The organism is Cellulomonas sp. NEAU-ZC6 (assembly GCF_056844425.1).
In genome coordinates, this window is sequence record NZ_JBXFYH010000002.1 from 354,429 (window position 1) to 411,389 (window position 56,961).

General features: G+C 75.6%; 49 protein-coding genes, 1 tRNA gene and 1 pseudogene (1 of these 51 cut by a window edge). 25 read left to right on the forward strand and 26 right to left on the reverse strand.

Annotation, left to right across the window (positions count from 1 at the left end; genetic code table 11):
- The first annotated feature begins 140 nt into the window (after positions 1-140).
- Both msrB and AC1050_RS11820 read left to right on the forward strand, forming a co-directional pair.
- A complete protein-coding gene (gene msrB / locus AC1050_RS11815; RefSeq protein WP_482387603.1) occupies positions 141-557 on the forward strand; it encodes a peptide-methionine (R)-S-oxide reductase MsrB in 417 nt (138 codons plus the stop codon).
- 26 nt (positions 558-583) lie between these two features.
- Positions 584-1,567, forward strand: coding sequence for an NERD domain-containing protein (locus AC1050_RS11820; RefSeq protein ID WP_482387604.1), 984 nt, complete (start codon positions 584-586; stop codon positions 1,565-1,567).
- On the opposite strand, the gene AC1050_RS11825 is transcribed toward AC1050_RS11820, so the two are convergent.
- The 6 genes from AC1050_RS11825 to AC1050_RS11850 form a co-directional block, all read right to left on the reverse strand.
- Entirely contained in the window at positions 1,554-2,066 is a 513-nt protein-coding gene (locus AC1050_RS11825; RefSeq protein WP_482387605.1) for a MarR family winged helix-turn-helix transcriptional regulator, read from the reverse strand. The two genes, AC1050_RS11820 and AC1050_RS11825, sit on opposite strands and share 14 nt — an antisense overlap.
- Positions 2,067-2,157: 91 nt before the next feature.
- Complete coding sequence (locus AC1050_RS11830; protein WP_482387606.1) at positions 2,158-3,834, reverse strand: MFS transporter; 1,677 nt, start codon at positions 3,832-3,834, stop codon at positions 2,158-2,160.
- 136 nt (positions 3,835-3,970) lie between these two features.
- Complete coding sequence (locus AC1050_RS11835) at positions 3,971-4,474, reverse strand: MarR family winged helix-turn-helix transcriptional regulator (protein WP_482387607.1); 504 nt, start codon at positions 4,472-4,474, stop codon at positions 3,971-3,973.
- A 189-nt stretch (positions 4,475-4,663) separates the two neighbouring features.
- Entirely contained in the window at positions 4,664-6,472 is a 1,809-nt protein-coding gene (locus AC1050_RS11840) for a gamma-glutamyltransferase family protein (RefSeq protein ID WP_482387930.1), read from the reverse strand.
- Positions 6,473-6,593: 121 nt separating this feature from the next.
- Positions 6,594-7,445, reverse strand: a complete 852-nt coding sequence (locus tag AC1050_RS11845; protein WP_482387608.1) for an ABC transporter permease — start codon at positions 7,443-7,445, stop codon at positions 6,594-6,596.
- Complete coding sequence (locus AC1050_RS11850; RefSeq protein ID WP_482387609.1) at positions 7,442-8,434, reverse strand: ATP-binding cassette domain-containing protein; 993 nt, start codon at positions 8,432-8,434, stop codon at positions 7,442-7,444. Before AC1050_RS11850 ends, AC1050_RS11845 begins: the two co-directional genes overlap by 4 nt.
- A gap of 165 nt (positions 8,435-8,599) precedes the next feature.
- Here AC1050_RS11850 and AC1050_RS11855 point away from each other — a divergent pair, with 165 nt between their 5' ends.
- Entirely contained in the window at positions 8,600-9,346 is a 747-nt protein-coding gene (locus AC1050_RS11855; protein WP_482387610.1) for a PadR family transcriptional regulator, read from the forward strand.
- A 4-nt stretch (positions 9,347-9,350) separates the two neighbouring features.
- Here the strand turns inward: AC1050_RS11855 and AC1050_RS11860 are convergent, their stop codons facing one another.
- From AC1050_RS11860 to AC1050_RS11870, 3 genes are all read right to left on the reverse strand, one after another.
- A complete protein-coding gene (locus tag AC1050_RS11860) occupies positions 9,351-9,935 on the reverse strand; it encodes a YdeI/OmpD-associated family protein (protein WP_482387611.1) in 585 nt (194 codons plus the stop codon).
- Positions 9,936-9,937: 2 nt separating this feature from the next.
- Positions 9,938-11,461, reverse strand: coding sequence for an amino acid permease (locus AC1050_RS11865; protein WP_482387612.1), 1,524 nt, complete (start codon positions 11,459-11,461; stop codon positions 9,938-9,940).
- A 102-nt stretch (positions 11,462-11,563) separates the two neighbouring features.
- Positions 11,564-12,028, reverse strand: coding sequence for a tRNA (cytidine(34)-2'-O)-methyltransferase (locus tag AC1050_RS11870; protein WP_482387613.1), 465 nt, complete (start codon positions 12,026-12,028; stop codon positions 11,564-11,566).
- A gap of 126 nt (positions 12,029-12,154) precedes the next feature.
- Between AC1050_RS11870 and AC1050_RS11875 the strand changes: the two genes are divergently transcribed.
- Both AC1050_RS11875 and AC1050_RS11880 read left to right on the forward strand, forming a co-directional pair.
- Positions 12,155-13,195, forward strand: coding sequence for an aldo/keto reductase (locus AC1050_RS11875; RefSeq protein WP_482387614.1), 1,041 nt, complete (start codon positions 12,155-12,157; stop codon positions 13,193-13,195).
- Positions 13,192-14,037, forward strand: a complete 846-nt coding sequence (locus tag AC1050_RS11880) for an alpha/beta fold hydrolase (RefSeq protein ID WP_482387615.1) — start codon at positions 13,192-13,194, stop codon at positions 14,035-14,037. Before AC1050_RS11875 ends, AC1050_RS11880 begins: the two co-directional genes overlap by 4 nt.
- Before the next feature lie 186 nt (positions 14,038-14,223).
- On the opposite strand, the gene AC1050_RS11885 is transcribed toward AC1050_RS11880, so the two are convergent.
- Together AC1050_RS11885 and recQ are read right to left on the reverse strand one after the other, a co-directional pair.
- Entirely contained in the window at positions 14,224-15,180 is a 957-nt protein-coding gene (locus AC1050_RS11885) for an AEC family transporter (protein ID WP_482387616.1), read from the reverse strand.
- Entirely contained in the window at positions 15,180-17,399 is a 2,220-nt protein-coding gene (gene recQ, locus AC1050_RS11890) for a DNA helicase RecQ (RefSeq protein ID WP_482387617.1), read from the reverse strand. The genes AC1050_RS11885 and recQ overlap by 1 nt, the downstream gene beginning before the upstream one ends.
- 653 nt (positions 17,400-18,052) lie before the next feature.
- Here recQ and mgtE point away from each other — a divergent pair.
- From mgtE to AC1050_RS11910, 4 genes are all read left to right on the forward strand, one after another.
- On the forward strand, positions 18,053-19,462 hold the full coding sequence (gene mgtE / locus AC1050_RS11895; RefSeq protein WP_482387618.1) for a magnesium transporter: 1,410 nt from the start codon (positions 18,053-18,055) through the stop codon (positions 19,460-19,462).
- A gap of 28 nt (positions 19,463-19,490) precedes the next feature.
- The gene (locus tag AC1050_RS11900) at positions 19,491-20,273 is read left to right on the forward strand and encodes an IclR family transcriptional regulator (protein WP_482387619.1); all 783 of its coding nucleotides are present in this window, start codon (positions 19,491-19,493) and stop codon (positions 20,271-20,273) included.
- A 102-nt stretch (positions 20,274-20,375) separates the two neighbouring features.
- Entirely contained in the window at positions 20,376-21,011 is a 636-nt protein-coding gene (eda, locus tag AC1050_RS11905; protein ID WP_482387620.1) for a bifunctional 4-hydroxy-2-oxoglutarate aldolase/2-dehydro-3-deoxy-phosphogluconate aldolase, read from the forward strand.
- Between the two features lie 77 nt (positions 21,012-21,088).
- A complete protein-coding gene (locus AC1050_RS11910; RefSeq protein ID WP_482387621.1) occupies positions 21,089-22,189 on the forward strand; it encodes a sugar kinase in 1,101 nt (366 codons plus the stop codon).
- 70 nt (positions 22,190-22,259) lie between these two features.
- Here the strand turns inward: AC1050_RS11910 and glpK are convergent, their stop codons facing one another.
- From glpK to AC1050_RS11925, 3 genes are all read right to left on the reverse strand, one after another.
- Complete coding sequence (glpK, locus tag AC1050_RS11915; RefSeq protein ID WP_482387622.1) at positions 22,260-23,780, reverse strand: glycerol kinase GlpK; 1,521 nt, start codon at positions 23,778-23,780, stop codon at positions 22,260-22,262.
- Between the two features lie 176 nt (positions 23,781-23,956).
- Positions 23,957-24,694: an MIP/aquaporin family protein gene (locus AC1050_RS11920; protein ID WP_482387931.1), complete on the reverse strand. Its 738-nt coding sequence runs from the start codon at positions 24,692-24,694 to the stop codon at positions 23,957-23,959.
- Between the two features lie 120 nt (positions 24,695-24,814).
- Positions 24,815-26,632 carry a glycerol-3-phosphate dehydrogenase/oxidase gene (locus AC1050_RS11925; protein ID WP_482387623.1) on the reverse strand — a complete coding sequence of 606 codons (1,818 nt, stop codon included), beginning with the start codon at positions 26,630-26,632 and terminating at the stop codon, positions 24,815-24,817.
- Positions 26,633-26,821: 189 nt separating this feature from the next.
- Between AC1050_RS11925 and AC1050_RS11930 the strand changes: the two genes are divergently transcribed.
- The 3 genes from AC1050_RS11930 to AC1050_RS11940 all read left to right on the forward strand — a co-directional run bounded on the left by AC1050_RS11930 (position 26,822) and on the right by AC1050_RS11940 (position 29,134).
- Positions 26,822-27,772 (forward strand): sugar-binding transcriptional regulator, encoded by a 951-nt coding sequence (locus tag AC1050_RS11930; RefSeq protein WP_482387624.1) that lies wholly within the window; start codon positions 26,822-26,824, stop codon positions 27,770-27,772.
- A gap of 80 nt (positions 27,773-27,852) precedes the next feature.
- Positions 27,853-28,581, forward strand: coding sequence for a TetR/AcrR family transcriptional regulator (locus AC1050_RS11935; protein ID WP_482387625.1), 729 nt, complete (start codon positions 27,853-27,855; stop codon positions 28,579-28,581).
- Between the two features lie 4 nt (positions 28,582-28,585).
- Positions 28,586-29,134: an amino-acid N-acetyltransferase gene (locus tag AC1050_RS11940; RefSeq protein WP_482387626.1), complete on the forward strand. Its 549-nt coding sequence runs from the start codon at positions 28,586-28,588 to the stop codon at positions 29,132-29,134.
- Between the two features lie 24 nt (positions 29,135-29,158).
- Here AC1050_RS11940 and AC1050_RS11945 read toward each other — a convergent pair whose 3' ends face one another.
- Positions 29,159-30,055 carry an HhH-GPD family protein gene (locus AC1050_RS11945; RefSeq protein WP_482387627.1) on the reverse strand — a complete coding sequence of 299 codons (897 nt, stop codon included), beginning with the start codon at positions 30,053-30,055 and terminating at the stop codon, positions 29,159-29,161.
- Positions 30,056-30,141: 86 nt separating this feature from the next.
- Here AC1050_RS11945 and AC1050_RS11950 point away from each other — a divergent pair, with 86 nt between their 5' ends.
- On the forward strand, positions 30,142-30,771 hold the full coding sequence (locus tag AC1050_RS11950) for a hypothetical protein (RefSeq protein ID WP_482387628.1): 630 nt from the start codon (positions 30,142-30,144) through the stop codon (positions 30,769-30,771).
- Between the two features lie 25 nt (positions 30,772-30,796).
- Here the strand turns inward: AC1050_RS11950 and disA are convergent, their stop codons facing one another.
- Positions 30,797-31,873, reverse strand: a complete 1,077-nt coding sequence (gene disA, locus AC1050_RS11955) for a DNA integrity scanning diadenylate cyclase DisA (RefSeq protein WP_482387629.1) — start codon at positions 31,871-31,873, stop codon at positions 30,797-30,799.
- 192 nt (positions 31,874-32,065) lie between these two features.
- Here disA and radA point away from each other — a divergent pair, with 192 nt between their 5' ends.
- From radA to AC1050_RS11970, 3 genes are all read left to right on the forward strand, one after another.
- A complete protein-coding gene (gene radA, locus AC1050_RS11960) occupies positions 32,066-33,499 on the forward strand; it encodes a DNA repair protein RadA (RefSeq protein ID WP_482387630.1) in 1,434 nt (477 codons plus the stop codon).
- 197 nt (positions 33,500-33,696) lie between these two features.
- On the forward strand, positions 33,697-34,896 hold the full coding sequence (locus AC1050_RS11965) for a hypothetical protein (RefSeq protein WP_482387631.1): 1,200 nt from the start codon (positions 33,697-33,699) through the stop codon (positions 34,894-34,896).
- 240 nt (positions 34,897-35,136) lie between these two features.
- Positions 35,137-36,069: an aldo/keto reductase gene (locus AC1050_RS11970; protein ID WP_482387632.1), complete on the forward strand. Its 933-nt coding sequence runs from the start codon at positions 35,137-35,139 to the stop codon at positions 36,067-36,069.
- Between the two features lie 33 nt (positions 36,070-36,102).
- On the opposite strand, the gene AC1050_RS11975 is transcribed toward AC1050_RS11970, so the two are convergent.
- The 3 genes from AC1050_RS11975 to AC1050_RS11985 all read right to left on the reverse strand — a co-directional run bounded on the left by AC1050_RS11975 (position 36,103) and on the right by AC1050_RS11985 (position 38,904).
- The gene (locus tag AC1050_RS11975) at positions 36,103-37,713 is read right to left on the reverse strand and encodes a sensor histidine kinase (RefSeq protein WP_482387633.1); all 1,611 of its coding nucleotides are present in this window, start codon (positions 37,711-37,713) and stop codon (positions 36,103-36,105) included.
- Positions 37,710-38,444, reverse strand: coding sequence for a response regulator transcription factor (locus AC1050_RS11980; RefSeq protein ID WP_482387634.1), 735 nt, complete (start codon positions 38,442-38,444; stop codon positions 37,710-37,712). The genes AC1050_RS11975 and AC1050_RS11980 overlap by 4 nt, the downstream gene beginning before the upstream one ends.
- A gap of 79 nt (positions 38,445-38,523) precedes the next feature.
- On the reverse strand, positions 38,524-38,904 hold the full coding sequence (locus AC1050_RS11985; RefSeq protein ID WP_482387635.1) for a VOC family protein: 381 nt from the start codon (positions 38,902-38,904) through the stop codon (positions 38,524-38,526).
- Between the two features lie 204 nt (positions 38,905-39,108).
- Between AC1050_RS11985 and AC1050_RS11990 the strand changes: the two genes are divergently transcribed.
- The 3 genes from AC1050_RS11990 to topA all read left to right on the forward strand — a co-directional run bounded on the left by AC1050_RS11990 (position 39,109) and on the right by topA (position 43,501).
- Positions 39,109-39,498 carry a hypothetical protein gene (locus AC1050_RS11990; RefSeq protein WP_482387636.1) on the forward strand — a complete coding sequence of 130 codons (390 nt, stop codon included), beginning with the start codon at positions 39,109-39,111 and terminating at the stop codon, positions 39,496-39,498.
- Between the two features lie 80 nt (positions 39,499-39,578).
- A complete protein-coding gene (locus tag AC1050_RS11995) occupies positions 39,579-40,601 on the forward strand; it encodes a phosphatase PAP2 family protein (protein ID WP_482387637.1) in 1,023 nt (340 codons plus the stop codon).
- 107 nt (positions 40,602-40,708) lie between these two features.
- Positions 40,709-43,501, forward strand: coding sequence for a type I DNA topoisomerase (topA, locus tag AC1050_RS12000; RefSeq protein WP_482387638.1), 2,793 nt, complete (start codon positions 40,709-40,711; stop codon positions 43,499-43,501).
- 1 nt (position 43,502) lies between these two features.
- On the opposite strand, the gene AC1050_RS12005 is transcribed toward topA, so the two are convergent.
- The 3 genes and pseudogenes from AC1050_RS12005 to AC1050_RS12015 all read right to left on the reverse strand — a co-directional run.
- Positions 43,503-44,861: an alpha-amylase family protein gene (locus tag AC1050_RS12005; RefSeq protein WP_482387639.1), complete on the reverse strand. Its 1,359-nt coding sequence runs from the start codon at positions 44,859-44,861 to the stop codon at positions 43,503-43,505.
- Between the two features lie 100 nt (positions 44,862-44,961).
- Positions 44,962-45,528, reverse strand: a complete 567-nt coding sequence (locus AC1050_RS12010; RefSeq protein WP_482387640.1) for a dehydroquinate synthase/iron-containing alcohol dehydrogenase family protein — start codon at positions 45,526-45,528, stop codon at positions 44,962-44,964.
- Between the two features lie 142 nt (positions 45,529-45,670).
- Positions 45,671-46,318: pseudogene (locus AC1050_RS12015) on the reverse strand (iron-containing alcohol dehydrogenase); the annotation flags it as partial.
- Here AC1050_RS12015 and AC1050_RS12020 point away from each other — a divergent pair.
- From AC1050_RS12020 to AC1050_RS12040, 5 genes are all read left to right on the forward strand, one after another.
- Positions 46,312-47,316, forward strand: a complete 1,005-nt coding sequence (locus tag AC1050_RS12020) for a Gfo/Idh/MocA family protein (RefSeq protein WP_482387641.1) — start codon at positions 46,312-46,314, stop codon at positions 47,314-47,316. The pseudogene AC1050_RS12015 and the gene AC1050_RS12020 sit on opposite strands and share 7 nt — an antisense overlap.
- 69 nt (positions 47,317-47,385) lie before the next feature.
- Positions 47,386-48,072, forward strand: coding sequence for a dTMP kinase (tmk, locus tag AC1050_RS12025; protein ID WP_482387642.1), 687 nt, complete (start codon positions 47,386-47,388; stop codon positions 48,070-48,072).
- 2 nt (positions 48,073-48,074) lie between these two features.
- Positions 48,075-49,208 carry a DNA polymerase III subunit delta' gene (locus AC1050_RS12030; protein WP_482387932.1) on the forward strand — a complete coding sequence of 378 codons (1,134 nt, stop codon included), beginning with the start codon at positions 48,075-48,077 and terminating at the stop codon, positions 49,206-49,208.
- 69 nt (positions 49,209-49,277) lie between these two features.
- A complete protein-coding gene (locus tag AC1050_RS12035) occupies positions 49,278-50,843 on the forward strand; it encodes an alpha/beta hydrolase (RefSeq protein WP_482387643.1) in 1,566 nt (521 codons plus the stop codon).
- Positions 50,844-50,946: 103 nt separating this feature from the next.
- Positions 50,947-51,019, forward strand: a tRNA-Thr gene (locus AC1050_RS12040).
- 39 nt (positions 51,020-51,058) lie between these two features.
- On the opposite strand, the gene AC1050_RS12045 is transcribed toward AC1050_RS12040, so the two are convergent.
- Positions 51,059-51,208 (reverse strand): hypothetical protein, encoded by a 150-nt coding sequence (locus AC1050_RS12045; RefSeq protein ID WP_482387644.1) that lies wholly within the window; start codon positions 51,206-51,208, stop codon positions 51,059-51,061.
- 594 nt (positions 51,209-51,802) lie between these two features.
- Here AC1050_RS12045 and AC1050_RS12050 point away from each other — a divergent pair.
- Positions 51,803-52,009 carry a cold-shock protein gene (locus AC1050_RS12050; protein WP_454049731.1) on the forward strand — a complete coding sequence of 69 codons (207 nt, stop codon included), beginning with the start codon at positions 51,803-51,805 and terminating at the stop codon, positions 52,007-52,009.
- Positions 52,010-52,419: 410 nt separating this feature from the next.
- Here the strand turns inward: AC1050_RS12050 and AC1050_RS12055 are convergent, their stop codons facing one another.
- From AC1050_RS12055 to AC1050_RS12065, 3 genes are all read right to left on the reverse strand, one after another.
- A complete protein-coding gene (locus AC1050_RS12055; protein WP_482387933.1) occupies positions 52,420-53,493 on the reverse strand; it encodes a fatty acid desaturase family protein in 1,074 nt (357 codons plus the stop codon).
- A 101-nt stretch (positions 53,494-53,594) separates the two neighbouring features.
- Positions 53,595-54,611, reverse strand: coding sequence for an NAD-dependent epimerase/dehydratase family protein (locus AC1050_RS12060; protein WP_482387645.1), 1,017 nt, complete (start codon positions 54,609-54,611; stop codon positions 53,595-53,597).
- Positions 54,608-56,961: the 3' portion of an alpha/beta fold hydrolase gene (locus AC1050_RS12065; protein ID WP_482387646.1), read on the reverse strand. 256 nt of this gene lie beyond the right edge of the window; 2,354 of the gene's 2,610 nt are visible here — the last part of the coding sequence; the start codon falls outside the window, past its right edge; the stop codon is at positions 54,608-54,610. Before AC1050_RS12065 ends, AC1050_RS12060 begins: the two co-directional genes overlap by 4 nt.

Below are 56,961 nucleotides of genomic sequence, written 5' to 3' on the forward strand. Positions count from 1 at the left end.
CGCACACACCACAAAGGAGCCCCAGCGAGGCCGAGCACCGGCGTGCGGCGCGGAACACCGCGCCGCACGCCGGTGTTCTGCTGCCGCGGGAGTGTGCCGCGGTCGACCGGCCGGGGCGCCCCGCGCGGAGAGGAGCCACGATGACGGACCAGAAGAGCTACGAGGTCAGCAAGGACGAGGAGCAGTGGAAGGTCGAGCTGAACCCGGCCGAGTTCCAGGTGCTGCGCCTGGCGGGGACCGAGCGTCCCTGGACCGGTGAGCTGCTCGACGAGCAGCGCGAGGGCGTCTACAGCTGCCGCGCCTGCGGCAACGAGCTGTTCCGCTCGGACACCAAGTTCGACTCGCACTGCGGGTGGCCCAGCTTCTTCTCCCCGCTGGCCGGGGACAAGGTGGAGCTGATCGAGGACCGCTCGCTCGGGATGGTGCGGACCGAGGTGCGCTGCGCGCGCTGCGGGTCGCACCTGGGGCACGTCTTCGACGACGCGCCGCAGACCCCGACGGGTGACAGGTTCTGCATGAACTCGGTGTCGCTGACGTTCGCTCCCGCCGTAGGCTGACCCCCATGTGGGCGAGGGGGGCGCGGATGCTTCAGGGACGCGCCCGCCGTGCCGATATCACGGACGTGGAGCAGGCCCTGATCGTCCGACGGTGGCGCCGTTACGGTGCCGACCGGCTGTACGTGACGGCCGACACCGGAGCCCCCCTCGGCAGCGTCGACCTCGCCACCGGTCAGGTGGCCCTCGAGGCCGACGCTGCAGCCCTCGAGGGCAGCGGCCTGGAGGAGGCCGTGCGCGCCGCCGCGCAGGCGTACCTGCGGGCCGACCTGCCCGAGCTGGTGCTGCCGGCGTCCGCCGTGCTGCCGGCCGAGGAGCCGCCGGTGGCCGAGCGTGCCCCGTCCCGCCCGCACGGCCGCCGCGCGCGCCGCGACGCCGCCGAGGGCGCTGCCTCCGGCGCCGCCCCCGCCGCGCCTGCCGCACCGCTCCTGGGGGCGGACGGCGCGGACGGCGACGCCCCCGCGCCCCGCGGCCGGCACCGCGCGGCCGACCTGGTGAGCCCGCGCGCCGACGCCGAGCCGCGCGGTGCGCAGGAGAGCCTGTGCGACCGGCTGGACCGGCTGGTCCTCGACGGCTGGCACGCCCTGCACGACGTCCCGGTCGGCCGGCAGGGCACCGTGGTCGCGCACCTGCTGATCGGCCCGCCCGGCGCCTTCGCGGTGGCGGAGCGCCCGCTCGGGATCGCCGGGCCGGGTCACCACGTGCTCGACGGCCGGCACCTCTCCGCCGACGGCCAGGGCGTCCCGGACCTGCGGGACGTGCGGCTCGCCGCCGCCCGGGCCGGTTCCCTGCTGCGCGCCGCCGTGGGCTCGCCCGTCGCCGTTCGTGGCGTCCTCGTGGTGCCCGGCACCGTCGAGGTGCGCGAGCCGTCGCCCTACGACGCGCTGGTGCTGGCGGACGACGCCGTGCCGGACGCGTTCGCCGCGATGCCCGCCCGCTGGTCGACCGGCCGCGTGGACGCGGTCGCGGCGATCGCCCGCCGGCGCACCACCTGGGCGCTCACCTGGGCGTGACGGCCTCGCCGTCCTTGTCGGTCCCGTCGGGGCCGTCGGCCGGCTGCGTGCGCGGCGGCGTCGCCGTGAGCGCGTCGTTCAGCCGGTGCAGCTGGTCCGCCAGCAGCCCGCGCTCGTCCTCGGCCCAGCCGCCGAGCGCGCGCTCCAGGTAGCCCCGCCGCGCCTCGCGCGCCGCGTCGACCCGCCGGGCGCCCTCCTCGGTGACCCGGATCAGCTGCCCGCGCGAGTCCTCGGGGTCCGGCCGGCGCTCGATCAGCCGCAGCTGCTCCAGCCGGGCCAGCTGGCGGGACATCGTGCCGCGCCCCACGCCGATGTGGTCCGCGAGCTCGCTGGCCCGCACGTCGGGGTCGCGCTCGATCTGGACCAGCAGCGGGTACGCCGACGGGTCCAGGTCCGGGTGCACGACCCGGGCCATGCGCTCGGCCGACGCGCGCGCCCGCCGGAGCAGGAGCCCGAGCTCGGACTCGATGCGGGCGACGGGGTCGGTCGGGGTGTCCACCCGACCATTGTGGACGACGCGAGGCGCCCGGCCGCCGGAGCGGTCGGGCGCCTCGCGTGGTGCCTCGTGGTGCTGGTGGTGCCGGTGCGGGTCAGGCGCGGCGCGCGGCCTCCGCCTGCTCCGTCTCCGCCTGCTGGCCGACGGCCTGCTGGGCACCGGGGGTGCCCGCCTCGGCGACGACCGACTCGCTGGTCTGGTCCTGGTCGAGCAGCTGCTCGACGCCGGAGCGGCGGCCCAGCGGGACCTCCTTGAGGAACAGCACGGCGATCAGGGCGATGACGCCGATCGGGACCGCGATGAGGAACAGGTCCGCGATGCCCTCGCCGTACGAGGACTCGACGATCGTCTTGATCGGCTCCGGCAGCGTGGAGACGTCCGGCACGGCCGTGGTGCCGCCGCCGAGCGCCGCCGGGTCGATGCCGGCGCCGGTGAGGCCGTCCGTGACCAGGGTGGTGATCCGGGAGCCGAGCACGGCGCCCAGCGCCGAGACGCCGATCGCGCCGCCGAGGCTGCGGAAGAACGCCACGGTCGCGGTGCCCGAGCCGGTCTCGGAGACGTCCAGGGTGTTCTGCACCGCGAGCACGAGGTTCTGCATGAGCATGCCCATGCCGGCGCCCATCACGAACATGTACAGGCCGACCAGGACGAAGCTGGTGTCGTAGCGGATGGTGCCCATCAGCGCGAGGCCGACGGTGAGCGTCGCGGCGCCCGCGACCATGAAGCCCTTGTACCGGCCGTACTTGGTGATGAGGCGGCCGCTGATGGTCGACGACACGAACAGGCCGAGGATCATCGGGATGGTCAGCAGGCCGGACTGGGTCGGGGTCTTGCCCCGCGCCACCTGCATGTACTGGCTGAGGAACACCGAGGTGCCGAACATGGCCACGCCCACCGCGATGCTCGCGATGACCGACAGCACCAGGGTCCGGTTCCTGAACAGGTGCATGGGGATCAGCGGGTCGGCGACCTTGTTCTCCACGAGCACGGCCACCGCGAGGACCACGATCGAGCCGATGACCATCACGAAGGTCTGCCAGGACAGCCAGTCGAAGTTGTTGCCGGCGAAGGTGACCCACAGCAGCAGGGTCGCGATGCCGACGGAGATCAGCGCGGCGCCCCAGTAGTCCAGGCGGACCACCTTGCGGGCCCGGGCCGGCAGGTGCAGCGTGCGCTGCAGCACGATGATCGCGGCGACGGCGAACGGCAGGCCGACGAAGAAGTTCCAGTGCCACGAGATCGCGTCGGTGATCACACCGCCGAGCAGCGGGCCGCCGACCATGCCGATGCCCATGATGCCGCCCATGAGGCCCATGTACTTGCCGCGCTCGCGCGGGCTGAGGATGTCCGCCATCAGGACGGTGGCGAGGGCGGTCAGGCCGCCGGCGCCGATGCCCTGGAGGGCGCGCATGCCGATCAGGAAGCCGACGTCCGTCGAGAACCCGGCGGCCGCGGACGACAGCACGGAGATGACGAGCGCGATCTGGATCAGCAGCTTGCGGTCGAGCAGGTCGGCCAGCTTGCCCCAGATCGGGGTGGTGATGGTGGTGGTCAGCAGGGTCGCGGTGACGACCCAGGTGTAGGACGACTGCGAGCCGCCGAGGTCGGACACGATCTTCGGCAGGGAGCTCGACACGACGCTCGTGGCCAGGATGGACACGAACATGCCGAGCAGGATGCCGGAGAGGGCCTCCATCACCTGGCGGTGGTTCATCGCGGGCGCGGGCCCGCTGTCGACGGTCGGGCTCTCGGCCCGGGTGGTGCTGCTCATGCGGTTCTCTGCTTTCGAGGCGGTGGTGCTGCGGTGCCCGGCGCCGTCGGCGGACAAGAGGGTGCGGTGCGGTGCGTCCGGGGTCGGACGCGGGTGCGGGGGCCGGCGCCGCGGGTGGCGGGGGCCGGCGGGTCCGTCAGGTCGCCGTGACGGCGAGCTCGGGGGCGGGCGCCGGCGCCTGGGCGGCGGAGCGCGCGTCGAGTCCCGCCACGGTGTCGGCGACGCGCTCGATCTGCGCCGCGGCCGCGACCAGCTCGGCGGCGTCCCAGCCGCTGAAGATCGCGGCGGCCCGCTGGTCGAGCGTCACCTTCGTCTCCGCGGTGAAGGCGGTGCCGCGCGGGGTGAGCCGCACGGTGCGGACCCGGCGGTCGGTGCCCGGGGCGTCCGGCGTGCTGCGCTCGGCGTACCCCGACTCGACCAGGGCGGTGATCTGCCGGCTGGCCACGGAGATGTCGACGTGCAGGTGCTGGGCGATGTCGCCGGTGCCCATCTCGCCCTTCTTGTCGAGCAGCCAGAGCAGGCTCAGGGCGGCTCGCGGGCAGTCGAGGTCGCGCGCCATCTCGGTGGCGACCTCGCGCTGGACGCGCTGCAGACGCGCGATCGCGTCGATCAGCGCGCGGTACGCGGGGGTGGTCGGCACGTCGTCCTCTTTCGTTGGTTGCAGCAGGCAAACTATCACAACGGTTGCGTGCGGCAACTTGTTCCCGAGGCGACGTGACCACCCTCACGCCCGACCGGGATGCGGCCGCGGGCCGTCGAGGTCGGTGGTCGCGCGGCCACGAGGGGTGCGGAACCACCGACCTCGCGTGCGTCGGAGCCCGCCGGGGGGTCAGCGGCCTGCGGCGTAGCCCTGCATGCCACGGGGGTTGGCGGCGGCGTGCAGCATCCCGTCCGGGCGGACGCCGGCGGCGCTGACCCGGCCGAGGCTCCACGGCCCGGCGTCGTGCACCGCGTGCCCGCGCCGCGCGAGCTCGGCGAGCACGTCCGCGCCGAGCCGGGACTCCACCTCGGCGCCGTGCCGGACGCTGGTGCGCGGGTGGAACGACGACGGCACGTGCGTCGAGTGCCAGCCGGGCGCGTCGATCGCCGCCTGCAGGTCGAGACCGCCGAGCAGGTGGTGCAGCAGGAACGGCACGGTCCACTGGTCCTGCTGGTCGCCGCCCGGGGTGCCGAAGGCGAACCCGCCGCCGTCCCGCAGCACCAGGCCGGGGCTCAGCGTGGTGCGCGGCCGGCGTCCCGGGGCGAGCGACGACGGCAGGCCCGGCTCCAGCCAGAACATCTGCGCCCGGGTCGGCAGCCCGAACCCGAGGCCCGGCACCACCGGGGAGCTCTGCAGCCAGCCGCCGGACGGCGTCGCGGACACCAGGTTGCCCCAGCGGTCCACCACGTCGACGTGGCAGGTGTCGCCGCGGGTCTCCCCGGTCGGACGCACGTCGAGCGCGGGGCCCCGGGTCGGCTCCCCGGTGCCCGCCGCGCGGCTGCCCGCCGGGAGGTCGTCCTCGTACCGGCCGGGCCACACGGGGGCGCCGTCCGGCCCGGCCACCGGCTCGCCGAACACCCGCGCGAGCCGCGGGACGCGACCGCCGGGGGAGCCGGGCCGCACCCCGTCGGCCGCCGTGCGCCCGACCAGCCGGGCGCGCTCGGCGGTGTACGCGTCGGAGAGCAGCGCGTCCAGCGGCACGTCGCCGGCACCGGGGTCGCCGTACCAGGCCTCCCGGTCGGCGAACGCGAGGTTCGTGACCTCGAGCGCCGTGTGCACGAGCTCCGCGGAACCCAGGTCCGCGTCCGCGACGCCGAGCGCCTCGAGCAGCCGCAGCTGCTGCAGCAGCACCGGCCCCTGCCCCCACGCGCCGGTCTTGTGCACCTGCACGCCCGCGAACTCGACGGCGACCGTCGGCTCCTCCGTCACGCGCCAGGTCGCCAGGTCCTCGGCGGTGAGCAGCCCCGCGTGCTCGCGGCCGGACGAGTCGCGCACCGGCGTCCGGACGTAGTCGGCCATCGCCTCGGCGACGAACCCCTCGTAGAACGCGCGCCGTGCCGCCTCGATCTGCGCGAGCCGGTCCGGGCCGGCCGCCGCGGCCTCGGCCAGCACCCGGGTGTAGGTTTCGGCGAGCGCGGGGTTGCGGAACCGGGCGCCGGCCTCGGGCACCTGCCCGCCCGGCAGGTACACCGCCGCGGAGGTGGGCCAGTGCTCGGCGAACAGCTGCTCCACCGTGCGGATCGTGCGCACCGCCGACGGCAGCAGCGGGTAGCCGTCCCGCGCGTAGCCGATCGCCGGGCCGAGCACGTCGGACAGGGGCAGCGTGCCGTACCGCGCGAGCAGGTCGAGCCACGCGCCGAACGCCCCGGGGACCACCGCGGCGAGGTGGCCCGTGCCGGGCACGACGTCCAGGCCCTGGTCGGTGTACGCCGTGATGGTGGCCGCCGCGGGGGCGGTGCCCTGGCCCGCGACGACGAACGTGTGCCCGTCCGCGGCCCGGTGCCCGATGATCGGGGCGTCGCCGCCCGGCCCGTTCAGGTGCGGCTCGACCACCTGCAGCGTGAACCCGGCCGCGGCGGCGGCGTCGAACGCGTTGCCGCCCGCCTCGAGGACCGACTGCCCGACGGCGCTGGCCAGCCAGTGCGTCGAGGCGACCATGCCGTGCGTGCCGACGATCTCGGGACGGGTGGTGAACACGGGCGGCTCCTCGCGGCAGGGGGTGGGGCGACGTTCACGGTACGTCGCCGCCCCACCCGCCGCCCGGTCCCGCCGGCCCGTGTCAGCGCGCGTACCGCCGCATGGTCAGCGGGCCGAACACCGCCACCAGGCCGACGCTCCACGCCAGGACCGTGAGCACCTCGCTGCCCACCGGCACGTCGCCCATCAGCCCGCGCACCCCGGTGACGAGGTCCGAGATCGGGTTGACCTCGACGAACGACTGCAACCAGCTCGGCATCGTGGCGGGGTCCACGAAGATGTTCGACCCGAACGTCAGCGGCGTGATCACCAGCATGCTCGCGCCCATCACGGCGTTCGGGGTCCGCAGGACGAGCGCGAAGAACGTCCAGATCCAGCCGAACGAGAACGCGAACAGCAGCAGCAGCGCGACCCCGGCCAGGACGCCGAGCGGTCCGCCCGCGGGCCGGAACCCGATCACCAGCCCGAGCGCCAGGATCACGGTCGACGCGATCGAGAACCGCACCGCGTCGCCGAGCAGCATCCCGACCAGCGCCGACGGCCGCCAGATCGGCAGCGACCGGAACCGGTCGAACACGCCCTTCTGGATGTCGGTGTTGAGCGTGACGCCCGTGTACATCGTGATCATGATGACGCCCTGCACCAGGATCCCCGGGAGCAGGAACTGGATGTAGTCGTCCACGCTGCCGGCGATGGCCCCGCCGAACAGGTAGGTGAACAGCAGCGTGATCATCACCGGGAACACGGTGACGTCGAACAGCTGCTCGGGGACGTGCTTGATCTTGAGCAGCGCGCGCCAGCCGAAGGTCAGCGAGGTGGTCCACCCGGCCGGGCGGGCCGGGCGGGTGCCGGAGGCCAGGACGCCGCGCACGGCGTCGGAGGCGACGGTGTCGGTGCCGGTCGTCGTCGCGGTCCGGGTGTCGTCGATGCTCATGCCGCCCCCCTCGTGGTCGCGTCGCGGTCGTCCGCGTCGCCGTCGTCGGTGCTCTCGGCCGGGTGGCCCGTCAGGGCGAGGAACACCTCGTCCAGCGACGGCTGGCCGAGCGAGAACTGCGCGACCGGCACGTCCGTCGCCTCGAGCGCGGCGATCGCGCGCATGGCGGGCGCCGAGGACTCGACGGTCGCCGTCAGGGCGGCGGGGTCCGGGTGGTCGGCGACGGCGGTGCCGAGAGCCCGCTCCAGGACCTCGCGCGCCCGGGCCCGGTCGTCGGGGTTCAGCAGCCGCACGTGCAGCGCGCTCGCGCCGACGGAGGACTTCAGCTGCCCCGGGGTGCCCTCCGCGATGACCTTGCCCGCGTCGATCACCGAGATCCGGTCGGCCAGCTGGTCCGCCTCGTCCAGGTACTGCGTGGTCAGCAGCACCGTCGTGCCCGCGGACACCATGGCCCGCACGATGTCCCACACCTGGTTGCGGCTGCGCGGGTCCAGTCCGGTCGTCGGCTCGTCCAGGAAGATCAGCTCGGGCGTCACCACGATGCTCGCCGCGATGTCGATCCGTCGCCGCATGCCGCCCGAGTACTTCTTCACCTGGCGGTCCGCGGCGTCGGCCAGCCCGAACGCGTCGAGCAGGTCGCCGGCCCGGGCGCGCGCGGCCGGCCGGGAGAACCCGAACAGCCGCGACACCAGCACCAGGTTCTCCAGCCCGGTGAGGTCCTCGTCCACCGAGGCGAACTGCCCCGTCAGCGCGACGCGGCTGCGGACCTCGTCGGCGTCCCGGACGACGTCGCGGCCCAGCACCCGGGCGCTGCCCCCGTCGGGCCGCAGCAGCGTCGCGAGCATCCGGATGGTCGTGGTCTTGCCGGCGCCGTTCGGGCCCAGGAACCCGTGGACGCCGCCGGCGGCGACCCGCAGGTCGATGCCGTCCACGGCCCGGGTGTCCTTGAAGAGCTTGACCAGCCCCTCGGTCTCGATCGCGGTCGTCATGGTGCGTGCCTCTCGTCGGGAGCCCCCGGCACGCGGCACCGGCGGGTCGGGCGGGGTGGCGATGGTGCGCTGCTCGGCCGGCGGTGGCACGAGGACCGGGTCGCCCGACCAGGGCGAGCCGCTATTCCTAGTAGGAACAACGTGGACCAGCGTAGGTTGGCGGGCATGGCCACGGCAACGGGTTTCCCCGACGGATCCGGGGCGGACCCGGGACCGCGGCCGACCCTCACGCCCACGGGGTACGCGCTGCTCGGTCTGCTGATGTTCGCAGGACGCACCGACACGGCGGTCACGGCCTACGAGCTCAAGCAGCGCGCCGACCGGACGCTGCGGTACTACTGGGTCGCACCGGCGATGAGCCAGGTCTACTCCGAGGTCAACCGGCTGGTGGCGGCAGGCCTCGTGGCCGCGCTGCCCGACCCCGCCGTGCCGGACTCCTCGGTGCCGGACTCCTCGATGCCGGACCCCGTCTCGCCGGTCCCGGTGGAGCCGCCCGGGCGGCGCACCACCCGGTACGCGATCACGGACGCGGGGGACCGCGTGCTGCGGGAGTGGCTCACCGCCACGCCCGCCGACTTCCCGGTGCTCAAGCACCCCGTCGCCCTGCGGCTGCTCATGGGGCACCTCAGCGACCCGGCGACGGTGGGCGCGATGCTCGACGACTACGTCGCGGCGCTCGCGGACCGGCGCCGCGACCTCGCGGGGGTGCGGGAGCTGCTGGGGGACCGGACGGAGGTGCGGTACCCGGCGATGGTGGCCGACTGGGGGCTGGCGTACTACGACGCCGAGGCGCGCATCGTCGCCGAGCTGCGAGAACGGGTGGCGGCGGACCTGGACGGCGAGGAGCGGCCCGGGACCGGGCCGGACGGCGGGCCGGGAGCCGGTCCGGACGCCGGTCCGGACCCCGGCTGAGCCCTCACCGCCGCGCGGGCACGCCCTCCGCGGCCTTCCGCGCCGTCTCGGCGACGCGCGCCGCCCGGGTCGCGTCCCGCCGCGCGTCGGCGACCCAGCGCAGCACCATCATCCGGGCGCTGCGGCTGAAGCCGTCCCACTGCGCCCGCGCGCCGGGCAGCGCGGCGAGCGCCGCGGCCAGGTCGTCCGGGACGACCAGGGCCTCGATGTCGTCCAGCAGCGTCCAGGAGCCGTCGGCCCGCGCGGCGGCGACGGTCGCGGCCCCGGCGGGCTGCATCAGCCCGGCCGCCTCCAGCCGCGCGACGCGCGCCTTGTTCAGCCCGGACCACCCGCTGCCCGGCCGGCGCGGCGTGAACCACTGCATCGTGGTGTCCGGGTCGGGCGCCCAGGCCTGGCCGTCGATCCAGCCGACGACCAGCGCCTCGAGCACCATCTCCTCGTACTCGAACCGGGGCCGGCCGGTCCCCGGCTTCCACCGCACCAGCCAGACGCCGGGCGACGTCGTGTGGTGCTCCGCGAGCCAGGCGCGCCACTCGCCGAGCGTCTCCGCGTGGAACCGCGGCCGGTCGGCGAGCGGCCCGCCTGCCACCGTCAGTGCCCGCCGGCCGGCGCGGGCAGGTCCTCCGCGGGGTCGGGCGCCTCGCCCTTGCCGATGCGCGAGTGCCGGTAGGAGTAGACCGCGTAGATGACCAGGCCGGCCGCGAGCCAGGCCGCGAACCGCAGCCAGGTCAGCGTGGTGAGGTTCGACATCAGCCACAGGCAGGCGACGCCCGACAGGATCGGCAGGAACGGCGACCACGGCACCTTGAAGCCGCGGGTCAGGTCCGGGCGCGTGCGGCGCAGGATCGGGATGCCGAAGCTGACCAGCACGAACGCGGACAGCGTCCCGATGTTGATCATCTCCTCGAGCAGCTCGACCTTCGACAGCCCCGCGATCAGGGCGACGACGATGCCGGTGCCCACCTGCAGGCGGATCGGCGTCTTGTACCGGTGCGAGGTCCGCGAGATGCCGCGCGGCAGCAGGCCGTCCCGGCTCATCGCGAACACGATCCGCGTCAGGCCCAGCAGCAGCACCATGATCACCGAGGTGAGGCCGACCAGGATGCCGATCGAGATCACCTTGCCCGCCCAGTCCGCGCCGACCAGCACGAACGCGGTGGTCAGCGACGGCGACTCGGCGGCGGCCAGGTCGGTGTAGGACACCATGCCCGTGACCACGATCGTCACCAGGATGTAGAGCACCGTCACGATCGCCAGGCCGCCGAGGATGCCGCGCGGCACGGCGCGCTGCGGGTTCTTGGTCTCCTCCGCGGTGGTCGCGACCACGTCGAACCCGATGAACGCGAAGAACACGAGCGCGGCGCCGGACAGCACGCCCATCACGCCGTAGGTCGACGGGTCGAACCCGGACAGGAACGAGAACAGCGGCTGGTGCAGGCCCGAGGAGGACTCGGCCGGCTGCGACGGCGGGATGAAGGGCGAGTAGTTCTCGGCCCGCACGTAGAAGAAGCCGGCGACGATGACGAACAGCGTGATGCCGACCTTGATGATGGTGAAGATGCTGTTCACGCGGGTGCTCAGCTTGGTGCCGACCGCGAGCAGCGTGGTGAACACCCCGACGACCAGCACCGGGCCCCACTCCAGGTCGACCGGGCCCAGCTCCAGCGTCGTGGGCAGGTCCACGCCGAACAGGGCGAACGCGTCCGAGAGGTACACGCCCCAGAACTTCGCGATCACCGCGGCGGCGAGCAGCATCTCCAGGATCAGGTCCCAGCCGATGATCCAGGCGACCAGCTCGCCGGCCGTGGCGTACGAGAACGTGTACGCGGACCCGGCGACCGGCAGCGTCGAGGCGAACTCGGCGTAGCACATGATGGCCAGCGCGCAGACGACGGAGGCGATCAGGAACGAGATGATCACGCCCGGCCCGGCGTAGTTCGCGGCGGCGGTGGCGCCGACCGAGAAGATGCCCGCGCCGACCGCGACCGCGACGCCGAGGACCGCGAGGTCCCAGGCGGTCAGGTCGCGTCTGAGCGACCGGTCCGGGTCGTCCGTGGTGGCGAGCGCGTGCTCGACGGACTTGCGGCGCAGCACGCTGCGGTTGCTGATGGGCACCGGGGAACCCCCTCGGTCGACGGTGGGACCGCGCGAGAATGCCGAATGTCGTGCCTCGTCGCACGCCGGGGTCCGGCATGTGGGACCGGACCCGACTCCGCGTCAGATCCCGCCCGGGAAGCCTAGCTGCCGCCACGCCTCGTAGACAGCGGTGGCGGCCGCGTTCGTGAGGTTGAGCGAGCGCCGGCCGGGCTGCATCGGGATCCGCAGGCGGTCGGTCACGCCCGGGTGCGCCAGCGCCTCCGGGGGCAGCCCGGTGGGCTCCGGGCCGAACAGCAGCGCGTCTCCGTCCTGGTACGCCACGTCGGTGTACCGGCGCTCGGTGTGCGTGGTGAACGCGAACACCCGGGACGGGGCCAGCGTCGCCATCGCCGCGTCGAGGTCCGGGTGCACCACCACGTGCGCGAGGTCGTGGTAGTCCAGGCCGGCGCGCTTGAGCCGCGGCTCGTCCATCACGAAGCCCAGCGGCTCGACCAGGTGCAGCGTGGCCCCCGTGGCGGCGGCGAGGCGGATCGCGTTGCCGGTGTTCCCGGGGATGCGGGGCTCGAAGAAGACGACGTGCAGCACCCGGTGATCCTCTCACCGCGTGCGGGCCGTGCCGGTGCGCGGCGTCGCCACCTGCGCCGACGTCGGCGGCGGGGGATAACCTCTGCGGTGGGTCCGATGGGGCCCGCCACCCGCGAGAGGACGACGATGCCGACGAGCCCCGAGTACCGCGCCGCAGACGACCGGTACGAGGCCATGCCGTACCGCAGGACCGGCCGCAGCGGCCTGGACCTGCCCGCGCTCTCCCTGGGGCTGTGGCACAACTTCGGCGACACCACCCCGATGGAGACGCAGCGTGCCGTCATCCGCCGCGCGTTCGACCTCGGGATCACGCACTTCGACCTCGCGAACAACTACGGCCCGCCCTACGGCTCCGCCGAGGCGAACTTCGGCCGGCACCTCGCGCAGGACCTCAAGCCGTACCGCGACGAGCTCGTCATCTCGTCCAAGGCCGGCTACGACATGTGGCCCGGCCCGTACGGCGACGGCGGGTCGCGCAAGTACCTGCTGTCCTCGCTCGACCAGTCGCTGACCCGCCTCGACCTCGACTACGTCGACGTCTTCTACTCGCACCGGCCGGACCCGTCCGTGCCGCTCGAGGAGACCATGGGCGCGCTGCACACCGCCGTCACCAGCGGCAAGGCGCTGTACGCCGGCGTCTCGAACTACTCGCCGTCCCGCACCCGCGAGGCCGCGCGCATCCTGGCCGAGCTCGGCACCCCGCTGCTGATCCACCAGCCCTCGTACTCGATGTTCAACCGGCACGTCGAGCAGGTGGCCGAGGGCGAGTCCGAGTCGCTCCTGGACGCGGTGGGCGACCTGGGCGTCGGCATGATCGTGTTCTCCCCGCTGCAGCAGGGGCTGCTGACCGGGCGGTACCTGTCCGGCGAGGTGCCCGCGGGCTCCCGCGCCGCGACCAGCCACTTCCTGTCCGCCGACACGATCGACGACACCTACCTGGCCCGCGCCCGGGCGCTGAACGGGATCGCCGAGGGCCGTGGCCAGTCGCTCGCGCAGCTCGCGCTCAGCTGGGTGCTGCGGGACCAGCGCGTCACCTCCGCGATCATCGGGGCGTCCTCCGTGGCGCAGCTCGAGGACAACGTCGCCGCGCTCAGCGCCCCGCCGCTGACCGACGAGGAGATCGCGACCATCGAGCCGCACGCCGTCGACGGCACCGCGCGCCGGTGACGAGCCCGGTGACCCCGCCGGGAGCGGCGGGCGGTGCCGGCCTGCCGGTCGTCCTGCTGCACGGGCTGACCGACTCGTCGGCCTGCTGGCCCACGGTGCTGCACCGGTACGCCGGGACCCGGCCGGTGGTCGCGCTGGACGCGCGCGGGCACGGCGGGACGCCGCTGCCCGACGAGCCGTTCACCATCGCCGCGCTCGCTGCGGACGCGGTGACGGCCCTGCGGGCGCTCGACCTCGGGCCGGCGGTCGTCGTCGGGCACTCGATGGGCGGGGTCACCGCGGAGGAGCTCGCGCTGACCGCGCCCGACCTGGTCGCCGCGCTCGTGCTGGAGGACCCGGCGTGGCACGAGGCGGGCCGGCTGCGGGCGGACGACGGCTCGGTCGTCGGGGTGGCGACCGGTCCCGGCCGTGCCGAGGGCGAGCCCGGCGGGCGTCCGGCGTGGCTCGGCCCGGCGATCGACGCCGTGGCCGGGCGGACGGTCGAGCAGATCGCCGCCCGCGGCCGGGTCGAGAACCCCGCCTGGTCCGAGGACGAGATCCAGGGCTGGGCCGACGCCAAGAGCCGGCTGGACCCGCGGCTCGCGCAGGTGCCGCACGACTGGGCCGGCCGGGACTGGGTCGAGTCGCTGTCCCAGGTCCGGGTGCCCGTCACCCTGCTCACCGCCGAGCCCGGGCGCGGCGTGGTCAGCCCGCGGCAGGCCGCGCGGGCGGCCGAGCTGCTCGGCGACCGGCTGACGCACGTCGCCGTGCCCGGCGCCGGGCACAACGTCCGCCGCGAGGCGACGAGGACGTACCTCGCCGCGCTCGACGCGGCCGTCGCGGCCGCCGACGCCCGCCGCTGACCCGCCGCTGACCTGCCGCTGATCCGCCCGGCCCCGGCCGTCGCGGCTCTCCTCCGCGGCTCCGGATCTCGCCGAGGTCGAGCGCGCGGCACGAGGGAGGGCGTCGTGGCGCTCTACCTCGGCGAGGAGGCTCGACCTCGGCGGACGTGACGCCGAGGGAAGCGGCGCGCGGCGCGGGCGGCGGCGTCAGCCCAGGACGGCGGCGACCACGAGCAGGGCGGGGACCGCCAGGATCGTGGTGACGAGGCCGGCGTCGCGGGCGAGCGCGGTGCCCTGGCGGTACTGGATCGCGTAGACGAGCACGTTCTGCGCCGTCGGCAGCGCCGAGACCACCGCCACGGCGAGCAGCGCGTCGCCCTCCAGGCCGAGCAGCGTGCCGAGGCCGATCGCGAGCGCCGGGTGCACGACGGCGCGCAGCACCGCGACCAGGGCGATGTCGCCGCGGGGCGCCTGCTCGGCGCGGACCCGTGGCGCGGCAAGCGACATGCCGAAGGTCAGCAGCGCGAGCGGCGGGGCGGCGGCGCCGAGCAGCGCGAGCGGCTGGAACACGACCTCGGGCAGCGTCCACGGCAGCGCGGCCAGCGCGAGGCCGACGAGCGTCCCGATGATGACGGGGTTGCGCAGCGTTCGGCGCAGCACCGACCGCAGGGTGCGCAGCCGGCCGCGGGTGAGCGGGTCGGCGACCGCGGTGTCCTGGGCGCGGCGCCGGGCGTCGAGCACCACCATCGCGATCGGCCCGAGCACCAGCTGCTGGTAGAGCGTGGGCGGCACGACGCTGACGATGCTGCCGAGCAGGTACGCGGTCAGCGGGATGCCGATGTTGCCCGCGTTGACGTAGGACGACGCGAGGACGCCGACCACCACGTCGCCGGACGACCGCCGGCGGACCAGGCCCAGGACGACCGCCGCGACCAGCGCGACCACGGTGGTGCTCGCGAACGTGACAACCGCGGACCGGGAGACCAGCAGGCCGAGGTCGGCGCGCCCGAGCGTGTCGATGAGCAGCGCGGGCGTGGCGACGGTGAACGCGGTCGCGGCCAGCACCCGCTGCGCGCCCTCGCCGAGCACCCCGGTGCGCCCGACGAACCAGCCCGCGGCGACGACGACGGCGATCGTGCCGAGCGCGGACAGGACGGCGAGCATCAGGCGACGGTGCTGCCCGTCGCCCCGTCGCCGTCGGCGAGCAGCCCCACCGACGCGGCGTCGGAGGCCGCCTCGTCGGCGGTGGGCAGGGGCCGGCCCTCGACGGTGGCGATGACGCCGGGCCCGTACCGGTCGAGCTTGGCCGCACCGATGCCGCTGACCCGCGACAGGGCGTCGAGGTCGGTGGGCCGGGCGACGGCGATGTCCCGGAGGGTCGCGTCGTGGAACACGACGTAGGCGGGCACGCCCTGTTCCTTGGCCGTGGTCGCCCGCCAGGCGCGGAGCCGCTGGAACAGCGCGGCGGCGTCGTCCCCGAGCTCCGCGGCCGCCGCCTCGGCGGCACCGCCGCCCCGGCGCCGGCCGGACCCGGACCCCGAGCCGGAGGACCGGCTGCGGCCCGGCGCGCGCGTCTCCTCGCGCAGCGGCACCGGCCGGTCGCCGCGCAGCACCGCAGCGCTCTCCTCGGTCAGCCGGAGCGTGCCGTACCCGTCGCCGTCGACGCCCAGCAGGCCCTGGGCGAGCACCTGGCGCACGACGCCCCGCCACTGCGCGTCGGACAGGTCCGCCCCGAGCCCGAACGTGGACAGCTCGGTGTGCCCGAGCTGCTCGATCCGCGCGGTGCGCTTGCCGAGCAGGATGTCGACCAGGTGCCCGGCGCCGTAGTGCTGGTTGCGCTCGCGCTCCAGGCGGACGACGGTGGACAGCAGCTTCTGCGCCGGGACCGTGCCGTCCCACGTCTGCGGCGGGTTCAGGCAGGTGTCGCAGTTCCCGCAGGGACCCGTCTCCTGGCCGAAGTACGCGAGCAGCTGCACCCGCCGGCAGCTCACCGTCTCGCAGAGCGCGAGCATGGCGTCGAGGTGCGCGGACAGCCGGCGCCGGTGCGCGGCGTCTCCCTCGGACGTGTCGATCATCCGGCGCTGCTGCACCACGTCCTGCAGCCCGTACGCGAGCCACGCGGTGGACGGCTGCCCGTCGCGGCCGGCGCGGCCCGTCTCCTGGTAGTAGCCCTCGACGGACTTCGGCAGGTCCAGGTGCGCGACGAACCGCACGTCCGGCTTGTCGATGCCCATGCCGAACGCGATGGTCGCGACCATCACCAGGCCCTCCTCGCGAAGGAACCGGGACTGGTTGCGGGCGCGGACCTGCCGGTCGAGGCCCGCGTGGTACGGCAGCGCGGGGACGCCCTGGGCGGACAGGAGCTCGGCGGTCTGCTCCACCGAGTTCCGCGACAGGCAGTAGACGATCCCGGAGTCGCCGGGGTGCTCGGCGCGGATCAGGTCCAGCAGCTGCGTGCGCGGGCTGGCCTTCGGCACGATCCGGTACTGGATGTTCGGCCGGTCGAACGACGCGACGAACTGCTTGGCCCCGGTCAGCTGCAGCCGCTCGGCGATCTCGGTCCGCGTGGCGGCGGTCGCGGTGGCGGTCAGCGCGATCCGCGGGACGCCCGGCCACCGCTCGTGCACGACGGAGAGCCCGAGGTAGTCGGGCCGGAAGTCGTGGCCCCACTGCGACACGCAGTGCGCCTCGTCGATCGCGAACAGGCTGATCCGGGCGCGGTCGAGCAGCGCGAGCGTCTCGGGGACCCGCAGGCGCTCGGGCGCGAGGTAGAGCACGTCGAGCTCGCCGTCGAGCAGCGCCTGCTCCACGGCCCGGCGCTGGCCGAGGTCCTGGGTGGAGTTGAGGAAGCCGGCGCGCACGCCGAGGGCGGACAGCGCGTCCACCTGGTCCTGCATCAGCGCGATCAGGGGGGACACGACCACGCCCGTGCCCTCCCGGACCAGCGCCGGCACCTGGTAGCACAGCGACTTGCCGCCGCCGGTCGGCATGAGCACCAGCGCGTCCCCGCCGGCGACCACGGTGTCGATGATCTCGGCCTGCTCACCGCGGAACGCGTCGTAGCCCCAGACCTCGCGCAGGACGTCGAGGGGAGCGCGGCCCGTGGTGGTGTCGTGCGCGGGGTGGTCGACCGGGTGCGCGCCCGTCGGGTCGCCGTGCGCCGCCGCGGCCCGGCCCGCCGCCGGCCTGCCGGCGCCGCCGCTGCCGGTCGTGGTGCTGCCGGTCGTGCTGCTGCCCGCCGTGCCGGCGTCCGGCGCTGCGCCGCGGGCGTTCCCGCCCGCGCGCGGTCCGGCTGCCCGGTGCGGCTCGTACGGGGGCTCCTCGGCCGGGTCGTACGGCGGCTCGTCCGGCAGCGGCCACTCGTCGTCCCATGCCTGCGTCACGCCGTCCACCCTAGTGGCGCCCGCCCACGCACCCGGCTGGTCGTCCACAGCCCCCGGGTACGCCCGAGGGTGACGAGGACGGGGTTGGCAGGGGAGGGGTCGGAGTCTAGGGTTCGGGCTGGGCCACCCGGCCCGGTCCGCACGACGCGAGGAGGTGGACGCGATGGACGACACCGCGAGTAGTCGGCATCCGTCGACGCCCGTCGTGCTGCACGCGCCGGCCTGAGCCGCCCCGAGGCGGTCCACGGCCGCGCGTCCTGCGCCGGCGGCCTCGGCGGATGCTCCGGCGCCGACGCTGCGCGCCGCCCGCGCCGCCTCGTGCGCCCGCGCCGCAGCTGCGCCGCCCGCGCCGCCCCGTGCGGCGCACCCCACCGACGTCACCGCCGCGTGCCGTGACGCCCGACCGCCCGCCACCGCTCCGCGCCGACGCTCCTGCGCCGACCGTGCCGTGCCGCCCCCGGCGCGCCCGCCTCCTCCGCGAGGTGCCGCGCGCCGCCGACGGTGCCGCACCTCGGCCCGCCGCGTCGTCGTGCTGCGGCCGGCCGGCACCGCCTGGTCCCGCCCCGCCTCGCCGGTGGTGGCGCCGCGCGCGTGCCCGCCGCGGGTGCCGGGTCGTCCCGGGACCCGCGGCCCACCCTCCTGGAGCGTGCGCCATGACCCGTCACCCTGCCGTCCTGACCCCGCGCCGGCCCGGCGCCCCGCACCCGACCGACCTGGACCTGCACGACGTCGTCGCCGTCGGCACCCGCCGGGCCGTGGAGATCTGGCTCGAGTCCACGCCGGACCCGCGCTCCCGCGCCGACCAGGTCGCCGACCTGTCCGACGACCAGGTGCGCACCCTGGTCGGCCTGCTGGACCCGGCGTCCGCCGCCGACCTGCTGGAGTCGCTCGACCCGCACGCCGCCGCCGAGGTGCTGGACGTGGTCCCGGACGCCGTGGCCGCCGGCCTGGTCGACAGCATGGACCCGGACGAGGCCGCGGAGCTGCTGCGCGCCCTGCCCGACGCCCGGCGGGCGGCCGTGCTCGCGGCGATGGGCGTCGCCCGGTCCGCCGTCGTCCGCGGGCTGCTGGCGTGGCCGGCCGAGTCGGCCGCCGCGCGGATGAACCCCGAGGTCGCCACCGTGCGGCCGACGATGACCGTGCGTGCGGCGGTCGACGCGCTGCGCGCCCAGCCGGACGCGTCCACCGACGGCGGCGAGGTCTACGTGACCAGCGACCCGGCGGGCCCGGCGGGCGCGGCGCTGCTCGGGGTGGTCACCTTCCGCGACCTGGTGCTCGCGGCGCCGGACCGGCTCGTGGCCGACCTGATGCGCGAGGACGTGGTCACCGTGGAGCCGGCCGCCGACCGGGAGCGCGCCGCGCGGCTGCTGCACGACCACCGGCTCGGCGCCCTGCCCGTGGTCGACGACGGCCGGCTGCTCGGCGTCCTCACCAGCGACGACGTCGCCGAGATCGTCGAGCAGGAGGCGACGGAGGACGCGGTGCGCCAGGGCGGTGCCGAGCCGATGGACGTGCCGTACCTGCGGGCGTCGCCGTTCCTGCTGTGGCGCAAGCGGATCGTGTGGATGCTCGTGCTGTTCGTGACCGCGACGATCACCAGCAGCGTGCTGCAGCACTACGAGGACGAGCTGGCGACGGTGATCGCCCTGACGCTGTTCGTCCCGCTGCTGATCGGCGCAGGCGGGAACGCGGGCACCCAGATCACCGCCACCGTGATCCGGGCGATGGCGACCGGCAGCGTGCGGCTGCGCGACGCGGGCGCGGTGGTGCGCAAGGAGCTGGTCACGGGCCTGATGGTGGCGGGCACGATCGCGGTGGTCGGCTGGCTGCGGGCGTGGACGCTCGGCGTCGGCGGCGAGGTCGCGCTGACCGTCGCCGTGTCCGCGGGCGCGATCATCCTGTGGTCCGCGCTGGTGGCCTCCGTGCTGCCGCTGGTCCTGCGCCGCGTCGGGCTGGACCCCGCCGTCGGGTCGGGGCCGCTCATCACCACCGTGGTCGACGGGACGGGTCTGATCATCTACTTCACCGTCGCGCGCCTGCTCATCTCGGCGCTCCAGGGCTGAGGTCCGGCGGCACCCGTAGGGTGTGCGCGTGCGGGAGGAGACGGGTGCGGCGGCGGGCTCGCCGGTGGAGAGCGTCGACCGCGCCCTGCGCACGCTCGACGCGGTGGCCGCCGCGGGCCCGGGCGGGGCGGCGCTGGCCGACCTGTCCGTCGCGCTCGGCGTGCACAAGACCACGGTGCACCGCTCGCTCGCCGCGCTCCGGCACCGGGACTACGTCGTGCAGGACCCGGTCACCGGCCGGTACGGGCTCGGGCCGGCGGCGGTCGGGCTCGCGGACCGGTACTTCGCCGAGGACGACCTGCCCGCCCGGCTGCACGGCGCGCTGGTCGCGCTGTGCGCGGCCGCCGACGAGCTGGTGCACCTCGGCGTGCTCAGCGGTGTGCAGGTGGTGTACCTGGACAAGGTGGAGCCCGAGCGCCCGGTGCGCGTCTGGTCGGCCGTCGGCCGGCGGAACTGGGCGGCGACGACCGCCCTCGGCCGGGCGATGCTCGCGTTCGGCGACACCCCGCGTGCGACGCTCGACGGCTACGTGGCGGCGGTCGAGCCCGCGGGGCGGGTGTCCGCCGAGCACGTGGCGGCCGAGCTCGCGGACGCCCGGGAGCGGGGCTACGCGATCGAGGTCGAGGAGAACGAGCCCGGCATCGCCTGCCTCGCGGTGCCGCTGCTGCGCGGCACGCGGCCGGTCGCCGCGCTGAGCGTCACCGCGCCGGCCGACCGCATGACGCCCGCGCGCCGGGCCGAGCTGCACGACCGCGTGCGCGCCGTCGTGCCCCCGCTGCTGCCCGCGGGCCTGCAGCTCCCGCCGCGCTGAGGTCGACCGCGGCCGGCGTTGCCCGGGCCGGCCCTGCCGTGCCACGATACGTTGCGCACGGCGCAGCGGCCGTTGCGCACAGCGGAACGAAGGAGCTCCCTGATGGTCGACGTCCTCTCCCGGCTCGCGGCGCACCGGCTGGTGCCGGTGGTCGTGCTCGACGACGCGGCCGACGCCGGCCCGCTGGCGGAGGCGCTGGTCGGCGGCGGGCTGCCGGTCGCCGAGATCACCTTCCGCACCGCCGCCGCCCCGGACGCGATCCGCGCGATGGTCGACCGCGGCGACGTCCTGGTGGGTGCCGGAACGGTGGTCACGCCGCAGCAGGTGGACCAGGCGGTCGCGGCCGGCGCGCGGTACCTGGTGTCGCCGGGCACGTCGCGAGCCGTCGTCGAGCGGGCGCAGGAGCACGGCGTCCCCGTGCTGCCCGGTGCCGTCACGGCGACGGAGGTGCAGGCCGCGCTGGAGCTGGGCCTCGGTACCGTGAAGTTCTTCCCCGCCGGCACCTCCGGCGGCAGCGCGGCGATCGCCGCGCTCGCGGCCCCGTTCGGCGACGTCCGGTTCGTGCCCACCGGGGGGGTCGGCCCGGCGAACCTCGACGAGTACCTGGCGCTGCCCTGCGTCGCGGCTGTCGGCGGCTCCTGGATGGTGCCCCGCGACCGGGTGCGCGCCGGCGACCTGGCGGGCGTGCGCGCCCTCGTCGCCGACGCGGTCGCGCTCGCCGCCCGCCTGCGCCCCTGACCCGCCTGCGCCCCTGACCCGGCTGCGCCCCTGACCCGCCTCGCCCCTGACCCGGCCCACCCGCAGGAGACCCACCGATGCCGCTCCAGATCCGCCCCGCCGCCAGCACCCGCTACGACGCCGTCGCGCTGGGCGAGGTGATGCTCCGCCTCGACCCGGGCGAGGGCCGCATCCGCACCGCCCGGCAGTTCCGCGCCTGGGAGGGTGGTGGCGAGTACAACGTGGCCCGCGGGCTGCGCCGCGCCTTCGGCCTGCGCACCGCGGTCGTGACGGCGCTCGCGGACAACGAGATCGGCCACCTGGTCGAGGACCTGGTGCTGACCGGGGGCGTCGACACGTCGTACATCCGCTGGGTGCCCTACGACGGCATCGGCCGGGACGTGCGCAACGGCCTGAACTTCACCGAGCGCGGCTTCGGCGTGCGCGGCGCGGTGGGCGTCTCCGACCGCGGGCGCACCGCCGCGTCCCAGCTGGCCCCGGGCGACGTCGACTGGGACCACCTGTTCGGCGAGCTCGGCGTCCGCTGGCTGCACACCGGCGGCATCTACGCGGCCCTGTCCGACACGGCGGCGGCCACCGTGCTCGAGGCCGTCACCGCGGCGCAGCGGCACGGCACCGTCGTGTCGTACGACCTCAACTACCGGCCGAGCCTCTGGCGGTCGGTCGGCGGCCAGGCGCGCGCCCAGGAGGTCAACCGCGAGATCGCCCGGCACGTCGACGTGATGATCGGCAACGAGGAGGACTTCACCGCCGCGCTCGGGTTCGAGGTCGAGGGCGTCGACGAGCACCTGGCCGACCTCGAGGTCGGGTCGTTCGGCGCGATGATCGACCGGGTCGCCGCCGAGTTCGGCAGCTTCCAGGTGATCGCGACGACGCTGCGCACGGTGCGCTCCGCCAGCACGAACGACTGGGGCGCCCTGGCCTGGTCCCGTGACACCGGCCTGGTCCAGGCGACGCACCGGCCCGGGCTGGAGATCCTCGACCGCGTCGGCGGCGGCGACTCGTTCGCCTCGGGCCTGGTGTACGGCCTGCTCGAGGGCGAGCCGCTGGCGACGGCCGTCGAGTACGGGGCGGCGCACGGTGCGCTGGCGATGACCACGCCGGGGGACACCTCGATGGCGTCGAAGGCCGAGGTGCTGAAGCTGGCCGGGGGTGGCGGGGCGCGCGTGGACCGCTGAGCCGCCCGCGGACGACGACGGCCCCGCCCCCCGAGCAGGGGGACGGGGCCGTCGGGCGTGCCGGTGCGGGTCAGCGCACGTCGTCGTCGACCCAGTCGAGCGTCTTCTGCACGGCCTTCTTCCAGAGCCGGTACTGCCGGTCGCGCTCGCCCGAGTCGAGGTCCGGCGTCCAGCGCGCGCCCTCGGCCCAGTTGTCGCGGACGTCCTGCTCGCCGTTCCAGAAGCCGACCGCGATGCCCGCGGCGTACGCGGCGCCGAGCGCGGTGGTCTCGGCGACCTTCGGCCGGATGACCGGCACGTCGAGGATGTCGGCCTGGAACTGCATGAGCAGGTTGTTGGCGGTCATGCCGCCGTCCACCTTGAGCTCGGTCAGGTCGACGCCCGAGTCCGCGTTCATCGCGTCCAGCACCTCGCGGGTCTGGAAGGCGGTGGCCTCCAGCGCCGCGCGGGCGATGTGGTTGCGGTTGACGAACCGGGTCAGGCCGACCAGGGCCCCGCGGGCGTCGGAGCGCCAGTACGGCGCGAACAGGCCGGAGAACGCCGGCACGAAGTACGCGCCGCCGTTGTCCTCGACCTTGCCGGCCAGGTACTCGATGTCCGGGGCGTCGGTGAACATGCCCAGGTTGTCGCGGAGCCACTGCACGAGGGAGCCGGTGACGGCGATCGACCCCTCGAGCGCGTAGACCTGCGGGGCGTCGCCGATCTTGTACGCGACCGTGGTGAGCAGGCCGTTCTTCGACTGCACCGGCTCGGTGCCGGTGTTCAGCAGCATGAAGTTGCCGGTGCCGTAGGTGTTCTTGGCCGTGCCGACCTCGAAGCAGGCCTGGCCGAACGTGGCCGCCTGCTGGTCGCCCAGGATGCCGGCGATCGGCACGCCGGGGACGAAGCCGCCCTGGCGCCCGTGGCCGTACACCTCGGAGGAGGAGCGGATCTCGGGGAGCATCGACATGGGCACGCCCATCTCCGCCGCGATCTCCTCGTTCCAGGTGAGCGAGTCGACGTTCATCAGCATCGTGCGGGACGCGTTCGTGACGTCGGTGACGTGCACGCCGCCGTCGACGCCGCCCGTCATGTTCCACAGCACCCAGGAGTCGGTGTTGCCGAACGCGAGGTCGCCGCGCTCCGCCTTCTCGCGGGCGCCCTCGACGTTGTCGAGGATCCAGCGGATCTTCGGGCCGGAGAAGTAGGTGGCGAGGGGCAGGCCGACCCGCTCCTTGTAGCGCTCGGCGCCGCCGCCGAGGGCCGCGAGGTCGTCGCAGATCTTCTGGGTGCGGGTGTCCTGCCAGACGATCGCGTTGTACACGGGCTGGCCGGTGGTGCGGTCCCAGACCACCGCGGTCTCGCGCTGGTTCGTGATGCCCACGGCGACGATGTCGGCGTAGGTCTTGTTGGCCCGCGACAGCGCGAGGCTGACGACCTCGCGGGTGTTGGTCCAGATCTCGTTCGGGTCGTGCTCGACCCAGCCGGCCCGCGGGAAGATCTGCTGGTGCTCGGTCTGGCCGGTGGCGACGATCTGGCCGCCGTGGTCGAAGATGATCGCCCGCGTCGAGGTGGTGCCCTGGTCGATCGCCATCACGTACTGCTCGGACATGGTGCTTCCTTCGCGTCGAACGGTCCCGCCCGCGGGCGGGGTGCGGCACCGCGGGGGCGGCGCTGCCAAGGACGGTGCGGCACGCGTGCCGCGACAGAGGCGCTCGCGACGGAGCGCGCCGCGTGCGGGTGCCGGCGCCCGCTCCCGCAGGGGTGGGGGCGGGCGCCGGTCTCAGGTCAGGCGACCCAGCCGATCGACATCGCGAGCAGACCGCCGAGGATGCCGCCGAGCGCGGGGCCGAGCACCGGCACCCAGGCGTAGCTCCAGTCCGACGAGCCCTTGCCCCGGATCGGCAGCAGGGCGTGCGCGATGCGGGGGCCGAGGTCACGCGCGGGGTTGATGGCGTACCCGGTCGGGCCACCGAGGCTGGCGCCGATGCCGACCACGACGAGGGCCACGCCGAGCGGGCCGATCTGGGCGGGCGTGTTGCCGCTGATGACCACCCAGAACACCAGCACGAACGTGCCGACGACCTCGGTCAGGAAGTTCCAGCCGTAGGCGCGCAGCTCCGGGCCGGTGGAGAACACGGCGAGCTTGACGCCCGGGTCCGCGTCCTGGTCGAAGTGCTTCTTGTAGGTCAGGTACGCCAGGGTCGAACCCACCGCGGCACCGGCGAACTGGGCCGCGATGTACAGGAAGCCGTTGGCGGCGTTGACCTCGATGCCGGGCGCGAACTCGTCCTTGCCGGCGGCCCAGATGCCCAGGGTGACGGCGGGGTTGAGGTGGGCGCCGGACTGGAAGGCCACGTACACACCGGTGAAGACCGCGAGGCCCCACCCGAAGTTGATCAGCAGCCAGCCGCCGCCGAACCCCTTCGTCCTCGGCAGGATCACGTTGGCGACGACACCGGCACCCAGCAGGAGCAGGATGGTGGTGCCGAGGAACTCGGAGAGGACGGCATCTCCGATCGAGATGGAATCCACAGTCGGCCTCTTTCTTGACGGACGTCGTTGTCTCGCAGGGAGCTCCGGCCGGCCGGGGACGGCCGGCCGGAGTGCGGCCGGGGGACCGCGCAGGTGGTGCTCAGGTACTGATCATGTCCCTGCCGGACCGGCAGTGGCACGGGTGTTCTCCGACGAACCGGGCTTGGTGCCCGGCCGGACGGGGGTCGTGTGGAGCTCGACGAGCGGCGCGAGGTCCTGCGCGGCGTCGCGGGCGGCCTGCGCGGAGGCGTCGTCGGGCTGCCGCGCGGCGGCGGCCTCGGCCTCGGCACGCTGCCGGTAGGCGTCGATCTCGCGCGCCCGGGTGGCGTCGTCCCAGCCGAGGCGCGGCGCCACGATGTCGGCGATCTCCTCCAGGGCGCCGACGCCCTTGTCCGCCTGCTCGTAGTTCAGGCGGGTGCGGTGCATCAGCACGTCGTCGATGTGCAGGGCGCCCTCGTGGGTGACCGCGTACGCGATCTCGGCGCCGATGTAGGCGGGCGCGCCGGCCAGCGGCTGCCCGAGCCCGGGCTCGGCGTCGACCATCTCCAGCAGCTCGCCCAGCAGGGAGCCGTAGCGGTGCAGCAGGTGGTCCATCCGGCCGCGGTCCCAGCCGTAGCGGCTGCCGATGTCGCGGGCCTGGCGCTGCAGGACCTCGAGGCCCTCGGCGCCGACCAGCGGGATCCGCTCGGTGATGGACGGCAGCGTCGTCGCGCGCGAGCCGATCGCGAAGTCGACGGCGTCCTTGGCCATGACGCGGTAGGTGGTCAGCTTGCCGCCCGCGATCACCGTGAGGCCCGGGGTGGGGGAGGCGACCGTGTGCTCGCGGGACACCTTGGCGGACGACGTGCCCTCCTTGGTGCCGGGCTGCAGCAGCGGCCGCAGGCCCGCCCAGGTGCCGATGACGTCCTCGCGGGTGATCGGCCGGGCCAGCACGGCGTTGGCGTGCTCGATGACGTAGTCGATGTCCTCGCTGGTCGCCACGGGGTGCACCAGGTCCTGCTCGTACGGGGTGTCGGTGGTGCCGATCACCCAGTAGCGGGACCACGGGATGACGAACAGCACGGACTTCTCGGTCTGCAGGATCAGGCCGACGTTGCCGGCGATCCGGTCGCGCGGGACGACGATGTGGATGCCCTTGGACGCCAGCACCCGCAGGCCGCCCTCGGTGCCGGCCAGCGACTCCGTCTGCTCGGTCCACACGCCGGTGGCGTTGATGACGTGCCGCGCGCGGACCGTGAACCGCTCGCCCGTCTCCAGGTCCTGCAGCTCGGCGCCGGTGACGGCGCCGCCCGAGGTGGTGGTCAGCCCGATCACCTGGGTGCGGGACGCGGCGTGCGCGCCGTAGGACGCGGCGGTGCGGATCAGCGTCGAGACCAGGCGCGCGTCGTCGACGTTCGCGTCCCAGTACTGGATGGCGCCGACCGCCGCGTCGTGCCGCAGGTCGGGGAACTTGCGCTCCAGGCCCTTGCGCGTCACGTGCTGGTGCAGGGGCATGGCGCGCTTGCGGCCGCCCACGCTGGCGAGCGTGTCGTACAGGGCGATGCCGGCGCCGACGTAGGCGCGCTCGTAGACCCGCTTCTCCAGCGGGTAGAGGAACGGCACCGGCTTGACCAGGTGCGGCGCCAGGCTGCTGATCAGCAGGTCGCGCTCGGTCAGCGCCTCCCGGACCAGGTGGAAGTCGAGCATCTGCAGGTAGCGCAGGCCGCCGTGCACCAGCTTGCTGGACCGGCTCGACGTGCCGGACGCCCAGTCCTGGGCGTCGATCACGGCCGTCGACAGGCCGCGGGTCACGGCGTCGAGCGCGATGCCCGCACCGGTCACGCCACCGCCGATGACGAGGACGTCGAGCTCGGGCCCGCCCTCCGTGGTGGCCTTCAACGTGGCCAGCGCGTCGTCGCGCAGGCGGGGGGTCAGGGCTGCGGTCCTCATGTGCCACTCCATCGCGGGTCTTGCTGCTCGGCCGCGACCCCCGTCACGGGCGCCGGGGGCGCTCGCGGACCGGGACCTCGGTCCTGTCTGTCCGCTATCGTCTCCACTGCGCGAACGAACGCGCAACCGCAGTGCACGAATGTGCAGGACCGAGGTCCCAGGCACCGGGCGACGAGGAGGTCGCGGCTCATGACCGACCGGGAGCAGGACGTGCTGCGCGCGGCGTCCATGTACTACCTGCAGGACGTGAAGATGGAGGTCATCGCCCGGCACCTGCACACGTCGCGCTCGACCGTCTCCCGGCTGCTCAAGCGGGCCCGCGAGACAGGGCTGGTGGAGATCACGCTGCGCCCGTCCAGCACGCGGGCACCGAGCCTGGGCCGGTCCATCTCCGCCGCCTTCGGCATCGACACCTACGTGGTCCCGGTCCCGGACTCCGGCGAGCAGGTGGACACCCTCGACCAGGTGGCGCGCGCGACCGCCCGGCTGCTGGCGTCCTGGTTCGACTCCGACATGATCCTCGGCGTCGCGTGGGGCACGACGCTCGCGGCGGTGTCCCGCCGGCTGCAGCCCAAGGTCACGCACGGCAGCGTCGTGGTGCAGCTGAACGGGGCGGCGAACACCCGCACGTCGGGCATCGAGTACGCCAGCGACCTGATCGCCTCGTTCGGCACCGCGTTCGGGGCGACGGTGCGGCACTTCCCGGTGCCGGCGTTCTTCGACTACCCCGAGACCAAGCAGGCGATGTGGCGGGAGCGCTCGGTGCGCCGGGTGCTCGACGAGCAGGCGCGCGTCGACATCGCGCTGTTCTCCGTCGGGTCGGTGACCGGCTCCGTACCCAGCCACGTGTACTCCGCGGGGTACCTGGACGACGACGACGTCGAGCTCCTGCACGACCAGGCCGTGGTGGGCGACGTCTGCACCGTGTTCCTGCGGGCGGACGGGTCCTGGCGGGACGTCCCGCTGAACGCGCGGGCGACCGGGCCGTCCCCGGACCAGCTCCGGCGCATCCCGCGCCGGCTCTGCGCGGTGGCCGGGGACAACAAGGCGGTGCCGCTGCTGGCCGCGCTGCGCGCCGGGACCATGACCGACCTGGTGGTGGACGAGCGGACCGCCGTCCGGCTGCTCGAGCTCGCCTGACGGTCCGCGCGTCCCCGTCGTCCGCACCCTGTCAGGCGACGAAACGCAGCCGTGACCTGCGGCTGCTAGCGTCCGCGCGCATGACGGCACCCTCTGGCCGCGCGCCGACGCGCCCCGGACGCCCCCGCGCCGGCGCGGACCGCGACACCCGCGGCGACGTGCTCGCCGCGGCCGCCGCGCTGTTCAGCAGCGTCGGGTACACGGCGACCTCCACCTACGCGATCGCCGAGCGGGCGGGCGTCAAGCAGGCGTCGATCTACCACCACTTCCGGGGCAAGGACGTGCTGCTGCGCACGCTCCTGCTCGACACCGTGCGCCCCTCCCTGGACCTCGCCGACATGCTGCTGGACGCGCCCGGCGACCCGGCCGCGCGGCTGTGGGCGCTGTGCGACGCCGACGCCCGCTGGCTCGCCGACGGGCCGGTGAACATCGGCGGGCTGATGCAGCTGCCCGAGGTGGACGGCACGGCCTTCGTCGAGTTCCGGGCCGAGCGCGCCCAGCTGCGCGCCCGGTACGACGCCCTGGTCGCCGCGGTGCTCGGGCGACCCGACACCGGACCCTCGCCGGAGGCCACGCTGGTGTTCGGGCTGGTCGAGAGCGTCATCACCGCCCGCCGCGCCGGGGGGACGGCCGCCGTCCAGGACCTCGCCCCGCTGGTGGCGGACGCGGCGCTGCGGGTGCTGGGGCTGGCCGGCGGCGCGCTGGACGCCGCGCGCACCGAGGGGGAGCACCTGGTCCCGCACCCCGGCCCCGCGGACCGGCCGGAGGTGGACGACCCGGCGCCGGCGGCGGCGCACGACGTAGGTTGAGGACGTGACCGCCCCCGCCGCACCGTCGTCCCCGCCTGCCCCGTCCTCCTCGTCGTACCGCGTGCGGCCCGCGCGCCCGGCGGACGTGCGCGGCATCCGCGACCTGGTGCAGCCCTACGCCGACGAGCGGATCCTGCTCGCCAAGGAGTGGGTCGGCTACTACGAGTCCGTGCAGGAGTTCCACGTCGCCGAGGCGGACGACGGCAGCCTGATCGGGTGCGGCGCCCTGCACGTCATGTGGCAGGACCTCGCCGAGATCCGCACGCTCGCGGTCGCCCGGCAGTGGCGCGGTCGCGGCGTCGGCCACGCGCTGCTGGAGGCGCTGACCGAGCGCGCCCGCGAGCTGGGGCTGAGCCGGCTGTTCTGCCTCACCTTCGAGGTCGACTTCTTCGCGGCCCACGGCTGGGGCACGATCGACGGCGCCGCGGTGCCGCCCGAGGTCTACGCGGAGCTGCTGCGCTCGCACGACGACGGGGTCGCGGAGTTCCTCGACCTGGCCCGCGTGAAGCCGAACACCCTCGGCAACACGCGGATGATCGTCGACCTGGCCTGAGGGCCGGCGCGCACCGCCGAGCGCTCAGGCGGGCAGGCGGTAGCGCGGCGCGTCCTCGCCGGGCACCCGCTCGACCAGGCCGTCCGCCAGCAGGGACGCCAGGCAGCGGTCGCGCTGGACGGCGTCGGGCCACACGGCGGCGACCGCGTCGGCGGGTGCGGGCTCGAGGGCGTCGCGCAGCAGCGCCATGATCCGCCCGCGCACCTGGCGGTCGGTGCCGGCCCAGGTCTGGGTCCGGCGCCGCAGCACGTGCACGTCCGGCGGGGAGCCGGCCAGGCGCCAGGCGCACGCGTCCCGCACCGGGCAGACGTCGCACCGCGGTGACCGGGCCGTGCAGACCAGGGCGCCGAGCTCCATCGACGCCGCGGCCCAGCGCGCCGCCCCGGCGTCGTCCGCCGGCACGTAGGTCTCGGCCAGCCGCCGCTCCCCGACGGTCAGCGCCGGTGCCGGCAGGGCGGCGCCGTCGGCGACGCGGGACAGCACCCGGCGCACGTTGGTGTCGAGCACCACCGAGCGCCGGCCGAACGCGAACGCCCGCACCGCCGCCGCCGTGTACGAGCCGATGCCGGGCAGGGCGAGCAGCGCCGCCTCGTCGTCGGGGACCACCCCGCCGTGCCGCTCGACGACGGCGCGGGCGCAGTCCTGCAGCCGCAGCGCCCGGCGCGGGTAACCCAGCCGGTCCCACGCGCGCAGCACGTCCGCCGGGCTGGCGGCCGCCAGGTCGGCCGGTGCCGGCCAGCGCGCGAGCCACGCCCGCCACGCCGGCTCGACCCGCACCACCGGGGTCTGCTGCAGCATCACCTCGCTGACCAGCACGCCCCACGGCGTCCGGTCGGGCGCGCGCCAGGGCAGGTCGCGGGCGTGCTCGTCGAACCACGCGACCACGTCGGCGCGCACGTCGGCGGGGGAGGCGGTCGGCACGGGGCCATCCTCACCCGGGCGTACCGCGCGGACCCAATCCCGGCAGCGGCGCGGCCTCCCCGGCAGGGCGGCGGTGCCGGGCTACCGTGGCCACGGCTGTCGAGCGGAAGGACCAGGACATGGGCGTGCTGCGGCCGGAGGGCTCGCTGCCCCCGCGCGTGTACTGGATCCGGCGCGCCGTCGTCCTGGCCGTGGTCGTGGCGGTCGTCGTGCTCGCCGTGCTGGGCGTGCGCGCCCTGCTCACGGGCGGGGGCGACGACGAGGCCGCCGCCCCGCCGACCACGACGACGGAGAGCCCCGCCCCCGAGGACGAGGACACGGACCCCGGCACCCCCGCGTGCGCGCCGGCCGACCTCCAGGTCGAGATGGCCGCCGACGCCACCACCTACCCGGCGGACGCGCTGCCCACGTTCACGATCCGCCTGACCAACGCCGGCGACGCCGCGTGCCTGGTCGACGCGGGCGAGGCGCAGCGGCAGATCCTCGTCACCTCGGGCAGCGACCGGATCTGGGCGAGCACCGACTGCGCGGCGGGCGACCCGCTGCAGCTGCTGCTGGCACCCGGCCAGGCCGACGAGCGGCAGGTGCAGTGGGACCGCGTCCGGTCCGTGGAGGGCTGCGCGACGGGTCAGGCCGAGGCGCTGCCCGGCACGTACCAGGCGGTGCTCACCCTGGCCGGGGTCAGCGCGGAGCCGGTGGTGTTCGGGCTGGAGTGACCGCCGGCTCGCGGGACCCGACCGGTCAGACGTACCGCTCGAGGATGCTGGACTCCGCCAGGCGGGACAGGCCCTCGCGCACGGCCCGGGCGCGCTGCTCCCCGACGCCGTCGACGGCCATGAGGTCGTCGATGTTCGCCGCGAGCAGCTTCTGCAGGCCGCTGAAGTGCCCGACCAGCCGGTCGACGATCGCGGCGGGCAGCCGCGGCACCTTGGACATGAGCCGGTAGCCGCGCGGGCCGGTCGCGGCGTCGAGCATCTCGACGCCGCCGGGCAGGCCCAGCTCGCGGGCGATGAGCGCCAGGTCCAGCAGCTCGGTGGAGTCGAGCGCCCCGAGGGAGGTCTGGATGGCGTCGGCGTCGCGCCGCGACGAGTCCAGGTAGTCGCGGATGACCAGCTCGCTGTCCGAGCCGATGCCACCGGTGAGCTCGTCGAGCTGCAGCGACAGCAGGCGGCCGTCGGTGCCGAGCTCGACGACGTAGCCGGCGATCTCCTCCGAGATCCGGCGGACCATCTCCTGGCGCTGCACGACCACGCAGACGTCGCGGACCGTGACCAGGTCCTCGATCTCGAGCGCCGACAGCGTGCCGCTGACCTCGTCCAGCCGCGCCTTGTACCGCTCGAGCGTGGCGAGCGCCTGGTTGGCGCGGGACAGGATCGCGTCGGCGTTCTCGAGCACGTGCCGCTGGTCGCCGACGTACAGCGCGATGATCCGCATGGAGGCCGACACCGAGATGACGGGCAGCCCGGTCTGCTTGGCGACCCGCTCGGCCGTGCGGTGCCGGGTGCCGGACTCCGACGTGGAGATCGTCGGGTCCGGGAGCAGCTGGACCGCGGCGCGCACGATGCGGCTGCTGCTCGGGTCCATGACGATCGCGCCGTCCATCTTGGCCAGCTCGCGCAGCCCCGTGGCCGCGAACTCGACGTTCAGCTCGAAGCCGCCCGAGCAGATGCTCTCGACCGTGGCGTCGTAGCCCAGGACGATGAGCGCGCCGGTGCGGCCGCGCAGGATGCGCTCGAGGCCGTCGCGCAGCTCGGTGCCCGGCGCGACCGCGGCGAGCGTGTGCCGCAGCAGGTCGTCGGGCGGCGTGGTGGTGGGCACGGCGCGATCCTACGGGGAGCGGCCGACGCCCGGGGAGCCGCACGCGCCGGTGGACGGTTGCGATGCGGTCACGGTGCGCGCGGGGTCGCCGGGTGCGGGCGCGGCCGGGGGTGCGGGGTGCCGGGCGGGGGTGCCGGGCGGGGGTGCGGGGTGCCGGCGAGGGTGTGGGTGCCGGCGGCTAGCGTGACCGCCGTGACGACGACCTCCTCCGCCCGGGCCGCCCGCCCCGCCTTCCGCTGCGCCGAGTGCGGGTGGACCACGTCCAAGTGGGTCGGGCGCTGCGGCGAGTGCCAGACCTGGGGGTCGGTCACCGAGGACACCGGCCCCGGCGGAGCCGCACCGCGGACCGCGGTGATGGTCCCCCTGCGCGGTGCCGCCCGCCCGATCGCCGAGATCGACGTCGAGCAGAGCCGCTCGCGGCCGACCGGCGTCGGCGAGCTCGACCGCGTGCTGGGCGGCGGCCTGGTGCCCGGCGCCGTCGTGCTGCTCGCGGGCGAGCCGGGCGTCGGCAAGTCCACGCTGCTGCTGGACGTCGCCGCCCGGGCCGCGACCGGCGGCCGCACGGTGCTCTACGTGACCGGCGAGGAGTCCGCGGGCCAGGTCCGGCTGCGCGCGGAGCGGATCGGCGCGCTCGCGGACACGCTGCTGCTGACCGCCGAGACCGACCTCGGCACGATCCTGGGCCACCTCGCGCAGACCGAGCCCGACCTGCTCGTGCTCGACTCGGTGCAGACGGTGGCGTCGTCCGCGGTGGAGGGGTCGCCCGGCGGCGTCGCCCAGGTGCGCGAGGTGGCCGCGGCCCTGATCTCCGCGGCCAAGGAGCGCGGGCTGCCGGTGGTCCTGGTCGGGCACGTCACCAAGGACGGCTCGGTGGCCGGTCCCCGGACGCTGGAGCACCTGGTGGACGTCGTCTGCCAGTTCGAGGGCGACCGGCACTCCCGGCTGCGGCTGCTGCGGGCGACCAAGAACCGGTTCGGCCCGACGGACGAGGTCGGCTGCTTCGACCTGACCGAGACCGGCATCGTCGGCCTGGCGGACCCGTCGGGGCTGTTCGTGTCGCACGAGCGGCACCACGTCCCCGGCACCTGCGTCACCGTGACCCTCGAGGGCCGCCGCCCGCTGGCCATCGAGGTGCAGGCGCTCGTGGCGCCGAGCATGCTGTCGAACCCGCGCCGGACCACCAGCGGCGTGGACGGCAGCCGGCTGGCGATGGTGCTCGCGGTGCTGCAGCGGCGCGCGGGCCTCAAGGTCGGCGACCAGGACGTGTACGTGTCGACGGTCGGTGGCGCGCGCGTGGTCGAGCCGGGCGCCGACCTGGCGCTCGCGCTGGCGACGGTCAGCAGCCGGGAGAACGTCGCGCTGCCGCCCCGGCTCGTCGCGATCGGGGAGATCGGGCTGGCGGGGGAGATCCGCCCCGTCGCCGGCACCGTGCGCCGGCTCGCGGAGGCGGCCCGGCTCGGCTTCACGCACGCGGTGGTCCCGGCCGGCTCGCTGGAGAAGGGGCAGGCGCCGGAGGGGATGCGCGTGGCGCAGGCGGCCGACCTGGGCGAGGCGGTGCGGCTGACCCGTGCGGACGCCGTGCGGGTCCCCGCCGCGCCGGGGGCACCGGCGGTGCCGCAGGTCTGACGCCGGCCGCTGTCGCCCCCCGTTCGGTGCCCGGTCCTCGCCCGCCTGCCCGCCCGTCTGCTCGTCCGACGGAGCCCCCGGGGTGTGTCGCGGGTCCGCGGTACGTGGCCGGGCGCCAGTAGGCTGCCGCGGAACCTCCGGGACGTCGCCGCGACCGCGGCCGTCCCGGGCACGCAGTCGGCAGGGGAGTTCGAGCGATGAGTGACACCGGGCGGTTCGGCGGCGACCGACCGCAGTGGCCGAGCCTGCGCGACGACGACGCGGGGACGACGCCCGCCGCCCCGTCGGCACCCTCCGGGGTCCCCGCCCAGGGCCTGCCCCCGGCCGCGGCCGTCCCGCCCGCTGCGCCCGACGCTGTGCCCGTCCCGCCCGCTGCGCCCGACGCTGTGCCCGGCACGCCCGGCACGCCCGGCACGCCCGGTGCCACGCCGGGTAGCACGCCCGGTGCCGCGCCCGAGGGCACCCTCCCGCGCCGCAGCCGGCGGTACGCCGCGGCCGACCCGACGCTGCCCGACGCTCCGGTCGACCCCGAGTCGCGGGCCGCGGCGCTGGCCCGTGCCGAGGCGGCGCTCGCCGCGGGCGACGCCGGCGTGCGCACGTCAGCCCTGGCCCGTGCCGAGGCCGCGCTCGCGGCGAAGGGAGCCCCGGGGTCTGCGGACCCGGCGGGGTCGGCGGACCCGGCGGACCCCGGTGCCGAGGACGAGCGGCCCGGTGCCGAGGACGGCGCGCCGCCGCGACGCGGCCGTCGTCGCGCGGTCCTCGTCGCCTCGGTGGTCGCGGCGGTGCTGGTGCTCGGTGGCGGCGGCGCGTACCTGGTGACGCGGGACGGCGGCGGCACCGCTGCCGCCCCGCCGGACGTGGTGCTGCCCTCGCCGACCGCCAGCGCCGCGCCCGTGGCCCGCGCGGCGACGACGCCGTTCGCGTCGGCGCTGCCTGCCTCGGTGCTGCAGTACGCCCTCCAGGGATCGGCCGACGACGCGGAGTGGCTCGGGCAGGGCGCCGTCGAGGCGTACGCGGAGACCTACTCGGACGGCGCCGACGGCACGGTCACGGTGCAGGCGGGCCAGTGGGAGACGCCGGAGGAGGCCGCCGCGGTGCTCGCCGCCGTGACCGCCACCCTGCCCGCGGCCCCGGCGGACGCGACGGACCCGGCTGCCGAGGACGCCGCCGGCGCCGAGCCGAGCGCGGACCCGACCGCCGACCCCAGCGTGGCCGCTGTCCCCGCCGTGCTGCGCACGGGTGAGGTCCTGGTCGACGGGCAGCCGACCGGCACCGTCACGGTCGTCGACGCCGGCGACGGCACCGGCGTCGCGGCGTGGAGCAACGGCACCACGGTGTTCCGCGTCACCGGTCCGGCTGCCGACATCGCGAACCTGTACGCCGCGTACCCGCTCTGACGGCGCGGGCGGCGGGCCGTCCCACGGCGCCCCTCCGCACGTCGCCGCTCCCGCCGGCAGCCCGCCGCCCGTACCCGCCCGTGCCCACCGCCCGCGGCTGCCCGTCGGGCGCCCGGCCCCGCGGTGGGATAGGACGGGAGGAGGGTGGTGCACGACGGCGCCGCCGCCCGGCACCCGCGCGCCCCGCGCGCTCCCGCGGCGCCGTCCACCCCGGCCGGCCCCGCACGACCGAGGAGGACCATGGCACGCATCGGCACCACCGACCTGGACGTCCTGCCGCTCAACCTGGGCGGCAACGTGTTCGGCTGGACCGCGGACGAGGCGGCGTCGTTCGCCGTCCTGGACGCGTTCACCGAAGGCGGCGGCAGCGTCGTCGACACCGCGGACGTCTACTCGCAGTGGGCCCCCGGCCACCGCGGCGGTGAGTCGGAGGAGGTCATCGGGCGCTGGATGGCGGCGCGCGGCAACCGCCCGGACGTGGTGGTCGCGACCAAGGTCGGCAAGCTCGAGAGCCACCTCGGCACCTCCCGGACCGTGGTGCGCGAGGCGATCGACGCCTCGCTCAAGCGCCTGGGCACCGACTACGTCGACCTCTACTACGCGCACGCGGACGACCCGGACACCCCGCTGGAGGAGACCGTCGCCGCGCTCGGCGAGGTGGTCGCCGCCGGCAAGGCGCGGTACGTCGCGGCGTCCAACTTCTCCGCGGAGCGGCTGGCCGAGGCGCTGCGCATCGCCGACGAGCTCGGCGTCGCCCGGTTCGTCGCCCTGCAGCCGCACTACAACCTGGTGCACCGCCACGAGTACGAGGGCCCGCTCGCGGAGCTCGCCGTGCGGGAGGGCCTGGGCGTCCTGCCGTACTCCTCGCTGGCCAGCGGCTTCCTGACCGGCAAGTACCGGGACGGCGGGCCGGCCGTGGACAGCCCGCGGGCGGGCAGCGCGGGGCGCCACCTGGACGACCGCGGCCGCCGGGTCCTGGCCGCGCTGGACGAGGTCGCCGCCGCGCACGGCACGTCGGTCACCGCGGTGTCGCTCGCGTGGCTGCGGGTGCAGCCCGGGGTGGCGGCGCCGATCGCGAGCGCCCGGTCGACCGCCCAGCTGCCGGACCTGCTCGCGGGGGCGCGCCTGGAGCTGACGACGGACGAGCTGGACGCCCTGAGCGCCGCCGCCTGACGACCCGCCCGACGACCCCGACGACCCCGACGCTCACCAGCCGGCCGTGACCGCCGGCGGGTGGGCGCCGGCGGCCGGCGCGGGTGCGTCCGCCGCGTCCGCGAGCGGCAGCCGGACGGTGAACGTGGTGCGCCCGGGGCGGGCGTCGACGTCGATCGTCCCGCCGTGCGCGGTGACCACCGCCTGCACGATCGCCAGACCCAGGCCGGTCGACCCGGCCGCCCGGTTCCGGGACGCGTCGCCGCGCGCGAACCGCTCGAACAGCCGGGACCGGAGCTGCTCGGGGATGCCGGGGCCGTCGTCGCGGACCCGCAGCACCGCGCGGTCGCCCTCCTGACCCACCGCGACCACGACGGTGGTGCCGGCGGGGGTGTGCACCCGCGCGTTGGTGACGAGGTTGGCCAGCACCTGCCGGAGCCGGTGCTCGTCGGCGACCACGAGCACCGGGGCCGGGTCGCCGTCCGCGTCCTCGGCGAGCTCCAGCCGCCAGACGTGGTCCCGGCCGGCGACGTGCGCGTCGGCGACGGCGTCCACGGCGAGCGCCCCGAGGTCGACCTCCTCGAGGTCCAGGTCGCGCCCGGCGTCGAGCCGGGCCAGCAGCAGCATGTCCTCGACCAGCGACGTCATCCGGCGGGCCTCGGACCCCACCCGGTCCATCGACCGCACGACGTCGTCGGGCAGCTCGCCGGGCAGGCGCTGCACCAGCTCGGCGTAGCCGCGGATCGACGCCAGCGGCGTGCGGAGCTCGTGGCTGGCGTCGGCGACGAACCGCCGCACCTGCGTCTCCGACTCGTGCCGGGCGGTCAGCGCGGACTCCACGTGGCCGAGCATCCGGTTGAGCGCGGCACCGACCTGGCCGACCTCGGTGGCGGGGTCGGTGTCGTGCTCCGGGACGCGCTCGCGGATCTGCACCTCGCCCCGGGACAGCGGCATCTCGGAGACGCGGCCCGCGGTCGCGGCGACCCGGTCCAGCGGCCGCAGCTCGCGCCGCACCAGCACGGTGGCCAGCGCCGCGGCCACCAGCAGGCCGAGCACGGCCACCAGGACCTCGACCACCAGGAAGTCGTCGACCGTCGCGGTCACGTCCGCGGTGGGCAGCGCGGTGACGGACGTGTCGCCGTCGTCCGCGACCACCGCGACCACGCGGTAGCTGCCGAGCCCGGGCAGGTCGACCGGCCGGGGCGTCCCGTCCGGCGTGATGCCGAGCAGCGCGGCGAGCTGGTCGTCGGACAGGTCCCGCACCTCGCCCGAGTCGTCCAGGTAGCCGGCCTGCAGCGTCCCGTCCTCCGCCCGCTGGAACACGCTCACGGTGCCGACGTCCTGGCCGGGCAGCCCGAACGCGGGCGGGACCCGGCCGTCCTCGTCCGCCGCCCCGGCACCGGCGTCCGCGCCGTCCGCCGGGGAGCCGCCGGGCAGCCGGTCGCCGTCCAGCCGGCCGGGTGCAGCGGCGGCGCGCTGCGACGCGGAGACCAGCCGCTCGTCGATCTGGCCCAGCAGGGACGCGCGCAGCGCCAGCGTCGACACGAGCCCCATCACCGCGGCGACCGTCGCGAGCAGGACCAGCACGACGGCGACCAGCCGCCGGCGCAGCGTCCAGCGCTGCCGCCGCTGTCGCCCGGTCCGGCCCGGCGGCCCCCCGGTCACGCCGCGGGCTTGAGGACGTACCCGACGCCGCGCAGGGTGTGCAGCATCGGGGTGCGGCCCTTGTCGATCTTGCGGCGCAGGTAGGACACGTACAGCTCGACGATGTTCGCCTGGCCGCCGAAGTCGTACTGCCACACGCGGTCGAGGATCTGCGCCTTGGACAGCACGCGCCGGGGGTTGCGCATGAAGTAGCGGAGCAGCTCGAACTCCGTCGCGGTCAGCCGGATGTCGACGCCGTCCCGGGACACCTCGTGCGCGTCCTCGTCCATCCGCAGGTCGCCGACCACCAGGACGGCCTCCTCGCGCTCGGACACCGCTCCGGCGCGCCGGAGCAGGGCGCGCAGCCGCGCGACGACCTCCTCCAGGCTGAACGGCTTGGTGACGTAGTCGTCGCCGCCCGCGGTGAGCCCCGCGATCCGGTCCTCCACGGCGTCCTTCGCGGTGAGGAAGAGCACCGGCACGTGCGGGTGCGTGGCGCGGATCCGGCGCAGCACCTCCAGCCCCGACAGGTCGGGCAGCATGACGTCGAGCAGGATCACGTCCGGCTCCAGGGTGCGCGCCTGCGCGATCGCCGCCTGCCCGGAGAGCGCGTGCTCCACCTGCCAGCCCTCGTAGCGCAGGGCCGTCGAGAGGAGCTCGGCGAGGGTGGGCTCGTCGTCCACGACGAGGGCGCGGACGGGCTGGCCGTCCGCTCGGGTGAGGGCGTCGCGCTGGAGCGTCGAGGTGGTCATGGGCCGATCGTGCGCGCGCGACCTGAGCCGTCCCTGACGCGCTCCTGTGGGTTGCCTGTGCGTGGGTCGCCCCGCGCGGTCAGTCCGCCTCGATCACCGACAGCACGTTGCCCGACGGGTCCGTGAACCAGGCGATCAGCGGTCCGCCGCCGCGGAACACCCCGTCCTCGTCGGTCTGCACCGGGGTGCCCTCGTACCGCTCGAACCGCACGCCGCGCCCGCGCAGCTCCGCGACCGCCGCCGGGACGTCCGGCACCGGGAAGTTGAGGATCGTGAACGACGCCGGCGTGTGGGCCTCGCCCTTGGGGTAGGCGAGGACGTCGCGTCCGCCGGACAGGTGGAGCACGAGCATCCCGTCCCGCTCCTCGGCGTCCAGGCCGAGGACGTCGCCGTAGAACGCCCGGGCGGCGGGGACGTCCGCCACCGAGAACCCGCTGAATCCGTGGCTGAGGTCGAGCATGGCGACTCCTTCGTCGGCGGTCCGTGCGCCCAGCGTGCACCCCCGGGGGGTGCCGCGTGAAGGTCTCGCGCGGCCCGCGCCGGGCGGACCGGTGATCACGAGCGTCCACAGCCCGTCGTCCGAGGTCCCCCAGGCCGTACCCAGGTGCGGGCGGTGGGCTGGTCGACGTCGCCCCGCACGGGGCCCGAGCCGAGGGAGCACGCCATGACCGTCCTGGACTCACCTGCACCCGTACCTGCACCCGCTCCGGCCGCCGCACCCGACCCGACGTGGCTGACCGCCACCGTCCGGCCCGCGGGCTCGTTCGGCCGCGCCGACGCGGACCGGCTCCGCACGCTGCTCGACGCCCTGTCGGCGTGCGCGTCGGTCGTCGTGCTGGATCTGGGCTCCGCCCGGCTGCGCAGCCCGCGGGCGGCGGAGGTGGTGGACCAGGCCGCGACCCGGCTGGAGGCCCGCGGCGGGTGCCTGCTCTGCGTGCACGCGGACGTCGAGACCCGCGCCCGGCTGGCGGACGCCGGGCCGCACGCGGTGCTGCTGGCCGGCGACGCCGATCCCGTCCGCGGCGGGGACGGGGCAGCCGCGGCGTGGCGCTGACCGAGCGGGCCGGTGGAGGAATCGTGTGCGCGGCCGGTGCGGCTGCCGTCGCGTCGAGGCCCTCGCCTACGGTGGGCACCATGCCGCGCCCGTCGACCGCCCCGCCGACCGCCTGGCGGGAGCCCGAGCCCGCCGGCGGCCCCGCCGGCGGCGCGTCCGGGTCGCCCCGCGGCGCACGCTGGCGCACGCCCGCCGGCACCGCCCGCCGGGTGGCCGCGGCGCTGCTCGTGGCGGCGGTCGCCGCCGCCGGGATCTGGGTGACCTGGCGCGTCTTCGTCGGCACCGAGCACGGCCAGGCCGTGGACCAGGCGTCGCTGGACGGCGCCCACATCGGCCAGAACCGGTTGTGGGAGGTCGCGGAGCCGGTGCTGGACGTCGTCTCCGTCGGGTTCATCGCGGCGGCGATCGTCGCCTGCGCGGTCATCGCGTTCGTGCGGCGCCGCTGGGGGCTGGCGCTGGTCGCCGCCGGTGTGCTGGTGGGCGCCAACGTCACGACGCGCGTCCTCAAGTACTGGGTGCTGGACCGGCCCGAGCTGGGGCACGGCCCGGAGTTCAACACGCTCCCGTCCGGGCACACCACGGCAGCGGCGTCGGTCGCGGCCGCGGTGCTGCTGGTGGTGCCGCCGCGGGCCCGGCCCTGGGTCGCGGTGCTGGGGGCCGCGTACGGCGGCGCGACCGGCGTGTCCACCCTGATCGGGCAGTGGCACCGGCCGTCCGACGTCGTCGCCGGGCTGCTCGTGGTGCTGCTCTGGGGCGCGCTGGGCTGCGCCGTCCTCGCGCTGGGCGTGGACACGTCGTCCGCGACCCACCCCCCGACGGCCGCGCTGCGCGCGGTCCGTGCCGGGGCGACCGGCGCGACGGGCACCCGGGTCGCCCTCGTCCTGCTCGCGCTGGTGACGGTGCTGGCCGGGGCGGCGGGCGCCGTCGCGCTGCGCCGCACCTGGCTGTCCGACGACCCGGTGGGCAGCACGGCCGCGCTGCTGACGTCGTACGGTGGCGGGGCGCTGGGCATCGTGGCGGTGGCGGCGGCGTCCTCGGGCGCGCTGCTGGTGCTGCGCCGGTCCGCCACATCCGGGTCGGTCCAGGTGGGACCGACGTCGTAGAGTCACCCCGCACAGGGGGTGGCACGCTGTCGTCCGCACGGGACGACCGCCGCCGGCGGGCACGCGCCTGACGCACCCGCCCGAGCAGCTCGAGGAAGCAGGAGTACATGTCCGCAGGTCGCAAGCTGGTCATCGTGGAGTCGCCGGCGAAGGCGCGCACGATCGCCGGGTACCTCGGGGACGACTACGAGGTCGAGGCGAGCGTCGGGCACATCCGCGACCTCCCGCAGCCCAGCGAGCTGCCCGCCGAGATGAAGAAGGGCCCCTTCGGGAAGTTCGCCGTCGACGTCGACAACGGCTTCGAGCCGTACTACGTCGTCGACTCGGACAAGAAGAAGAAGGTCGCCGAGCTCAAGCGGCTGCTCAAGGAGGCCGACGAGCTCTACCTCGCCACCGACGAGGACCGCGAGGGCGAGGCCATCGCGTGGCACCTCCTGCAGGAGCTCAAGCCCAAGGTGCCCGTCAAGCGCATGGTGTTCCACGAGATCACCCGCGAGGCGATCACCCGCGCCCTGGAGAACACCCGCGAGCTGGACGACCGGCTGGTCGACGCCCAGGAGACCCGGCGCATCCTGGACCGCCTGTACGGGTACGAGGTCAGCCCGGTGCTGTGGCGCAAGGTCCGCCAGGGGCTGTCCGCCGGCCGCGTGCAGTCCGTCGCGACCCGCCTGGTCGTCGAGCGGGAGCGCGAGCGCATGGCCTTCCGCGCCGCCGACTACTGGGACCTGACCGCGACGTTCGCGGTCGAGGACTCCGCCGAGCCGACCTTCGACGCCCGCCTGCTGCAGCTCGGCGAGCGCCGCGTGGCCTCGGGCCGCGACTTCGGCGACGACGGCGTGCTCAAGGGCTCCGGGGCCGCCCGCCCGGTCCACCTCGACGAGGGGGCGGCGCACGCGTGGGTGTCCGCGCTGGACGGCGCCGACTTCGCGGTCCGCTCCCTGGAGACCAAGCCGTACACCCGCCGCCCGGCGGCGCCGTTCACCACCTCGACGCTGCAGCAGGAGGCCAGCCGCAAGCTGCGGATGGCCTCCCGCGCCACCATGCGCACCGCGCAGACGCTGTACGAGAACGGCTACATCACCTACATGCGGACCGACTCGCCCACGCTGAGCGCGCAGGCGGTCGACGCCGCGCGCCGGCAGGCGGCCGAGCTGTACGGCGCGGACCACGTGCCCGACGCCCCGCGTGTGTACGCCTCGAAGAGCAAGGGCGCCCAGGAGGCGCACGAGGCCATCCGCCCCGCGGGTGACGACTTCCGCACCCCGGCGCAGGTGGCCCGCGAGCTGTCCGGCGACCAGTTCCGGCTCTACGAGCTGATCTGGAAGCGCACCGTCGCCTCGCAGATGGCCGACGCCCGCGGGTCCACCGCGTCGGTCCGGATCGCCGCCACCGTGCCCGCCCCGGCGCTGCCGGACGGCAGCACCGCGGCCGACGCCGCCGCGGCCGGCGCCCCCACCCCGGTGGTGTTCGGCGCCAGCGGCACCGTGATCACGTTCCGCGGGTTCCTCGCGGCGTACGAGGAGGGGCGCGACGTCGAGCGCTACTCCGGCGACGCCGAGGCCGCCGCGTCGGACGCGGGCGGCAAGGACGCCCGGCTCCCGCAGATGGCCGAGGGCGACGCGGTCGCCGCGTCCGACCTCACCGCCGACGGCCACCGCACCTCGCCGCCGCCGCGCTTCACGGAGGCGAGCCTGGTCAAGGCGCTGGAGGAGCGCGGCATCGGCCGCCCGTCCACCTACGCCGCGACGATCTCCGTCATCCAGGACCGCGGCTACGTGATGAGCCGCGGCCAGGCGCTGGTGCCCACCTGGCTCGCGTTCGCCGTCACGCGGCTGCTGGAGGAGAACTTCGACCGGCTGGTCGACTACGACTTCACCGCCTCGATGGAGGAGGACCTCGACGCCATCGCCGCCGGCCAGAAGGACCGCGTGGAGTGGCTGACCCGGTTCTACTTCGGCACGGCCGCGGCCGAGGGCCCCGACGGCGACGGCCTGCGCGAGCTGGTCGCGAACCTCGGCGAGATCGACGCCCGCGAGGTCAACTCGATCGACATCGGCGACGGCATCACGCTCCGCGTGGGCCGCTACGGGCCGTACATTGAGGACAGCGCCGGCGAGCCCGGCGAGGACGGCAACCCGCGCCGCGCGTCGGTGCCCGACGACCTGGCTCCCGACGAGCTGACGGTCGCCAAGGCCCGCGAGCTGCTCGAGACCCAGCCCGAGGGCGACCTCGTGCTCGGCACCGACCCGGGGACGGGCACGACGATCGTCGCGAAGAACGGTCGCTACGGGCCGTACGTCACCGAGCTGCTGCCGGAGCCCGAGCTGGACCCGGGCCTGTCGGCGGCCGCGAAGAAGCGCGCGCTGGCGGCGGCGCCCAAGCCGCGCACCGGCTCGCTGCTGAAGTCGCAGCAGCTGCAGACGATCACGCTCGAGGACGCGCTGCAGCTGCTCAGCCTGCCGCGCGTCGTGGGCACCGACCCGGAGACGGGCACGGAGATCACGGCGCAGAACGGCCGGTACGGCCCGTACCTCAAGCGGGGCACCGACTCGCGCACGCTGCCGTCGGAGGAGGCGATCTTCACCACCACGCTGGAGGAGGCGCTCGCCATCTACGCCCAGCCCAAGCGCGGCCGCGGCGCCACCGCCGCACCGCCGCTGCGCGAGCTGGGCGAGGACCCCACCTCGAAGAAGCCGATCGTGGTCAAGGAGGGCCGGTTCGGCGCGTACGTCACCGACGGCGAGACCAACCGCACCCTGCCGCGCGACGTGACGCCCGAGTCGATCACCCCGGAGCAGGCGGTCGAGCTGCTGGCGGAGAAGCGGGCACAGGGCCCCAAGAAGAAGCCGGCCGCCCGCAAGGCCGCCGCGCCGCGGAAGAAGGCGGCGGCCAAGAAGTAGGTCAGACCTCCAGCACGACCCAGCCCAGCGGGGGCACGTCCACGACGTGCCCCCGCTCGGTCGTCCGGGGGCCGGCCGCGCCGTCGTCGCTGCGCGCTGCGGGACGGGCCCGGGCGGGGACCTCGACCGCCCACGGCTCCGCCGCGAGGTTCAGCGCCACCAGCAGGGCGTCGTCGCCGTCCGCGGCGCGCGCCTGGTAGACCAGCCGGTCGTTGGTCACCTCGACCACGTGCGTGCGGGCGGTGTGCAGCCAGGGGTGCCGCCGGCGCAGGCCCAGCAGCGCCTGGTGCCGGTGGTAGGCCGCCCAGCCGTCGGGCGCGCGATCGGGGCCCGCCAGGTCGGCGGGCGTCGGCGGGTACGGCGGGCGCACGGCGTCGTCGCCGCCGGCGCGGTCCTCCTTGACCCCGCGGAAGGCCTGCTCGTCGCCGTAGTACACCGCCGGGGTGCCGCCGACCGTCGCCAGCACGACCAGCGCGTGCCCGGCCAGGGCGGGGTCGCCCACCTGGTCCGCGATCCGGGTGACGTCGTGGTTGCCGACGAACGTGTACGGCACGAACGCGTCGAGGAACGCGTCGTGCCGGCCGAGCGTCCACGCCAGCTCGTGCCAGTTGCGGTCCCGGATCGCGCTCCAGGTCGCCTTCCACAGCTCGTACTGGGTGACGGAGTCGACCCCCGACGCCGCGACGAACGCCGGGTAGTCGCCGTGGATGACCTCGCCCATCAGGTACGCGTCGGGGTGCCGCTCGCGCACGCGCGCCGTCACCTGCGCCCAGAACGCCGTCGGCACCGCGTACGCGGCGTCCAGCCGCCAGCCGTCGGCGCCCGCGTCCAGCCAGTGCGTCATGACGTCCGCGACCAGGTCCACCACCCGGGGGGAGTCGTGGTCCAGCGTGACGAGGGCCCGGTGCCCCTCGAAGCAGTCCCAGGTCGGCTCGTCGCCCGTGCCCACACCGGGCCAGGTGATCCGGAACAGGTCCGCCTCCGGCGACCCCGGGCCGCCCGCCAGCGCGGCGCGGAACAGCGGGTGCTGCTCGCCGACGTGGTTGAACACCCCGTCCAGCAGCACCCGGACACCGCGGTCGTGCGCGGCCGCGACCAGGCGGTCGAAGTCCGCCCGGTCGCCCAGCCGCGGGTCGATCGCGAGGTGGTCCACGGTGTCGTACCCGTGCGTGGCCGAGGCGAACACCGGGCCGAGCGCCAGGCCGTTCAGCCCGAGGTCGACCACGTAGTCCAGCCAGCGCTCGAGGTGCGCCAGGCGGTGCGTGACGGGAGCGCCGTCCACGGCCGCGCGCTCGGCGCCGGCGAACCCCAGCGGGTAGACGTGCCACCACATCGCGTGCTGCACCCACGCCGGGGCCATCGGGTCTCCTTCGGGTCGGCTTCGCCCACGACCCTCGCAGGTCAGCGCCCCGGTGTCATCCGCACCGGGGCGCCGGCCGTGCGTGGCGCGGGGCTGCCGCTCAGTGCGCCCGGTGCGGCTCGGGCTCGGGCAGGCCCGCGTCGGCCCGCACGCGGCGGGCGAAGCCCTCGATCGACCGCAGCGCGTCGACCAGGTCCGGCACGCGGACGGTGAACGGCATGGCGTGGATCGTCTCGCCCTCCGCCGTCGCGAGCTCGGCGACCCGGGTCAGGTCGTCGACGTCGTCCACCGTCAGGCCGATCTCCGTGAGGGTGTTGGGCAGCCCCACCCGGGTGGTGAACTCCACGAAGTCCCGGATCTCGTCGACCGGGGCGCCCTCGAGCACCAGCTGGGTCACCGAGCCGATGTTCACCTTCTGCCCGTGCGTCAGGCCGTGCGTCTGCGGCGCGGCGGTCAGCCCGTTGTGGATCGCGTGCGCGGCGGCGAGACCGCCGGACTCGAACCCGAGGCCGGACAGCAGCGTGTTGGCCTCGACGACCTTCTCCACCGACGGCGTCACCAGGTGGTCGCGCACGGCGTCGATCGCCGGCAGGGCGTGCTCCCGGAGGATGTCCCAGGACAGCCGCGCCAGCGCGGTGCCGGTGGCGGTGGGGAGCCCGCCGGCCATCGTCGTGGCGTCCCCGCGGGCGACCGCGCGCCTCGATCCAGGTGGCGAGCGCGTCACCCACCCCCGCGACCAGGAACCTCACCGGGGCGTTCGCGACCAGCTGCGTGTCCACGAGCACCAGGTCGGGGTTGCGCGGGAAGAACCGGTACTCCTCGAACCCGCCGTCGTCGTCGTAGATGACGGACAGGGCCGAGCAGGGCGCGTCCGTCGAGGCGACCGTCGGCACCGAGACCCAGCGGACCCCGGCCAGGTGGCCCGCGGCCTTGACGGCGTCGATGGCCGAGCCGCCGCCGACGCCGACCACCACGTCCGCGCCGGTCTCGCCGATCCGCGCGGCGATGGCGTCGACCGCGGCGGCCGTGGCGTAGACGCCGAACCCGTCCCGCGTGACGGGCAGCCCGGCCGAGCGGAACGATGCGGTGACCGCGTCGCCGACGAACGACCAGACGGTGTCGTCGGCCACGACGAGCGGCGTGCGGCCGATCGGCTCGACCAGCTCGCCGAGCCGGTCGAGGGCGCCGGCGCCCTGGGCGTAGCGCCCGGGGCTGATCAGGGTGCGGACGGGCGGGTGCTCCAGCGGTGCTGCCACGGGTCCTCCTCGGCTCGTGCGTCGGCGGGGCGGCCGTCGGGCACGGACCGCGAGGGCCGCCGACCTCTCCACCGTACGGACGACCGGTGGCACCGGCACCCGGACCTCCGTCCCGGATCCGGTGCGGGCCGGCGCAGGTCGGCGTGGCCGGCGGAACGCGGGTCGGCGTCGCGTCCGGCCGCTAGGGTCCAGGCATGGCACTCACCGAAGACCCGCGTACCGCGCCGCCGATCCGCTGGGGCATCCTGGGCGCGGGCGGCATCGCCGGCGCGTTCGCCGACGCCGTCCGGGCCGGGACCCGCGCGCAGCTGGTCGCCGTCGGGTCGCGGGACCGCACCCGCGCCGAGCGGTTCGCCACCGCCCACGGCATCCCCACGACGCACGTCGGCTACCGCGACCTGGTGGAGGACCCCCAGGTCGACGTGGTCTACGTCGCGACCCCGCACTCCGAGCACCGGGAGCACGCGCTCCTGGCCATCGCCGCCGGCAAGCACGTCCTGGTCGAGAAGGCCTTCACGCGCAACGCCGCCGAGGCCGAGGAGGTGCTCGCCGCCGCCCGGGCCGCCGGGGTGTTCGTGATGGAGGCGATGTGGACGCGGTTCCTGCCGCACGTCGCCGCGGTGCACCAGGTGATCGAGTCCGGCGAGATCGGCGAGGTCGTCTCCGTGCACGCCGACCACGGCCAGTACTTCCCGTACGACCCGGCGCACCGCCTGTACGACCCGGCGCTCGCGGGCGGCGCCCTGCTCGACCTGGGCGTCTACCCCGTGGCGTTCGCGCAGGACCTGCTCGGGGTCCCGGCGTCCGTGCACGCGATCGGCTCGCTGACCGAGAGCGGCGTCGACGGCCAGATCGCCATCGTGCTCGGTTACGGCGACCGGACGCAGGCGTCGCTGACGACCACGCTGTGGGCGAAGACGCCGACGACCGCCGCGATCAGCGGCACCGAGGGCACCATCACGATCGAGGGCAGCTTCTACGCCCCGACGTCGTTCCAGGTGCGTCGGCGCGACGGCCGCTCGTGGTCGTTCTCCCAGCCGGTCGAGCACGGGCTGCAGTACGAGGCCGCCGAGGTCGCCCGGCGCGTCGCCGAGGGCGCGACGGAGAGCCCGCGGATGTCGTGGGCCGACACGCTCGCGAACCTGCGCACGATGGACGAGATCCGCGCGCAGGTCGGGGTCGTCTACCCGGGGGAGTGACCCGCGGGGGCCGGACGGCCGCGGCCGCCGGTGGCCGAGGTGTCGGCGCGGGTCGGTAGCCTGACGCCCGTGACCTCGCCCGACCCGTCCGTCCCCGCCCCCGTCGTGCCCCTGGCCCCCGGCGGGCTGTTCGTGTCGTTCGAGGGCGGCGACGGCAGCGGCAAGTCCACGCAGTCGCGGCTGCTCGGTGAGTGGCTCACGGGCCTCGGGCTGACCGTCGTCCTGACCCGGGAGCCCGGCGGCACGGAGCTGGGCCGGGTGCTGCGCCGCGAGGTGCTGCACGGCGGGCACGTCGACCCCCGCACGGAGGCGCTCATCTACGCGGCGGACCGCGCGCACCACGTGGCGTCGCTGGTGAGGCCGGCGCTCGCGGCCGGGTCCGTGGTGGTCACCGACCGCTACCTGGACTCCTCCGTGGCGTACCAGGGCAGCGGGCGCGACCTCGGTGCCGACGAGGTCGAGCAGCTGTCGCTCTGGGCCACCGGCGGCCTGCTGCCCGCGGTGACGGTGCTGCTGGACCTGGATCCCGCCGCCGGGATGGCCCGGCTGCGCGGCCGGCCGGACCAGCCGGACCGGCTGGAGAGCGCGGGCGACGACTTCCACCGCCGCACCCGGGAGGCGTTCCTCTCCCGGGCGGCCACGGACCCCGGCCGCTGGCTCGTGCTGGACGCGGCCCGCGGCGTCGATGACCTCGCCGCCGACGTGCGCGCGCGGGTGGCGCCGCTGCTGGGCGTCGACGCCGGGGTACCGCGATGACCGTGACCGTCTGGGACGACGTCGTCGGGCAGGAGCCCGCGGTCGAGGTGCTGCGCGCCGCCGCCGAGGACCCCTCGAGGATGACGCACGCGTGGCTGCTGACCGGACCGCCCGGGTCGGGACGGTCCAACGCCGCGCGCGCGTTCGCCGCGGCGCTGCAGGACCCGTCCGGCGACCCGCGCAGCCCCGGCTGCGCCACCGTGCTCGCCGGCACGCACCCCGACGTGACGTTCGTGGCCACCGAGGGCGTCGTGATCCGCGCCGACACCGTCCGTCCGCTGGTGGAGCTCGCGCAGCGCGCGCCGTCCCAGGGGCGGTGGCGGGTGATCGTCGTCGAGGACGCCGACCGGCTGAACGAGACGTCCGGCAACGTGCTGCTCAAGGCCATCGAGGAGCCGCCGCCGCGCACCGTCTGGCTGCTGTGCGCGCCGAGCCCGCAGGACGTCCTGGTGACGCTGCGGTCCCGCAGCCGGTCCGTCGCCCTGCGCGTGCCGCCCGTCGAGGCCGTCGCCGAGCTGCTGGTGCGGCGCGACGGGATCGAGCCGGACGTCGCGCTGGTCGCCGCCCGGGCCGCGCAGTCGCACGTCGGGGTCGCCCGGCGGCTCGCGCGCGACCCCGAGGCCCGCGCCCGGCGGTCCGCCGTGCTGCGCATCGCCCCGCGGCTGCGCGGTGTCGGCGACGCGGTGCTCGCGGCGGCCGAGCTGGTGGAGACTGCGCAGGCGGACGCGAAGGCCGCCACCGAGGAGCGCGACGCGGCCGAGCGGCAGCGGCTGCTGCACTCGCTCGGCGCCGAGGGGCTGGCGACGATCCCGCCCGCGCTGCGCGGGCAGATCAAGCAGCTCGAGGACGAGCAAAAGCGCCGCGCGACCCGCGCGCAGCGCGACGTGCTGGACCGCGCGATGGTCGACCTGCTGTCGTTCTACCGGGACGTCCTGGTCCTGCAGCTCGGGGCGGACGTGCACCTGGTCAACGCCGAGCACGAGGAGGCCGCCCGGTCCGTCGCCGAGTCCACGACGCCGGAGCTGACCGTGCGGCGGATGGACGCCGTCGGCGAGGCGCGCACCCGGCTCGAGGGCAACGTCGCGCCGCTGCTGGCGGTCGAGGCGATGCTGATCGCCCTGCGCCCGCAGGCCTGAGCGCACGCGGCCTCGGGCCGTCCGGGTGACCGTGCGCGGGGCGCCGCGGGCGGCCGTTACCGTTGTCCGGTGACTCCCGCCCCGAGAGCCCTGCACCCCGCCGCGCCCGCCGACCGACACCGCAGGTCCCGCACCCTCGTGGCGCGGTTCGCCGCGCTGGTCGCGGTGGGCGTGCTCGTCCTCGCCGGGTGCACCGCTCCGCGGGAGCAGACCGAGGTGACCGCCGCCCCGACCGCCGCCGACGTCCGGGGCCTCGACGCGATCTACGCCCAGGAGCTCGGCTGGGAGGCGTGCGGCGAGCTGGAGTGCGCCACGCTGGTCGTCCCGCTCGACTACGCGGACCCCGACGGCGACACCATCGAGGTCGCGGTCAGCCGGCACGTCGCCACCGGCGACCGGATCGGCTCCCTGCTCATCAACCCCGGTGGCCCCGGCTCCTCGGGCATCGACGCCCTGTCCAGCATCGCGCTGCCCCGGTTCGGCGCCGAGGTCGTCGAGCGGTACGACCTGGTCGGCTTCGACCCCCGCGGCGTCGCGGCGTCCACCCCGGTCACCTGCGTCGACGGCCCCGCGATGGACGCGATCACCGCCACCGACTTCGACTTCGCGACCGACGAGGGCCTCGCCGCGGCGGAGGCCGCGTACGGCGAGCTCGGGGCCCAGTGCCTCGCCAACACGGGCCCGGTGCTCGAGCACGTGGACACCGTCAGCGCCGCCCGCGACATGGACGTGCTGCGCGCCGTGCTCGGCGACGAGACGCTGCACTACGTGGGGTACTCCTACGGCACCCAGCTCGGGGCGACCTACGCCGCGCTGTTCCCCGAGCAGGTCGGCCGCCTCGTCCTGGACGGCGCGCTCGACCCGACCCTGTCCACCCAGGAGCTCTCGGAGGGCCAGGCCCGCGGGTTCGAGAACGCGCTGCGCGCCTACGTCGCCGACTGCCAGGCCGGCGCGGACTGCCCGCTCCAGGGTTCCGTCGACGACGGCCTCGCCCAGGTGAAGGCCGTCCTGGACCGCGCGCGCCGCTCCCCGCTGCCCACCGGTACCGACCGGCCGCTCACCGGGGCGCTGGCGTTCAGCGGCATCGCGCTGCCGCTCTACGACGAGTCGTCCTGGAGCTACCTCACGATGGGCCTCGGGGCGGCGCTGCAGGGCGACGGCTCCGTGCTGCTCCAGCTCGCCGACCTGTACTACGACCGCAACGCGGACGGCACCTACGCCAGCAACTCGACCCAGGCGTTCTGGGCCATCGGCTGCGCGGACGACCGCGGGACCACCGACCCCGCCGAGATGCGCGCGCAGGCGGCCGCCATCGAGCAGGTCGCGCCGACCGTCGGGTACTTCTTCGGCTACGGCGGCGCGATCTGCGCGCAGTGGCCCGTCCCCGAGGCCGGCGGCCTCGACAACTACTCCGCGGCGGGCGCGGCACCGATCCTCGTGGTCGGCACCACGAACGACCCCGCCACCCCGTACGAGTGGGCCGAGAGCCTCGCGGAGTCGCTCGACTCCGGCACGCTGCTGACCTACGAGGGCGAGGGGCACACGGCCTACGGCCGCTCGAACGCCTGCATCGCCGGCGCGGTGGACGCGTACCTGCTGGAGGGCACGGTCCCCGCCGACGGGACCCGGTGCTGACCGGGGGCTGACGCCGCAGGCGCAGGGGTCCGCGGGCCCGCTTTGGAAGTCCCGCCGTGCGCCAGGTACAGTGTCCGTGCCCGTCGGCCAGTGGCGCGGGCGCGCCGCCTTAGCTCAGTCGGCAGAGCGTCTCACTCGTAATGAGAAGGTCAAGAGTTCGATTCTCTTAGGCGGCTCGTCACGAAGGCCCGGAACCTCACGGTTCCGGGCCTTCGTCATTCCGGGGCGTCGTCGGGCTCGCGGGCGCGTCGGTTCGCCCACGCCGCCACCGCCACCCGGCCGAGGACGGCGAGCAGGGCCACCGCGGCGCCGAGGGCGACCAGGTACCCCAGCGCGACGAGCACGACCACGAACGCCCACTCCATCAGCGCGCCGCCCGCCGCGTCGTCCCGCGGGCCGAGGTGGGTGCTCGCACGTCGTGGCCTCCTGCCGGCGGGTCGGGACGCCTCGAACCTACCCGCCGGACGGTGTGCTGGGTCACGTTCCGAGCGCCCGCGGGCGGGCCGTGTAGTGTGGTGCCCGTTCACCACGTGCGGGCCGTGCCCGCGCAGCAGTCCGGGCCCCGGCCCACATCATCTTCCGACGCCCCGGCGGCGGGAGCGAGAGTAGTAGTCATCACCTTCGCAGCACCCTCAGTCCTCACGACCCGAGTCCGCCCCGTCCCTGCGTCGTTGCAGTGGCGCCAGGCGGACGTCGACCTCTGGGCCGCGACCGCCGACGGCGAGCACGCCGGCGTGATCACGCGTGAGCCCGACGGTCACCACGTCTCCGACCGGTTCTCGCGCACGCTCGCGGTGACCCCCACCTGGGCCGAGGCCGCCGCTCTGCTGGCCGGCTCGCCCACCCCCAAGACGTCCGCCCGCGCGCTCCGCGTGCACGGACAGCACCGCCCGTGTCGCACGCGGCGCGGTTCGAGAGGCCACGTCCGTGGTCTCGGCACTCGAATGAGAGAAGACATCATGACCACCGGCACCGTGAAGTGGTTCAACGCTGAGAAGGGCTTCGGCTTCATCGCCCCCTCGGACGGCGGCCCGGACGTGTTCGCGCACTACTCCGCCATCGCCGAGACCGGCGGCTACCGCAGCCTGGACGAGAACCAGCAGGTCGAGTTCGACGTCACGCAGGGCCCGAAGGGCCCGCAGGCGGCGAACATCCGCCCGCTCTGATCTGATCTGACGCCGGCCCGGTCGCCCCGCGGTTCGCCGCGACGCGCAGGGCCGTCAGACACCAGGAACCCGCCTGCGAGCTTCGTGCTCGCAGGCGGGTTCCTGCGTTCTCCGGGTGCGCCGCGGTCCAACCGGCGTCCGCAGGGTCTGCGCGGGGGGTCCGCAGGCGCCCGGCGTGCCGAGTCCGCCCCGGGTGCGCCGGGTCCGTCCTGGGTGCGCCGGGTCCGTCCTGGGTGCGCCGGGTCCGTCCTGGGCCCTCAGGGGCCCCGTGTGCGCCCGGGGCCTCCCCGGGCGCCGGGTCCGCCTCGGGTGCGCCGCATCCACCCCGGTCCGCTGGCTCCGCCCCGGCCCACCGGGGACGACGAAGGCCGCCCCGCTGCATGCGGGGCGGCCTTCGTGCGTCGTGCGGGTCAGATCTGGCGGTAGCGCTGCACCATCGGGCAGTCGAACGGGTTGCGGGCCGCGAGGCCGACGTCGTTGAGGTACCGGACGACGATCCCGTAGGACTTCAGCAGCGTGGTCTCCGTGTACGGGACGCTGTGCTGGGTGCAGTGCTCGATGACCAGCTCCCGGGCCCGGGCCAGGTGCGGCCGCGGCATGCTCGGGAACAGGTGGTGCTCGATCTGGTAGTTCAGGCCGCCCATGAGCGTGCTCATCGGGGTGCCGCCGCTGATGTTGCGGGACGTGAGGACCTGCTTGGACAGGAAGTCCAGCCGGCTGTCCTCGGGGATGATCGCCATGCCCTTGTGGTTCGGGGCGAACGACGCACCCATGTAGACGCCGAACACCGCGAGCTGGACGCCGATGAACGCGAACCCGAGCCCCGGGCCCATGAACCACAGCACCAGCGCGACGTAGCCCGTCAGGCGGACCACCAGCAGCGACAGCTCGAACGTGCGCGCCCGGGACCGCTCCTGCGTCAGCAGCGTTCGGAACGCGGTCACGTGCAGGTTCAGGCCCTCGAGCGTCAGCAGCGGGAAGAACGCCCAGCCCTGCACGCGGGTGAGCGCCGCGCCCAGACGGCTCCGCTTCGCGGCGTCCGAGTGCATGAAGACGATCGTGTCCGGCGCGATGTCCGGGTCCTTGCCGACGCGGTTCGGGTTGGCGTGGTGCCGGGAGTGCTTGGTCATCCACCAGGAGTGGCTGATGCCCACGACGCCGTTGGCGAGGATCCGGCCCAGCCGGTCGTTCGCGGGTCCGGACGCGAACACCTGGCGGTGCGACGCCTCGTGCGCGATGAACGCGAACTGGGTCAGCACCAGGCCGAGCGCCCCGGCGATCAGCAGCTGGAACCACGACTGGCCGAGCAGCACGGAACCGGCCACCAGGCCGGCCAGGGCCGCGCCGAGCGCGACCAGCAGACCGACGTAGAAACCGGGGGTCTTCACGAGCAGGCCCTCGTCGCGGACCAGGCGGGACAGCTCCTGGTATGAGCCGGTCGAGGCGGCCTGGTTCGGGCGGGCGGTCGTCGTGGCAGTCACCAGAGGGGCTCCGGACGTGTCGTCGGTCGACTTCCCAGCCGTGGGCGTGAGCGGGGTGCTCGTCGTGCGGATGCGTCCCACGCTACGGGGGCGCAGGCCGGAGGTCAGTGGGGCTGTCCCCCCAACCGGGGTGATCGTGACCGCCGGCTCGGCGTCCCGCCGTAGTGCGCCGCCAGCCGCGCGAACCCCTCGTCCAGGCTCACGGCGGGCGTCCACCGCAGGTCGGCCCGCGTCGCGCGCTGGTCGAACCAGTGCGCGGTCGACAGCTGCTCCGCGAGGAACCGCGTCATCGGCGGCTCGTCCGTCCCGGGCCGCAGCCGCCAGACGGCCTCGACCAGACCGCCCGCGGCGCGGGCCAGGCCCGCCGGGACCCGCCAGGCGGGCGGCCGGACGCCCGCGGCCCGGCAGATGCCGGTCAGCAGGTCCGCGACGGTGCGCGGCTCACCGTTGGTGAGCACGTAGGCGCGCCCGTGCACGTCCGGCGCCCGGTCGAGGGCGGCGGCGATGCCGTCGGCGGCGTTGTCGACGTACAGGGTGTCGATGAGGGCAGCGCCGTGGTCGAGCAGGGGGAGCCGGCCGCGGGCGGCGCGGTCCAGGACCCGCTCGACCAGCTGGGTGTCACCGGGGCCCCACACGAGGTGCGGGCGCACGGCGACGACGGCCATCGCGGCGCCGTCCCGGTCGAGGGCGAGCAGCTCGGCGGCGGCCTTGGTGCGGGCGTAGTCGCCGCGGGCGTGCGCGGGGTCCGCGGGCCCGGCGCCGACGCCGACCAGCGACGAGCCCGCGTGGGCGACCGACGGGGAGGACACCTGGACGAACCGGCGCACGCCGGCGCGCTCGGCGGCGTCGAGCAGCAGCGAGGTGCCCCCGACGTTGACCGCGTCGAACTCCTCGCGGGCACCGGCCAGCGAGACGCGCGCGGCGAGGTGCACCACGGCGTCGACGCCCTCGACCGCCCGGGCGACGGCGTCCGGGTCCGTGAGCGAGCCGGCGACGTCCTGGGCCCCCGGCACGCCGGACGGGCGGCGCTGCAGCGTGCGGACGTCGTCCCCGCGGGCGACGAGCCCTCGCGCGACGGCGCTGCCGAGCAGCCCGGACGCGCCGGTCACCAGGACGGTCACGGCGTGCCCACCCGGCCGCCGGCCAGCACCCGAGACGCCCAGCCGGCGAGGCGGGTGCGGTCGATCTTCGAGTTGTGCCGCACGTCGGTGGGCATCGGCGCGACCAGGACCGCCGCGAGCGGGACCGGCGACGCGGCGCGCACGTCGGCGGCCAGCTGCTCGGGCGCGAGCCCGGCGCGCCGGGACCCGGCGTCCGGCTCCACGACGGCGACGGCCTGCTGCACCCCGGCCGGGCCGACCGCGACCACGGCCGCGCGCCGCACCCCGGGCACCCGCTCGACGTGCTGCTCGGGGCCGACGGGCGCCAGCGGGCCGTCGGCGGTGACCAGGACGTGCGCGAGCCGGCCCTCGATCCAGAGCCGGCCCTCGGCGTCCAGGTGCCCGACGTCGCCGGTGCGGTGCCACCGCCCCGGCGGGGTGTCCCGGGCCGCGGCGCGGTCGGTGAGCCACAGCCGGTCGTAGCGCTGCTTGAGGTGCGGGGCGCGGACCACGACCTCGCCGAGCACGCCCGGCGTGGTCCCGGGCTCTCCGGTGGCGGCGCCGTCGGCGTCGAGGGCGCTGATCAGCACCTCGCCGGGACCGACGGGCCGCCCGACGCAGACCCCGGCGTCGGGTGCGGACGCGGCGGCCCGGATGCCGGCCAGGTCGATGTCCGTGACCAGCAGGCACTCGGTCATCCCGTACGGGGTGTGGGCGCCCGCGGCGGGCATGAGCTCCGCGGCGGAGCCGAGCAGCTCGGCGCTGATCGGTGCGCCGGTCGACAGGAACGTGCCGACACGGCCGAGCGCGGCGCGGTCGTCGGCGTCCAGCGCGCAGGCGGTGGCGACGACGTTGAGGATCGCGGCGGGGGACAGGAACACGATGCCGGCGTCGGAGGCCCGGACGGCGTCGGCGACGGCGCGCGCGGTCAGCGTCCGGGGCGAGGAGACGTCCATGTCCGGGGTGACGGACCGGGTGCCCAGCGCGGGCCCGAGCAGGGCGAACGGCGCGAAGCCGGTGACCAGCCCGCTGTCCGGCCGCACGTCGAAGTGCGCGCCGAGCACGTCGCGCAGCGCGGAGAGGCGGGCGTGCGTGTACACGACGCCCTTGGCGGGCCCGGTGGACCCGGAGGTGAACAGGACGGCGGCCTCGTCGGCGGGGCCGGGCTCGGGGGGCAGGACCTCGTCCCGGCCGAGCTCGGCGACGTCGGCCAGCTGGTACGCGACGCCGAGCGCGCGGCGCTCGGCCGGGATCAGGCCGTCGGTGGCGATCCGCACGCCGGGCCAGCCGAGCGCGCGGGCGGCGGCGAGCGCCTTGGTCATCCCGATCAGGTAGTCGGGCTGCGCGCCGCGCTGCGCCCGGGTCAGGCCGCGGACGCCCAGCCCGGAGTCGGCGACCACGACCACCGCGCCGATCCGCAGGCAGGCGTAGACCAGCGCGGTCAGCGTCGGCCCGGGCTGCACGAGCAGGGACACCCGGTCGCCCCGGCGGACGCCGAGCGTGTGCAGCCCGGCGGCGATCCGCCGGACCTGCCGTGCCAGCAGCCGCCAGGACACCGTGCGGGAGCCGCCGCCGGCCAGGCCCATCTCGAGCACGGCGGGGCCGTCGTCGTCCGCCCGGGCGTCGAGCCGGTCCCACAGGGGCGTGAAGCCGTCGTCCACCGGGTCCGCGGGCTCGGCGGAGGTCCCGGGGGTCACCTCGTCGGCCAGCCAGGCCAGCAGCGCCGGGGTCCAGTCGACGTCCTCGGCGACCAGGTGCCCCGCGCCCTCGTACCGGTGCACGCGGGCCTGCGGCAGCCGGTCGACCAGGTCGTCCAGGTAGCGGTCCTGGAACACGGGGTCGCGCGGTCCCCACAGCAGCACGGCCGGGACGTCGAGCGCGGCGACGCCGGTGGCGACCCGGTCGAGCTCCGGGTGGCTCGGGTGGCCGGCGTCGGCCGGGATGTCGGCCACGAAGCCCTCGATGCCGTCGCGGTCGGCGGCGTGCCGGTACGGCGCCCGGTAGGCGTCGGCGACGTCCCGCGGCAGCCGGGGGTGCGCGATCGCCAGCGTCGTCTCGAGGAACGCCGGGGTGGTGCGGGTGGCCAGCGGCAGCACCGGGCCGGCGGTCGCCGCCCGCAGCGCGGCGGGGATCGGCACGTCGACGGGGTGCGCCACGGCGGTGTTGAGCAGCGCGAGGCCGGCCAGCCGGTCCCGGTGGTCGACGGCCCAGCCGCTGACCACGACGCCGCCCCAGTCGTGCCCGAGCGCGACGACCGGGCCGTCGATCCCGAGGGCGTCGGTGAACGCGCCGAGGTCGCGCACCCGCTCGGGCAGGCGGCGCAGCCGGCCGGTGCGGGCCGAGTAGCCCATCTCGAGCTGGTCCACCGCGA

What these genes read in the sequence shown, in the direction of transcription:
- msrB (WP_482387603.1), top strand. Translation starts at nt 141, where the DNA reads ATGACGGACCAGAAGAGCTACGAGGTCAGCAAGGACGAGGAGCAGTGG.
- AC1050_RS11820 (WP_482387604.1), top strand. Translation starts at nt 584, where the DNA reads ATGCTTCAGGGACGCGCCCGCCGTGCCGATATCACGGACGTGGAGCAG.
- AC1050_RS11830 (WP_482387606.1), bottom strand. Translation starts at nt 3,834, where the DNA reads ATGAGCAGCACCACCCGGGCCGAGAGCCCGACCGTCGACAGCGGGCCC.
- AC1050_RS11840 (WP_482387930.1), bottom strand. Translation starts at nt 6,472, where the DNA reads ATGGTCGCCTCGACGCACTGGCTGGCCAGCGCCGTCGGGCAGTCGGTC.
- AC1050_RS11845 (WP_482387608.1), bottom strand. Translation starts at nt 7,445, where the DNA reads ATGAGCATCGACGACACCCGGACCGCGACGACGACCGGCACCGACACC.
- AC1050_RS11850 (WP_482387609.1), bottom strand. Translation starts at nt 8,434, where the DNA reads ATGACGACCGCGATCGAGACCGAGGGGCTGGTCAAGCTCTTCAAGGAC.
- AC1050_RS11855 (WP_482387610.1), top strand. Translation starts at nt 8,600, where the DNA reads ATGGCCACGGCAACGGGTTTCCCCGACGGATCCGGGGCGGACCCGGGA.
- AC1050_RS11875 (WP_482387614.1), top strand. Translation starts at nt 12,155, where the DNA reads ATGCCGACGAGCCCCGAGTACCGCGCCGCAGACGACCGGTACGAGGCC.
- AC1050_RS11885 (WP_482387616.1), bottom strand. Translation starts at nt 15,180, where the DNA reads ATGCTCGCCGTCCTGTCCGCGCTCGGCACGATCGCCGTCGTCGTCGCC.
- mgtE (WP_482387618.1), top strand. Translation starts at nt 18,053, where the DNA reads ATGACCCGTCACCCTGCCGTCCTGACCCCGCGCCGGCCCGGCGCCCCG.
- eda (WP_482387620.1), top strand. Translation starts at nt 20,376, where the DNA reads ATGGTCGACGTCCTCTCCCGGCTCGCGGCGCACCGGCTGGTGCCGGTG.
- AC1050_RS11910 (WP_482387621.1), top strand. Translation starts at nt 21,089, where the DNA reads ATGCCGCTCCAGATCCGCCCCGCCGCCAGCACCCGCTACGACGCCGTC.
- glpK (WP_482387622.1), bottom strand. Translation starts at nt 23,780, where the DNA reads ATGTCCGAGCAGTACGTGATGGCGATCGACCAGGGCACCACCTCGACG.
- AC1050_RS11925 (WP_482387623.1), bottom strand. Translation starts at nt 26,632, where the DNA reads ATGAGGACCGCAGCCCTGACCCCCCGCCTGCGCGACGACGCGCTGGCC.
- AC1050_RS11930 (WP_482387624.1), top strand. Translation starts at nt 26,822, where the DNA reads ATGACCGACCGGGAGCAGGACGTGCTGCGCGCGGCGTCCATGTACTAC.
- AC1050_RS11935 (WP_482387625.1), top strand. Translation starts at nt 27,853, where the DNA reads ATGACGGCACCCTCTGGCCGCGCGCCGACGCGCCCCGGACGCCCCCGC.
- AC1050_RS11965 (WP_482387631.1), top strand. Translation starts at nt 33,697, where the DNA reads ATGAGTGACACCGGGCGGTTCGGCGGCGACCGACCGCAGTGGCCGAGC.
- AC1050_RS11970 (WP_482387632.1), top strand. Translation starts at nt 35,137, where the DNA reads ATGGCACGCATCGGCACCACCGACCTGGACGTCCTGCCGCTCAACCTG.
- AC1050_RS11980 (WP_482387634.1), bottom strand. Translation starts at nt 38,444, where the DNA reads ATGACCACCTCGACGCTCCAGCGCGACGCCCTCACCCGAGCGGACGGC.
- AC1050_RS11985 (WP_482387635.1), bottom strand. Translation starts at nt 38,904, where the DNA reads ATGCTCGACCTCAGCCACGGATTCAGCGGGTTCTCGGTGGCGGACGTC.
- AC1050_RS11990 (WP_482387636.1), top strand. Translation starts at nt 39,109, where the DNA reads ATGACCGTCCTGGACTCACCTGCACCCGTACCTGCACCCGCTCCGGCC.
- AC1050_RS11995 (WP_482387637.1), top strand. Translation starts at nt 39,579, where the DNA reads ATGCCGCGCCCGTCGACCGCCCCGCCGACCGCCTGGCGGGAGCCCGAG.
- topA (WP_482387638.1), top strand. Translation starts at nt 40,709, where the DNA reads ATGTCCGCAGGTCGCAAGCTGGTCATCGTGGAGTCGCCGGCGAAGGCG.
- AC1050_RS12005 (WP_482387639.1), bottom strand. Translation starts at nt 44,861, where the DNA reads ATGGCCCCGGCGTGGGTGCAGCACGCGATGTGGTGGCACGTCTACCCG.
- AC1050_RS12010 (WP_482387640.1), bottom strand. Translation starts at nt 45,528, where the DNA reads ATGGCCGGCGGGCTCCCCACCGCCACCGGCACCGCGCTGGCGCGGCTG.
- AC1050_RS12020 (WP_482387641.1), top strand. Translation starts at nt 46,312, where the DNA reads ATGGCACTCACCGAAGACCCGCGTACCGCGCCGCCGATCCGCTGGGGC.
- AC1050_RS12045 (WP_482387644.1), bottom strand. Translation starts at nt 51,208, where the DNA reads ATGGAGTGGGCGTTCGTGGTCGTGCTCGTCGCGCTGGGGTACCTGGTC.
- AC1050_RS12050 (WP_454049731.1), top strand. Translation starts at nt 51,803, where the DNA reads ATGACCACCGGCACCGTGAAGTGGTTCAACGCTGAGAAGGGCTTCGGC.